The organism is Streptomyces antarcticus, from assembly GCF_026627255.1.
GTDB lineage: Bacteria > Actinomycetota > Actinomycetes > Streptomycetales > Streptomycetaceae > Streptomyces > Streptomyces antarcticus.
Genome location: NZ_JAPNLM010000004.1, coordinates 364972 through 416747, shown reverse-complemented (window position 1 = coordinate 416747; position 51776 = coordinate 364972). Strand labels below are relative to the sequence as shown.

54 protein-coding genes, 1 tRNA gene and 5 pseudogenes (1 of these 60 running past the window's edge) are annotated in these 51776 nt (G+C 73.3%); 37 read left to right on the top strand and 23 right to left on the bottom strand.

The features are described from left to right. Together OTB16_RS09945 and OTB16_RS39220 are read left to right on the top strand one after the other, a co-directional pair. Positions 1-306, top strand: a 306-nt coding sequence (locus tag OTB16_RS09945; RefSeq protein WP_267719616.1) for an AfsA-related hotdog domain-containing protein, incomplete at its 5' end; no start/stop codon positions are given. Positions 307-518: 212 nt separating this feature from the next. Next, positions 519-995 (top strand): winged helix-turn-helix domain-containing protein, encoded by a 477-nt coding sequence (locus tag OTB16_RS39220; protein WP_324290789.1) that lies wholly within the window; start codon positions 519-521, stop codon positions 993-995. 330 nt (positions 996-1325) lie between these two features. Here OTB16_RS39220 and OTB16_RS09935 read toward each other — a convergent pair whose 3' ends face one another. Then, the gene (locus OTB16_RS09935; RefSeq protein ID WP_267719614.1) at positions 1326-1508 is read right to left on the bottom strand and encodes a hypothetical protein; all 183 of its coding nucleotides are present in this window, start codon (positions 1506-1508) and stop codon (positions 1326-1328) included. Positions 1509-1812: 304 nt separating this feature from the next. Between OTB16_RS09935 and OTB16_RS09930 the strand changes: the two genes are divergently transcribed. After that, the gene (locus tag OTB16_RS09930; RefSeq protein ID WP_267719613.1) at positions 1813-2316 is read left to right on the top strand and encodes a GNAT family N-acetyltransferase; all 504 of its coding nucleotides are present in this window, start codon (positions 1813-1815) and stop codon (positions 2314-2316) included. Positions 2317-2680: 364 nt separating this feature from the next. Then, positions 2681-3223, top strand: a pseudogene (locus OTB16_RS09925) (transposase); the annotation flags it as partial. A 103-nt stretch (positions 3224-3326) separates the two neighbouring features. On the opposite strand, the gene OTB16_RS09920 reads toward OTB16_RS09925, so the two are convergent. From OTB16_RS09920 to OTB16_RS09885, 8 genes are all read right to left on the bottom strand, one after another. Then, a complete protein-coding gene (locus OTB16_RS09920) occupies positions 3327-3605 on the bottom strand; it encodes a hypothetical protein (RefSeq protein WP_267719611.1) in 279 nt (92 codons plus the stop codon). Positions 3606-3670: 65 nt separating this feature from the next. Then, entirely contained in the window at positions 3671-3883 is a 213-nt protein-coding gene (locus tag OTB16_RS09915) for a hypothetical protein (RefSeq protein ID WP_267719610.1), read from the bottom strand. Between the two features lie 27 nt (positions 3884-3910). Beyond that, a complete protein-coding gene (locus OTB16_RS09910) occupies positions 3911-4468 on the bottom strand; it encodes an NHL repeat-containing protein (RefSeq protein ID WP_267719609.1) in 558 nt (185 codons plus the stop codon). Between the two features lie 1571 nt (positions 4469-6039). Next, complete coding sequence (locus tag OTB16_RS09905; RefSeq protein WP_267719608.1) at positions 6040-6201, bottom strand: carbohydrate-binding protein; 162 nt, start codon at positions 6199-6201, stop codon at positions 6040-6042. 131 nt (positions 6202-6332) lie between these two features. Further along, positions 6333-7262 carry a DMT family transporter gene (locus OTB16_RS09900; RefSeq protein WP_267719607.1) on the bottom strand — a complete coding sequence of 310 codons (930 nt, stop codon included), beginning with the start codon at positions 7260-7262 and terminating at the stop codon, positions 6333-6335. Between the two features lie 393 nt (positions 7263-7655). After that, on the bottom strand, positions 7656-8513 hold the full coding sequence (locus tag OTB16_RS09895; RefSeq protein WP_267719606.1) for a thioesterase II family protein: 858 nt from the start codon (positions 8511-8513) through the stop codon (positions 7656-7658). Then, on the bottom strand, positions 8510-9868 hold the full coding sequence (locus OTB16_RS09890) for an AMP-binding protein (RefSeq protein ID WP_267719605.1): 1359 nt from the start codon (positions 9866-9868) through the stop codon (positions 8510-8512). The genes OTB16_RS09895 and OTB16_RS09890 overlap by 4 nt, the downstream gene beginning before the upstream one ends. A 213-nt stretch (positions 9869-10081) precedes the next feature. Further along, on the bottom strand, positions 10082-10363 hold the full coding sequence (locus tag OTB16_RS09885) for a hypothetical protein (protein ID WP_267719603.1): 282 nt from the start codon (positions 10361-10363) through the stop codon (positions 10082-10084). Between the two features lie 422 nt (positions 10364-10785). Here OTB16_RS09885 and OTB16_RS09880 point away from each other — a divergent pair, with 422 nt between their 5' ends. The 15 genes and pseudogenes from OTB16_RS09880 to OTB16_RS09810 all read left to right on the top strand — a co-directional run bounded on the left by OTB16_RS09880 (position 10786) and on the right by OTB16_RS09810 (position 23696). Next, positions 10786-11286, top strand: coding sequence for a GNAT family N-acetyltransferase (locus OTB16_RS09880; protein ID WP_267719602.1), 501 nt, complete (start codon positions 10786-10788; stop codon positions 11284-11286). Positions 11287-11595: 309 nt separating this feature from the next. After that, positions 11596-12258: pseudogene (locus OTB16_RS09875) on the top strand (glycoside hydrolase family 26 protein); the annotation flags it as partial. Next, positions 12249-12620 carry an ATP-binding protein gene (locus OTB16_RS09870; protein ID WP_324290788.1) on the top strand — a complete coding sequence of 124 codons (372 nt, stop codon included), beginning with the start codon at positions 12249-12251 and terminating at the stop codon, positions 12618-12620. The pseudogene OTB16_RS09875 and the gene OTB16_RS09870, both read left to right, overlap by 10 nt. Before the next feature lie 143 nt (positions 12621-12763). Further along, positions 12764-13663 (top strand): NAD-dependent protein deacetylase, encoded by a 900-nt coding sequence (locus OTB16_RS09865; RefSeq protein ID WP_267719601.1) that lies wholly within the window; start codon positions 12764-12766, stop codon positions 13661-13663. Beyond that, complete coding sequence (locus OTB16_RS09860) at positions 13660-14208, top strand: DUF4232 domain-containing protein (RefSeq protein ID WP_420717663.1); 549 nt, start codon at positions 13660-13662, stop codon at positions 14206-14208. The genes OTB16_RS09865 and OTB16_RS09860 overlap by 4 nt, the downstream gene beginning before the upstream one ends. Positions 14209-14346: 138 nt before the next feature. Next, on the top strand, positions 14347-14748 hold the full coding sequence (locus OTB16_RS09855; protein WP_267719599.1) for a hypothetical protein: 402 nt from the start codon (positions 14347-14349) through the stop codon (positions 14746-14748). A gap of 67 nt (positions 14749-14815) precedes the next feature. Continuing rightward, positions 14816-16070, top strand: a pseudogene (locus tag OTB16_RS09850) (YhgE/Pip domain-containing protein). 225 nt (positions 16071-16295) lie between these two features. Next, positions 16296-16982 carry a ScbR family autoregulator-binding transcription factor gene (locus OTB16_RS09845; RefSeq protein WP_267719598.1) on the top strand — a complete coding sequence of 229 codons (687 nt, stop codon included), beginning with the start codon at positions 16296-16298 and terminating at the stop codon, positions 16980-16982. A gap of 220 nt (positions 16983-17202) precedes the next feature. After that, a complete protein-coding gene (locus tag OTB16_RS09840) occupies positions 17203-17484 on the top strand; it encodes a DUF6400 family protein (protein ID WP_267719597.1) in 282 nt (93 codons plus the stop codon). Next, complete coding sequence (locus OTB16_RS09835; protein ID WP_267719596.1) at positions 17471-17728, top strand: hypothetical protein; 258 nt, start codon at positions 17471-17473, stop codon at positions 17726-17728. The genes OTB16_RS09840 and OTB16_RS09835 overlap by 14 nt, the downstream gene beginning before the upstream one ends. 198 nt (positions 17729-17926) lie before the next feature. Further along, positions 17927-19120 (top strand): serine hydrolase domain-containing protein, encoded by a 1194-nt coding sequence (locus OTB16_RS09830; protein WP_267719595.1) that lies wholly within the window; start codon positions 17927-17929, stop codon positions 19118-19120. A gap of 328 nt (positions 19121-19448) precedes the next feature. Beyond that, positions 19449-20642 (top strand): serine hydrolase domain-containing protein, encoded by a 1194-nt coding sequence (locus OTB16_RS09825; protein ID WP_267719594.1) that lies wholly within the window; start codon positions 19449-19451, stop codon positions 20640-20642. 213 nt (positions 20643-20855) lie between these two features. Further along, a complete protein-coding gene (locus OTB16_RS09820; RefSeq protein ID WP_267719593.1) occupies positions 20856-21452 on the top strand; it encodes a hypothetical protein in 597 nt (198 codons plus the stop codon). A gap of 270 nt (positions 21453-21722) precedes the next feature. Then, positions 21723-23231 carry a glutamate synthase subunit beta gene (locus tag OTB16_RS09815; protein ID WP_267719592.1) on the top strand — a complete coding sequence of 503 codons (1509 nt, stop codon included), beginning with the start codon at positions 21723-21725 and terminating at the stop codon, positions 23229-23231. Positions 23232-23462: 231 nt separating this feature from the next. Further along, positions 23463-23696: a DUF6479 family protein gene (locus OTB16_RS09810; RefSeq protein WP_267719591.1), complete on the top strand. Its 234-nt coding sequence runs from the start codon at positions 23463-23465 to the stop codon at positions 23694-23696. Between the two features lie 285 nt (positions 23697-23981). Here the strand turns inward: OTB16_RS09810 and gdhA are convergent, their stop codons facing one another. The 3 genes from gdhA to OTB16_RS09795 all read right to left on the bottom strand — a co-directional run bounded on the left by gdhA (position 23982) and on the right by OTB16_RS09795 (position 27554). Continuing rightward, the gene (gdhA, locus tag OTB16_RS09805) at positions 23982-25331 is read right to left on the bottom strand and encodes an NADP-specific glutamate dehydrogenase (protein ID WP_267719590.1); all 1350 of its coding nucleotides are present in this window, start codon (positions 25329-25331) and stop codon (positions 23982-23984) included. Between the two features lie 238 nt (positions 25332-25569). After that, entirely contained in the window at positions 25570-26022 is a 453-nt protein-coding gene (locus OTB16_RS09800) for a hypothetical protein (protein WP_267719589.1), read from the bottom strand. A 308-nt stretch (positions 26023-26330) separates the two neighbouring features. Further along, positions 26331-27554, bottom strand: a complete 1224-nt coding sequence (locus tag OTB16_RS09795) for a saccharopine dehydrogenase family protein (RefSeq protein WP_267719588.1) — start codon at positions 27552-27554, stop codon at positions 26331-26333. Positions 27555-27695: 141 nt separating this feature from the next. Between OTB16_RS09795 and OTB16_RS09790 the strand changes: the two genes are divergently transcribed. Then, complete coding sequence (locus OTB16_RS09790) at positions 27696-28484, top strand: TetR/AcrR family transcriptional regulator (RefSeq protein ID WP_267719587.1); 789 nt, start codon at positions 27696-27698, stop codon at positions 28482-28484. 107 nt (positions 28485-28591) lie between these two features. Here OTB16_RS09790 and OTB16_RS09785 read toward each other — a convergent pair whose 3' ends face one another. Beyond that, positions 28592-29260 (bottom strand): hypothetical protein, encoded by a 669-nt coding sequence (locus OTB16_RS09785; protein ID WP_267719586.1) that lies wholly within the window; start codon positions 29258-29260, stop codon positions 28592-28594. Between the two features lie 240 nt (positions 29261-29500). Between OTB16_RS09785 and OTB16_RS09780 the strand changes: the two genes are divergently transcribed. The 9 genes from OTB16_RS09780 to OTB16_RS09740 all read left to right on the top strand — a co-directional run bounded on the left by OTB16_RS09780 (position 29501) and on the right by OTB16_RS09740 (position 38707). Next, entirely contained in the window at positions 29501-30106 is a 606-nt protein-coding gene (locus OTB16_RS09780) for a helix-turn-helix domain-containing protein (protein WP_267719585.1), read from the top strand. Positions 30107-30440: 334 nt separating this feature from the next. After that, entirely contained in the window at positions 30441-31598 is a 1158-nt protein-coding gene (locus OTB16_RS09775) for a hypothetical protein (protein ID WP_267719584.1), read from the top strand. Positions 31599-31845: 247 nt separating this feature from the next. Continuing rightward, entirely contained in the window at positions 31846-32532 is a 687-nt protein-coding gene (locus OTB16_RS09770) for a HemK2/MTQ2 family protein methyltransferase (RefSeq protein ID WP_267719583.1), read from the top strand. Then, positions 32516-32875 (top strand): CDGSH iron-sulfur domain-containing protein, encoded by a 360-nt coding sequence (locus tag OTB16_RS09765; RefSeq protein ID WP_267719582.1) that lies wholly within the window; start codon positions 32516-32518, stop codon positions 32873-32875. Before OTB16_RS09770 ends, OTB16_RS09765 begins: the two co-directional genes overlap by 17 nt. Continuing rightward, the gene (locus OTB16_RS09760) at positions 32872-33909 is read left to right on the top strand and encodes an iron-containing redox enzyme family protein (protein ID WP_267719581.1); all 1038 of its coding nucleotides are present in this window, start codon (positions 32872-32874) and stop codon (positions 33907-33909) included. Before OTB16_RS09765 ends, OTB16_RS09760 begins: the two co-directional genes overlap by 4 nt. Positions 33910-34104: 195 nt before the next feature. Continuing rightward, positions 34105-34605 carry a 2Fe-2S iron-sulfur cluster-binding protein gene (locus tag OTB16_RS09755; protein WP_267719647.1) on the top strand — a complete coding sequence of 167 codons (501 nt, stop codon included), beginning with the start codon at positions 34105-34107 and terminating at the stop codon, positions 34603-34605. Beyond that, positions 34602-35609, top strand: a complete 1008-nt coding sequence (locus OTB16_RS09750; RefSeq protein WP_267719580.1) for an FAD binding domain-containing protein — start codon at positions 34602-34604, stop codon at positions 35607-35609. The genes OTB16_RS09755 and OTB16_RS09750 overlap by 4 nt, the downstream gene beginning before the upstream one ends. 67 nt (positions 35610-35676) lie before the next feature. Continuing rightward, the gene (locus OTB16_RS09745) at positions 35677-37764 is read left to right on the top strand and encodes a xanthine dehydrogenase family protein molybdopterin-binding subunit (RefSeq protein WP_267719579.1); all 2088 of its coding nucleotides are present in this window, start codon (positions 35677-35679) and stop codon (positions 37762-37764) included. Between the two features lie 91 nt (positions 37765-37855). Beyond that, complete coding sequence (locus OTB16_RS09740) at positions 37856-38707, top strand: hypothetical protein (protein WP_267719578.1); 852 nt, start codon at positions 37856-37858, stop codon at positions 38705-38707. 114 nt (positions 38708-38821) lie between these two features. On the opposite strand, the gene OTB16_RS09735 is transcribed toward OTB16_RS09740, so the two are convergent. Together OTB16_RS09735 and OTB16_RS09730 are read right to left on the bottom strand one after the other, a co-directional pair. Further along, complete coding sequence (locus OTB16_RS09735; protein ID WP_267719577.1) at positions 38822-39253, bottom strand: VOC family protein; 432 nt, start codon at positions 39251-39253, stop codon at positions 38822-38824. A 124-nt stretch (positions 39254-39377) separates the two neighbouring features. Then, entirely contained in the window at positions 39378-39674 is a 297-nt protein-coding gene (locus tag OTB16_RS09730) for a hypothetical protein (protein ID WP_267719576.1), read from the bottom strand. Positions 39675-39929: 255 nt separating this feature from the next. Here OTB16_RS09730 and OTB16_RS09725 point away from each other — a divergent pair, with 255 nt between their 5' ends. Further along, complete coding sequence (locus OTB16_RS09725; RefSeq protein WP_267719575.1) at positions 39930-40769, top strand: class II glutamine amidotransferase; 840 nt, start codon at positions 39930-39932, stop codon at positions 40767-40769. Here OTB16_RS09725 and OTB16_RS09720 read toward each other — a convergent pair. Together OTB16_RS09720 and OTB16_RS09715 are read right to left on the bottom strand one after the other, a co-directional pair. Continuing rightward, the gene (locus OTB16_RS09720; protein WP_267719574.1) at positions 40739-41656 is read right to left on the bottom strand and encodes an oxygenase MpaB family protein; all 918 of its coding nucleotides are present in this window, start codon (positions 41654-41656) and stop codon (positions 40739-40741) included. The genes OTB16_RS09725 and OTB16_RS09720 overlap by 31 nt on opposite strands. A gap of 64 nt (positions 41657-41720) precedes the next feature. After that, positions 41721-42224, bottom strand: coding sequence for a hemerythrin domain-containing protein (locus OTB16_RS09715; RefSeq protein ID WP_267719573.1), 504 nt, complete (start codon positions 42222-42224; stop codon positions 41721-41723). A gap of 247 nt (positions 42225-42471) precedes the next feature. Between OTB16_RS09715 and OTB16_RS09710 the strand changes: the two genes are divergently transcribed. Both OTB16_RS09710 and OTB16_RS09705 read left to right on the top strand, forming a co-directional pair. Beyond that, positions 42472-43017, top strand: coding sequence for a hypothetical protein (locus OTB16_RS09710; RefSeq protein WP_267719572.1), 546 nt, complete (start codon positions 42472-42474; stop codon positions 43015-43017). Position 43018: 1 nt separating this feature from the next. Further along, positions 43019-43693: a hypothetical protein gene (locus OTB16_RS09705; RefSeq protein ID WP_267719571.1), complete on the top strand. Its 675-nt coding sequence runs from the start codon at positions 43019-43021 to the stop codon at positions 43691-43693. On the opposite strand, the gene OTB16_RS09700 is transcribed toward OTB16_RS09705, so the two are convergent. Next, positions 43671-45419 carry a PP2C family protein-serine/threonine phosphatase gene (locus OTB16_RS09700; protein WP_267719570.1) on the bottom strand — a complete coding sequence of 583 codons (1749 nt, stop codon included), beginning with the start codon at positions 45417-45419 and terminating at the stop codon, positions 43671-43673. The genes OTB16_RS09705 and OTB16_RS09700 overlap by 23 nt on opposite strands. A 126-nt stretch (positions 45420-45545) precedes the next feature. Here OTB16_RS09700 and OTB16_RS09695 point away from each other — a divergent pair. Both OTB16_RS09695 and OTB16_RS09690 read left to right on the top strand, forming a co-directional pair. Beyond that, positions 45546-46236, top strand: a pseudogene (locus OTB16_RS09695) (MFS transporter). Positions 46237-46328: 92 nt separating this feature from the next. Further along, a complete protein-coding gene (locus OTB16_RS09690; RefSeq protein WP_267719646.1) occupies positions 46329-46871 on the top strand; it encodes a heme-binding beta-barrel domain-containing protein in 543 nt (180 codons plus the stop codon). Positions 46872-46928: 57 nt separating this feature from the next. Here OTB16_RS09690 and OTB16_RS09685 read toward each other — a convergent pair whose 3' ends face one another. Continuing rightward, entirely contained in the window at positions 46929-47915 is a 987-nt protein-coding gene (locus tag OTB16_RS09685; RefSeq protein ID WP_267719569.1) for a Rossmann-fold NAD(P)-binding domain-containing protein, read from the bottom strand. 148 nt (positions 47916-48063) lie between these two features. On the opposite strand from OTB16_RS09685, the gene OTB16_RS09680 reads away from it, so the two are divergent. Then, positions 48064-48137, top strand: a tRNA-Met gene (locus OTB16_RS09680). 375 nt (positions 48138-48512) lie between these two features. Continuing rightward, positions 48513-48689, top strand: a complete 177-nt coding sequence (locus tag OTB16_RS09675; protein WP_267719568.1) for a hypothetical protein — start codon at positions 48513-48515, stop codon at positions 48687-48689. Positions 48690-48757: 68 nt separating this feature from the next. Here the strand turns inward: OTB16_RS09675 and OTB16_RS09670 are convergent, their stop codons facing one another. Then, entirely contained in the window at positions 48758-50110 is a 1353-nt protein-coding gene (locus tag OTB16_RS09670) for a hypothetical protein (protein ID WP_267719567.1), read from the bottom strand. A 264-nt stretch (positions 50111-50374) separates the two neighbouring features. On the opposite strand from OTB16_RS09670, the gene OTB16_RS09665 reads away from it, so the two are divergent. After that, positions 50375-50617: a hypothetical protein gene (locus OTB16_RS09665; RefSeq protein ID WP_267719566.1), complete on the top strand. Its 243-nt coding sequence runs from the start codon at positions 50375-50377 to the stop codon at positions 50615-50617. 133 nt (positions 50618-50750) lie between these two features. Here the strand turns inward: OTB16_RS09665 and OTB16_RS39490 are convergent. From OTB16_RS39490 to OTB16_RS09655, 3 genes and pseudogenes are all read right to left on the bottom strand, one after another. After that, positions 50751-51056: pseudogene (locus OTB16_RS39490) on the bottom strand (hypothetical protein); the annotation flags it as partial. Positions 51057-51158: 102 nt separating this feature from the next. After that, on the bottom strand, positions 51159-51371 hold the full coding sequence (locus OTB16_RS09660) for a DUF4287 domain-containing protein (RefSeq protein WP_267719565.1): 213 nt from the start codon (positions 51369-51371) through the stop codon (positions 51159-51161). 191 nt (positions 51372-51562) lie between these two features. After that, positions 51563-51776: the 3' portion of a type III secretion system chaperone family protein gene (locus OTB16_RS09655; RefSeq protein ID WP_267719564.1), read on the bottom strand. Its footprint extends 212 nt past the window's final position; only the last 214 of its 426 coding nucleotides appear in the window; its start codon lies off the right edge, out of view; its stop codon occupies positions 51563-51565.

Here is a 51776-nt window from a genome sequence, read left to right as displayed (position 1 = left end):
GCCCCCACCCCCCACCCCCACCGCTGGCAACTCAGCCCCGACCTCAACCACCCCATCCTCTTCGAACACACCAACGACCACCACCCCGGCATGGTCCTCATCGAAGCCGCCCGCCAAGCCGCCACCGCCCTCCACCCACCCGGCACCTACACCCCCACCACCATCACCACCCAATTCCACCACTACGCCGAACTCGACACCCCCTGCTGGATCGACGCCACCCCCACCACCCCCCACCACACCACCATCACCGGCCACCAACAAAACCGCACCATCTTCCACTCCACCATCACCAACCACCCCTAACCCCCACCCCACCCACACCCACACCCACACCCACACCGCACCGCACCGCACACCCACACCGGCACCGGCACCGGCACCGGCACACGCACACGCACAACACAGCACGGCACGGCACGGCACGGCTCCACACCCGCACCGCACCCGCACCGCACCCGCACCGCACCACACCCACACCGGCCTTGAAGTCGTCTTGTCGCAGGGGTCGATGGCTGATGATCGTCGCGGCATGCCGGAGGTATGAGGTATCCGCAGGGTGCGGGTCTGACCGCGAGAGGCACACATTCCGTGAACGGGTCCGGATGGGAGCGGCCAGGAAGCTCGTCGATGGGCGGGACGGCCCCGATCGCCAGAGAGCTACGGATCAGCATCCGGCCGGTTCAGCGGTGACGGCAGGCCTGAAGGGAAATCGGCCAGGACGGAGTCCGTCCCCGTGGTCCGGCGTCCCGGCCGAGGCCGGGCAGGTTGCTGTTCGCCGTGCTCAAGGAGAAGCTGGCCAAGGCCCGGTCGCTCACGTCTGGCCTGATCAACGATGCACGCTCACCCGGATCAAGACCCTGACCGGGCGGCGGTCCCACAAGTCCATGACTGTCGGGACCTCGCAGACGCTGCGGAGACACAGCTGGAGCCATCAGATTCCGGCCCACCGTGCCGTCAAGCGGGACGACGCAGCCGCGACCGGCCGGGGGTGAACGAGAAGTGACCGCACCTGGAAGCACCACGGCGGCGCCCGGCGCCCGGCTCGTCTTCGAAGACGAAGCCGGATCCTCGATGACGCCGCCGACCTCCCACGCATGGGGCCTCGGTCATCCGGGTAAGAGGCCGCCCCAGCGCCGCTCCTCCACAACGGCCCAGTGCTCCTACAGACCCGGCGAACGCCCCACCCGACCAACCGGCGCACACAGCACAACCACCATGAAAGCAGCGGCCGCAAAAGCTTCACCTGGACCGAGTATCACGACATCCTCATCGCAGGTCGGCATCCGCACACGGCGCACCAACACAAGGGGCGACAGAGGGCTTTACGCCACAGCCGGGGAGAGCTCCCCCTCCGGTACCACCACCAGGAACGCGTCCCGCTCCAGGTCCATCACCACACTCGCCACCACACCCTGCGCACGACGCTGAGCCGCGAACTCCTCCGCCGGCCAACTCCCTCGCGGCCCACCCGCCGGAAAGCACTCCAGTACCTTCACACCAGACATCTCAGCCACCTTCAACCTCCGTGCCGTCCGCCACGTTTCACGCCTATACCCCGCGGACAGCCTGGCATCCCTCCACCCCCCACACTCGCCTTCACCACACCCCACGGAAGCCTCAGCAGCACAGGACGGAGGGCGTGTCAGCGATCTTGTAAGAAGCCGTTGCCATACCGATCATGGAGTCTGTCGATCGAACTGGAGTCTCGATCGGGTGATCGCGGGCACTGCCCGGCATGAGAGCAGGGCCTGGCGGTATACGGGGAAAATCCAGGGAGCGGACGGCCGCGCGCTGCTACGGTCGGGCGCTATGAGCTGGCTCCCCGATAACTTCGTCCATCCCGTCCTGGTACCGCTGCCGGGCAGTGGTCATCACCTGCGGCCGATCCGGGAGACGGACACCCCGCTCGACTATCCGGCTGTGATGGGTTCGCGCGAGCGGCTGTGGACCATCTACGGCCTAGCCTGGGGCTGGCCCGCGGCCACCATGACCTACGAGGCCGACCAGGCCGACCTGTTGCGGCACGAGAAGGAGATCGCCGCACACCAGTCGTTCAACTACGCGCTGTTCGACGCGACGGAGACAGCTCTGCTCGGCTGCGTCTACATCGACCCACCGGAGAGGGCCGGCGCGGACGGCGAGATCTCCTGGTGGGTGGTGGACGAGCTGGTGGACAGCAAGGTCGAGCAGGCCCTCGACGAGCTGGTGCCGCAGTGGATCGCCGCCGACTGGCCGTTCGAGCAGCCGCGCTTCCTCGGCCGAGAGATCTCATGGTCGGACTGGCTCGCCCTGCCGGAGCACCCCGCGGCGTAAGAAGCCGGTGTCGTACCGATCATGGAACGTGCAGGTCGAACAAGGTTCCTGGTCGGGTGGTCTTGCGGTGGTGCGGACATGAAGGCGGGGCCTCTTGGTAGCTCGGGGTGCGAACCTCACCGAGCGGCCCAAGGAAACCCCGTTGTCCCATGTGTACGCTCTCGCGCCCGTGGACTTCAACTCGCCTGGCGTGTCGTGCGATTGCCTCGCACACGTGCACGGGAACCCGGCTGATCACCCGGACCGGGTGCGCCGGTATCCCTCGGAAATGACGGACACGGACTGGTCGGCGGTGCGGCCATTGTTGCCCACCCCGGCCTTGCTGGAGGGCCGCGGCGAGCAGCCCTAAGCGTATTGCCACCGGCAGATGCTGGATGCGATCCGCTACCTGGTCGCGGGCGGGATCTCCTGGCGGGCGATGCCCGTGGACTTCCCCGGCTGGGACCGCGTCTACGCCTTCTTCCGCCGCTGGCGGCAGCACGGACTGATCACCGAGTTCCACGACCGGCTGCGCGGGCGGGTCCGCGAGCGCGAGGGACACGAGGCGGAACCGACGGCCGGGATCATCGACGCGCAGTCGGTGAAGGCCGCCGCGACGGTGCCCGCCGACTCACGCGGCTACGACGGCGGCAAGCAGATCAGCGGCCGCAAGCGGCACATCATCACAGACTGCCTCGGCCTGCTCCTGGTCGTCGCGGCGACCGCCGCGAACGTGGGCGACCGCGCAGCAGCCGGGCCCCTGTTTCTGCGGCTGCGTCGGCTGCACCGGGACACCTGCCTGGTCTGTGCCGACGGCGGCTACACCGGCGGACTCGTCGACTGGTGCCGTCAGAAACTCGCCTTCGCTCTCGAAGTCGTCAAGCGCACCGACGACATGGAGGGGTTCGTGGTGCTGCCGAGACGCTAGGTGGTCGAGCGAACCCTGAACTGGCTGATGTATTCGCGCCGTTTGTGCCGGGACTACGAAACGCTGACCGTGACCAGTGAGGCGATGATCCTGTTCTCGATGATCACGCGGATGAGCCGCCGGCTGGCCCGGCCACGAGCCGACGGCCGGCACTGAACGCCCCCGAGGCCTCCTGGAGCAACCACCCGCGCTCGGCCAGGCGCTTGGCTTTCGACCGCACACCTTCGACCTTCGCCGCAAGCGCGTTGTCGATGCCCAGTGCCGTCGCGATGTCCTTGGCCCGCACCGGCTCGTGGACCGGCCGGTCCTGAAGCACGTCCAAAATCCGCTGGTTGGCCAGCGAAAGCACCGACACCGACACCCCTTCCCGCCAGGGCGGCACGACCGCTCCTGGTACCGACGCGGACACCGACACAGGAGCAGGCGCTTGTTAGCCTTCGGCCTCCGTCACGACGTGGTCTCTTCAGCAGATGCGGCCAGGGCGTCGACGAGCTCTTCGCGCGCGATCACTCGCTGGTCCAGCTCGATCTCGGCTGCCTCCAACGCCGCGGTCATACGGGACGCCTCCTCCCGCAGGTCCTCCACCCGCTCGCGGGCAGCCGTTTCCCGCGCCTCCAGCAACCCCAGCATCGACGCCACCGCACACCCCTCGACGATCAAGCGGAAACAGAACGTCGAGAGCCTCCCTCACCCGACCGAAACCATGCTGAACAGCAGAAACTCAACGATCACATCAGGTAAGACAACGGCTTTTAAGTCGCATGGTGTCATTGAATGCTGAGCCGGTCCTCGAAGGAGTGGGTGGGCGGAGGCCGCGCGCCTCAGCCGCCGGGGCGGGTCTGACGTCGTCGGCAGCGCCACCCCGGCGGCCGGTGTCCTACGTGAGGGGCGGCGCGGCGGGCCGATGAGCGGGGTGCGGACGGGGGGTGGTGAGCCCGATGAACACCACCATCTCGTGGCGCCCATGATGGTCTGTTGTGCTGTGGTCTCGCAGTTGTTGGTCAGCCAGACGTTGCCCGAGGGGTCGACCTGGACTCCCGTGTAGCGCTCCAGACTGTCGCTGGTGTAGCCGGTTTCCGCCGGTGAAATGGGGTCTCCGGTCCGCAGGCCGGGCGGGCAGGCGGAGAGCCGGGCGCCACAGAGGTGGCTCAGGCGCTGGCCTCCGAAGTTCGCCACCCAGATCGTGTCGCTGCCGTCCACCGCGATGCCCCACGGCAGGACGAGTCCGCCGTTGACGAACGGCATGACGAGGGGTGGTGCCGTCGGAGCGGATCATCGTGACCGAGGCGTCGATGTACTGGGTGACGGCCTGCACCACCGTCTCGGCGAGCATCGCGGAGGTGGTCCCCCGCACGCGGCCACCACCGCGCCGCCGTTGGACATCCATACGTTGCCCAGGCTGTCGGAGGCGATGCCCATCGGGCGCCTGGTGCCGCCAGCCGTGACCGTGCGCAGGGGTTGGCCCTGCGGAGGCATCTGCACCACATTGTCGCTGCCGTTCCCGGTGACCCGGGCCTGGCCCGGGGTGTCGATGGCGATGTCGAACGGCTTGACCAGCCAGTCTCCTGCGGGCGCGATGTTCCTGGCCTGCTCGGGGCGCCCGTGCGGGATGCGCGTCACTCTGCGGCCGCCGCAGTTGGCCACCCAGATGGTGCCTTCGCGGTCCCGTACGACTCCCTGGGGTCCAGCCCGCACCCCCTGCCCTTGAAGCCGAAGTTGGCGACCCGGATGCTCCCGCCGGGATCCTGTGCGACGCCCCGAAGCCGCTCCCTATAGCCCTTCGCCCGGTAGGGCGCCCCGGGGGCGCTCTGGCCGGTGGGGGTCATTTGAGAGAGGAGGCTCGATCCGCAGGCGGGCCGGGCTCCGCCGGACCGGGGTTGTAGACGTGATTGTTCGGGATCCAGGCGTTGCCCGCCGCGTCGAACGCGATGCTGCCCGGGCCGTCCAGCATCGTGGCCGTTGCCGATGTGGCGCAGTGCGATGGTCCATGCGTCGGGCGCCGCGGCGAGCGCGGGCGATAGTGCGGTGCGGTGCGGTGCGGCGGAGGCCAGCGCGAACAGTGCCCGGACGTCGCGGCCCGGGGCGCGGGCGATGTCCGCGGCGGCCTGGAAGGTGTTCCGCGGCGCACGGGTTGTCCGGGGCGTCGCGCCAGCCGGAACAGTTCGTCGCACGTCCGGCCCGCGGTGCAGCCCGCCAGGGTGTCGGACAGGCTGTTGCAGGTGCGCAGGGCGAAGTCTGGTTGTCGTTCGGCGCGGCGGCGAGAACCTTGGCGATCTTGCCGGTGCCGATGTCGGTGTCCTGTCGATGTCGGCCACGTTGTGGGCGGCCGTGGCCGCATTCTGCAGCCCCGAGTGGGGACCGGACACCTGCGCGCGGTGAACTGTGCCGGCGCGAACCCGGCCGCCACGGTGGTGCGCTCGCGAAACCACTCCGTTCTCGAACGGGAACGGCTCGCCTTGCCCGCCGTGACGGTACCCGATCCCGAAGGGGCCGCCCAGGTTCCCGGCCGCTCCACCGGTTCGGCCCCGAGGAACGCGACGCGGCGCCGTACGTGCGCCCACCGGACGACGCGAACACGGCGCCCGGCGTACGTTCGCAGCCCGTCCGGCCGAGCCGTGCACCTGGACCCCGGCGACACCGCGCCGTTGTCTCCCGGCGGCGCGCACAGCCGGAAGGGAGCGGGAGACAGGGTGGGCAGACGAACGTACGTTGCCGGGGGCGCGCCCGGCGGGTACCGGATCCGGGACGGCGGAACGCGGACTGCGGCGCGCAGCGTGCGGAACACGGTGTGCGGAACACGGTGTGCGGCGGCTGTCTCAGCCCGTGTACTTGCGCCACAGTTTGACGGTCGTCTTCGGGTTGCTCGCGGAGTTGGACTTGTGTGTCGCCAGACAGCGGTACTGCTGGCCGAGGTGGACGACGCGGTCGTTCTCCTCGTACTGCCGATTGACTTTCCATTCCGAGAATCCTGCGGCCATGTGGAGACACCTTTCGCCGGGCCGGCTCGCTGCCGTCCCCCTCGAATCTTCGCATCATCCGAGCGGGTCCCCGTCCAGGGCCTGTCCGTACCGGTCCGGTGCCTCCCCCGTCTACGTGTGTGCGGCGGGTGTCAGGTCGCGGTGGGGGCCTTCCCCGCTCCGGCCGGGGTGGGACGGACGGGGCGGCGGCGGGAGACCGCGACTCCTGCCAGGCAGATCGCTCCGCCGAGCAGGGTCAGCCAGCCGGGGATCTCGTCCAGGGCGATCCAGGCGATGAGGACGACGACGGCGGGGACGGCGTAGGTGGTAGCGCCCATCTTCCCGGCGGTGGTCCGGGAGAGGGCATAGGTCCAGGTGGTGAAGGCCAGGGCGGTGGGGAAGAGGCCCAGATAGATCATGTTGAGGGTGGCCGTCAGCGGGGCCTGGGGCACCTGGGCGAGGAGCTGACCGGCGAAGGGGAGGGTGACCACGGTGCCGACGAAGCATCCGTAGGTGGTCACCTGGAGCGGGCTCGCGTACCTCAGTGCCGGCTTCTGGGAGACGACGCCTGCGCCGTAGGTGAGGGCCGCGACCAGACAGAGCAGAACGCCGAGCAGGGACGAAGCGCCGCCCCGGGAGGTCGACAGACCCACTACCAGCGCACCAGCGAAGGAGACCGTCATGCCCAGCAGCAGCATGCGCGGGAAGCCCTCCTTCAGGAGCCAGCCGCCGAGCAGGGCGATCACGATCGGGCCGATGTTCACGATCATGGCGGCGGTTCCCGCGTCGACCTCCTGCTCGCCCCAGTTGAGGGCCACCATGTAGAGCCCGAACCAGAGGACGCCGGAGGTGAGGATTCCGGGCCACGCCTGCCGGGGCGGAAAGGGAACCCGCTTGACGGCGAGGACGAGCGCGAGGGCGAGCGAGGCCGTCAGCAGACGTCCCAGGGCGAGGGCTCCCGGGTCGTAGTGGGCCGCGGCGGCACGGATGGAGACGAACGCGGAAGCCCACAGCACGACGGTGAGGCCGGCTGCCAGCAGGGCGCGGTGATCGGTTCTGGGGTCGCCAACCGTTTGATCCATGCGGGTCAACGTACCCACACCACCGACTGGTTGCCCACACGGTTTCTGCGGCGTGGAACGTCTCGCGGACGGCGGCCGCGCAGGCCCCGGGGTACGTGGCGGCCTGCGGCCGAGCGGGGCGGCCGGGGCCCGTCGCCCGGCTGCGGGAGACGGGCCCCGGCCAGGGCACGCCCGGCCCCGTCGGCCTCCGAGCGTGGCGGCGCGGCCATACGCTCGGGACCTCCGGGCGACGGCGCCACCACCGCGCCGAGCCGTCCGGCCACCCGCGCCCCACCCTCCGGTCCGAGCGGAGTCGGCGGCCCCGGCGGACGGAGCCGAGGAAACCACGGAAGCCACGGAAGCCACGGAAGCCACGACAGCCAAGGAAGAAGCCGCGGAAGCGGGGACAGGACCCTAAGCAGCGGCCCCGAACGAGGCCAGGTCCTCGCGCACGGCCCGGACCACCGCGTCCTGGCGCTCGGCCAGGTAAAAGTGCCCGCCCGGGAATCCGCGGAACGTGAACGCCCCCGCCGCCAGCTCCCGCCAGGCCATCGCCTCGGGCACGCTCACCCGCGGGTCCTGCTCGCCGCACAGCACGCTCACCGGAACGCGCAGGGCCGGCCCCGGTGCGCAGCGGTACTCGTCGACTGCCCGGTAGTCCCCGCGCAGGGCCGGCAGGATCAGCTCCTTGAACCCGTCGTCCGCCAGGAGCCGGGGGTCGGTGCCCGCCAGCGAGCCGAGTTGCGCGAGGAGGGCGTCGTCATCCGGTGGACAGGCGTCCTCGGCCCGCCGCAGCAGCGGGGAGCGCCGCCCGGAGACGATCAGCCCGCGCAGGGATCCGGCCCCGGTCCGGGATCCGGACCCGGCCTGGGATCCGGACCCGGCCCGGGATCCGGCCCCCGCCTCCGCCTCCAGCCGGCGGGCCAGCTCGAACGCCACCAGCGCGCCCATGCTGTGCCCGAAGAGCACCAGCGGGCCGTCCAGCCACGGCCGGAGCGCCTGGTGCACCCCGTCCACCATGGCCCCGATGCTCCCCGGGGCCGGTTCGGCGAGCCGGTCCTGGCGGCCCGGGTACTGGACCGTCAGCACCTCGGCGTACGCGGACAGCGCCTGCGAGAAGGGGAAGTAGTACGAGGCGTTGCCCCCCGCGTGCGGCAAGAGCACCAGCCGGGGCGCGGGCCCCGGCGGTGCGGGGTGGAACCGGCGGAGCCACGGGTCGGGCCCCGGCCCCGGGCGGCCGGCGCCCTCGGCGGTGGTGTGCGCGGTGGTCATGTCCGCTCCTCGAACTCGTCCGTCAGCAGCCGCTTCTTCTGCGGCTTGCCCATGGCGTTGCGCGGCACGGCGGTGATGAACCGGACCTCGCGCGGCCGTTTGTGTACCGACAGGTGCGCCGCGACGAAGTCGGTGAGCTCGGCGCCCGTGACCCCTTCGGCGACGACGAAGGCCACGATCCGCTGGCCCAGGTCGGGGTCCGGGGCGCCGACCACGGCGGCCTCGCTCACCCGGGGGTGGTCCAGCAGCGCGTTCTCCACCTCTCCCGCGCCGATCCGGTACCCACCCGACTTGATCATGTCGACGGAGGCCCGGCCCACGATCCGGTGGACGCCGTCCGCCTCGTCGACGGCCGCGATGTCACCCGTGCGGAACCAGCCGTCCTCGGTGTAGGCGGCGGCCGTCGCGTCGGGGCGGCCCAGGTAGCCCGAGAACAGGGTGGGGCCGGTCAGCTGGAGTTCCCCGATCTCCGCTCCCGCCTCGGCCGCGATGCGGGTACGGATCCCCGGGAGCGGGGTGCCGACCGTGCCGGGCCGTACCTCGCCGCCCGCGCGGCCGCTGACGGTGATCAGCGTCTCGGTCATCCCGTACCGCTCCACCGGCCGGTGCCCGGTGAGGGCCTCCAGGCCGCGGAACACGGGGGCGGGGAGGGCGGCGCTGCCCGAGACCAGCAGCCGCGCTCCGGTCAGTGCGGCAGCCGCGTCCGGCTCGGCGGCGATGCGCGACCAGACGGTGGGCACGCCGAAGTACAGGCTGCCGCCCGCACGCGCGTACGCCTCAGGGGTGGGACGGCCCGTGTGCACCAGGCGGCTGCCCGTGCGCAGGGCACCGAGCACCCCCAGGACCAGCCCGTGTACGTGGAAGAGCGGCAGACCGTGCACCAAGGTGTCCTCGGCGCTCCACTGCCAGGCGTCGGCCAGCGCGTCCAGGTCCGCGGCGATCGCCGCGCCGCTCAGCACGACGCCCTTGGGCGGGCCGGTCGTCCCCGAGGTGTACAGGATCAGTGCCGGCTCCCCGGACACGGGTACGGAGGTCTTCTGTGGCCCCTCGGTGCCGCGCCGGGCGAAGTCCGCCCCGACCATCACCGCACCGGAGTCCCGCAGGATGTGCTCGCGCTCGGCCGGTCCGGCGTCGGGCGCGAGCGGTACGACGGGCACCCCCGCCAGCAGTGCGCCCACGACGGCGGCGACCGTCTCCAGCGACGGTGTCGCGCTCACCGCCACGGCCCGGGCCCCTGCCACGTCGGCGGCCACCCCTTGGGCCGCGCCCAGCAGTTGCTCGTACGAGGCCGAACGGCCGGCCACGGTGACGGCGTCCGCGCGATCCCCGTAGACACCGGTGAGGGCGGTCAGCATGGCGGCAACTCCCCTGACGAGACAGCGAAAAGTCTGCGGCCACAGCCTACGGGGACGATGCGGCCGCCCCGCACACGCACAGCTCACCGCGGATCAGCGGATCAGCGGATCAGCGGACGGCGCGGGACCGCGTACGCGCGGGACCACGCCGGAAGCGGGGCCGCGCCGGGCCCACGCCGTTCCGCCGGGACGGGCCCCGGCCGGGGCGGCGGATCAGGGGCTGATGCACCAGCCCGGGCGAGTACCGGCGGTCCAGGAGGTGGCCGCCTTGCGGCGGGCCGTCGCAGGCGCCCAGCGGGCGGCTTCACGCTCCGTTGCCACGTCCTCCCGTGCCTCGTCCAGCGCCTCGGCGATCCGCGCGGCCAGGGCCGCCGACAGGGCCACCGCGACCGCGGCCACTTCCTCGGGTTCGGGCGAGCCACTGGTGATGCGCCACGAGGGCGCGGCCGGGGCAGCCTGGGTGCGGCCCGTGTCCTGTTCGGCAGGCGGCGTCATCGGCTCCTCCGTCTCCCGGGGCCGTCCATGCTCCGGCGGGTACCGCCGAAGCGCACCGGCGCGCACCGTTCGTGGCCGGGCCCGTACGGATCATGGGCACCGCTGCGCCCGTACGGCGGCCCGGTCGCCGTTCCCCCATTGTGCGCCCGTTCCCCGCCGGGGGCCTCGCGGGACGGCGTACCCGTGAGGGCCGCACCACCCAGCCGGAACCGGGCCAACCGGGCGGGGCCCGGCGGCACCGTGCCGCGCCGCGCCACACCGGGCAGGGCCACACCGGGCAGGGCCGCGCCGCACCGGGCGGGGCGACCGCCGACCGCCTTCGGCTCGACCGCCGACCGGCTTCGGCTCGGGCCGCCGCTGCCCCGACATCGGCGGTGCGGCCCCTCAGCGTCGCTCCAGCGGGACGTAGTTACCCTGTGATCATGTCTGAAGCCCTGTCCCTGGCGGCACTTCGCCTGGCACCCGTCACCTCGCAGAACATCGATGCCGTGTGCGCGGTACAAGTACGCCCTGATCAGAGTCACTTGGTGTCCCCCGTCATGAAGTCCCTGGCGGAGGCCTACGCCCACGGCGAGGTTGCCTGGCCACGGGCCGTCGTCGACGGCGGTGAGGTGGTCGGCTTCGTCATGGCTTTCCTCGACATTCCCTGGAACCCGGCCGAGAACCCCGCCGACGTGCGATCGGGGATCTGGCGGCTCAACATCGACGCCGCCCACCAGGGCAAGGGGTACGGCCGCTTCGCGGTCGGCGCCGTCCTAGAGGAGATCCGCAGCCGGGGCACGGACCGGGCGTACGTCTGCTGGGACACCGGCGAGCACACCCCCGAACCGTTCTACCTGGGGTTCGGCTTCACCCCCACCGGCGAACTCAGCGGCGGGCAACGGGTGGGCGTCCTCGCCCTGGCCCCGTCGCCCGGCAGCTGAGGCCCGCCCCGTCACGGCCCGCGCCGTCACGGCCCGCCCGTACGGCGGCCCGGTCCGGGCGCCCGCGGTGACGACCGCGCCGTCGTCACCGACGGGCAAGCGGGCTCGTTCGCCTTCATCGGTGGCCGGGAGGCCGGAGGATCACGGCCTTCGCCCAGTCGGGTCGGTTCGATTCGCCCGGTCGGATCAAGCGGAAGCGGCCGACCGCCGCGAATGGCCCTCCACGGGGTCACCGGACAGGCCGTGGGACTGAGGAGGTGCCTACCGTCGCTGCCTGAGACATCGGCTCGCGAAGCGTGTGGAGGCATCATGTCCCATCGGGGCCGCTGGCTGGCGGGCACCTTCACGAGTACGGTCGCGGTCGGCCTGCTCGTCACCGGCGGCGCCCTCGCCCCGCTGCCGCGCGTGGGTTCCGGCCGCGACGCCGGGACCGAGGTCGCGGTCGGCGCCTACCTCCACTACGGCTCGCCCGGCGTCGAGAGGATGGAGGAGTTCTCGCGCTGGCTCGGGGGGACAGAGCTGCGTGCCGGGCACACCTACCTCCCCGGCGACACCTGGTCGAACATCGAGGGGGCACCCGATTCCCTGCGCAGCTGGGCGCGTTGGTGCAACGCGCGGGCGGATCGGCTGTTCGTCCTGAACGTGCCCATGCTGGAGCACAACGAAGCCGGTGTCCCCGACGCCCGGGTCGCCGAACTGATCCGCTCCGGCGCGCGGGGTGAGTACGACCACCACTTCCGGCGGCTGGCCACGCGTCTGGTCGACCTCGGGGTACCGGACACGGTGATCGTCCTCGGCTGGGAGATGAACGGCTTCGACTACACCCACCGGTGCCGGCCCGACCCCGAGAGCTGGAAGGGCTACTGGCGTCGCATCGTGGCTGCCATGCGCGCGGTGGAGGGACAGCGGTTCCGCTTCGACTTCGCCCCCAACCGCGGCGGCGACGCGATCGCCTGGACCTCGTGCTACCCGACCTGAGCGCGTACGTGAGCGACCGCGATCTCGCCGATGAGGGTTCGCTGCTGCTCTCCGAGGCCGTGGCCAACGCGGTGGAGCATACGGAGAGTGACCGTCTGCGTCTGGTCATCCGGCACGACGCGGAGACCGGCGCGCTCATGTGCGCCGTACGGGACGCGTGCGCGGAGGTGGCGCGCCCCGCGGGGGAGGCGGGCGCGCGCGAAGGAGGCACGGTCATGGACAGCGCCGTGTGCGAGTCCGGCCGGGGCCTGGGGATCATCGACGCGCTCAGCGCGGCCTGGGGCATCAGTACGGACGGCTTCGGCAAGTGGCTGTGGTTCTGTCTCGACGGCACGGGGGGTACTGACCGCAGCTGACCGGAGCCGGCCTCCTGGCGGCGCGGCGCCCCGCGCGGGCCCGGGTTGTCTTCGCGTGCCGGTACGAGGCGTCGTCCGCCGGTGCCGGGGCGTCCGGCGGCGGCCGTCAGGCCTCCGCCCGGCGGGTTCCGTACCCTGGCGGCATGCGCATGCGCCCCACGTTGAGCTGGACGCCCACCGAGGACCTCCTGCCCGGCACCACGGATCCGGAGCCGGTCGCCGACGCGCTGAGGACCGGCGGTGTGCTGGTGCTCAGCGGGGCAGGGATCTCCACGGAGTCGGGCATCCCCGACTACCGCGGCGAGGGCGGCAGCCTGAAGCGGCACACCCCGATGACCTACCAGGAGTTCACCGCGAGTGCTCAGGCCCGGCGCCGGTACTGGGCGCGCGGCCACCTCGGCTGGCGTACGTTCGGCCGGGCCCGGCCGAACGCCGGGCACCGGGCCGTGGCGGCGTTCGGGCGGCACGGTCTCCTCTCGGGTGTGATCACCCAGAACGTGGACGGCCTGCACCAGGCCGCCGGCAGCGAGGGCGTGGTGGAACTCCACGGGAGCCTGGACCGGGTCGTCTGCCTTTCCTGCGGCGCCTTCAGCGCACGCCGTGAACTCGCCCTGCGGCTGGAGGAGGCCAATGCGGGCTTCGCGCCCGTGGCAGCCGGACTGAACCCCGACGGGGACGCCGACCTCACCGACGAACAGGTCGGGGACTTCTCCCTGGTGTCCTGCTCGAGGTGCGGCGGGATCCTCAAACCGGACGTGGTGTTCTTCGGCGAAGCCGTGCCGCCGGAGCGGGTCGGGCACTGCCGCGAACTGCTCGGCGCGGCGACCTCACTGCTGGTCCTGGGCTCGTCGCTGACGGTGATGTCCGGGCTCCGGTTCGTCCGCGAGGCGGCCCGGGCCGGGAAGCCCGTACTGATCGTCAACCGGGACCCGACCCGGGGCGACCGGCACGCCGCCACCCGGGTCGCGCTCCCCCTGGGCACGACGCTCACCGCCCTGTCCGGCCGGCTGGGCATCCCCGTCGACGGCCGGCCGGCGACCTGAACCAGGGCCCGGGGCGCAGGCTGACGCCGGCCCCCCGTTCCGGCGGCCGGGGGCGGGAGACCGGCCGTCCGGGCGAGGCGGAGGGCGACCCCACGGGCATCGACGGCAATTGCACCGACGAGTACACCGACGTCAAGGTCGAGTGGGCCGTACCGCCCGTGAAGGACGACTCGAGGCTCCTGCTGGTCGTCACCAACACCGGCACCGAGCCGTGCACGCTGCGGACCCATCCGGTCCTCCGGCCGAAGGACGGCCACGGCCGGCTCGTGGAGGTCTTCATGAACTCCAGGCCGCAGGCGGAGGTGACCCTCGCCCCCGGCAAGGAGGCGTACGCGGGACTGCTCCTGCGCCAGAGCTCCAAGGACGTCAGCACCCTCGTGAAGGACATGGCGCTCGCGCCGCACGGCCAGAGCCCCGACAGCCCCACGGGTGAGGGGGTGCTCCTGGAGATGCCGAAGGGCGGCGTGTACGTGGACGACGCGGACCGCGTGACGTACTGGAACAGCAGCTCGGAGGCCGCCGTAACGCCGCTGTTCACCCGCTGACAGGGTGGCCGGCGGGCTCCGGCCACGGAGCGCGGATGCGGGTGCGGGGAGGTGCGGGGCCGGCGGCGGATTTCTTACGGGTGACCTCAGGGGCATGCCTGCCCCGCCGCGTGCGGTGGGGGTGCTTGGCTGCGGTGTATGGCCCCCTTCCGTACGTCCCTCAGCCCGGGCGGGCGCGCCGGCTGCTTGTCCCTGTTCGTCGTACCGCTCCTGTTCACCGCGGTGAGCACGGCGCGGGCGGACCCGCAGCCGCCCGCACCCCCGTCCGCTGACACCATCGCCGCGAGCCCTTGCGACCTCGTGAGGCCGGCCGCGGGCTTCGTCTGCGTACCGGCGCCCAAGCAGTGCTTCACCGCTCCCTGTCCCCAGTACGACATCGTGCCCGCCGTCCCCGGCCCGGTCACCGAGCCGGAGGCCACGGCGCCTGGGGCCACCGTGCCTGTGGCCACGGTGCCTGTGGCCACGGTGCCTGTGGCCACCGAGCCTGCGCGTGCCGAGCCGGTGGCCACGGCACCCGCGGGCGCCGCGCCCGCACGGTAGGCGCGGCGGCCCGGCCGCACCCTGCCACCGCTCGCACCCCCGCGCCGCCGGGAACCCACGGAGAATCATGTCCACGTCAGCCACCCCCGAAGCCCGTGCCACGACGCTGCTGCGCCGCCCCCGACTGTGGCCTCACCGGACTGCTGGCCCTGCTCCTGTCCCTGCTCTACATGGGCGGCGTCGTCAACCCCAACGCGGACCTCCGCGATCTGCCCATCGCCCTCGTCAACGACGACCTCGGCAAGCCGCCGCCCGGGCAGCGGGAGAACCTCGGTACACAGATCGCGGCCGCCATCGCCTCGGACGACGCGGGCGGCAAAGCCGGTTGGCGCCGGCTGACCCGCGCCCAGGCCCAGACCCAGCTCGACTCGGGCAAGATCTACGGCGCGTTGGTCATCCCGGCCGGCTTCACCGACTCCGTCACCGCTCTGACCACCCCCGGGGCCACCCGACAGCCGATGATCACCGTGCTCACCAACCCCGGGAAGGGGAGCCTGGGCTCCTCCCTCGCGAGCCAGATCACCACCCAGGCCGCCCACCGCGCCTCGCGGTCCGTCGGCCGGCAGCTCACGGCGTCCGCCGGCGCCCGGGCGGACACCACCACGAAGCTGCTGCTCGCCGATCCGGTGGACGTGGTCACCCAGATCGGTCACCCGATCGGCGCCCACAGCGGACTCGGCCTCACCGCCTTCTACTACACGCTGCTGCTCGTCCTGGCCGGTTTCATGGGCGGCAACGTCATCAGCAGCTCGGTCGACACCGCCCTGGGCTACGCCGACAACGAGATCGGCCCCTGGCACACCCGCCGCCCGACCGTGCCGATCAGCCGTACGCAGACGCTGCTGCTGAAGATGCTGATGACCGCGGGCATCACGTTCGTCAGCACCGCCCTGGTACTCCTGGCCTGCGTCACCGTCCTGGGAATGGACGCCTCCCACCTGCCCCTGCTGTGGATCTACTCCTACTGCGCGGCCCTGGCCGTCGGCCTGGGAGTCCAGGCCATCAACGCCGCGTTCGGCGGGCTCGGCCAGCTGGTTTCCATGTTCGTGTTCATCGTGCTGGGCCTGCCGTCGTCGGGTACCACCATCCCGCTCCAGGCCGTGCCCGGCTTCTACCGCTTCCTGTCCCACTTCGAGCCCATGCGCCAACTCGGTTACGGGGTACGCGCGATCCTCTACTTCGATGCCCGCGCCGATGCCGGACTCGCCCGCGCCTGGGTCATGATCGCGATCGGCACCGTCCTCGCCCTGGCGTTCGGCTTCGCCATGACCGCGTACTACGACCGCAAGGGTCACAAGCGCTTCACCCCGCAACCCGCCTGACCACGACTCGTCGAAGCACCCGGCCGAGCCGGGGCCGGCCCGAGGCGAAGGCGCGGACCCGCCCGTCACCGCGCCCGGCTCCACCAAGAAGTATTGCCGCGAACAACACCAATTCCCCATAAAACGAAGTCACTTCGACGCAAGAACAAACTGGTTGACTGGTTTACTTCGCCTCTGTTCCACTACATTGGCCCTACAGAAGCAGCCGTCGACGGGGAGAAGCACGTGGCCAGGGTCAGGCAGGAACGAGCCGAGATCACCCGGCAGGCCATCCTCGACGGCGCGGCCGTCGCCTTCGACCACTCCGGATTCGACGGCACGAGCCTCAGCGACGTCGTCCGGCACGCCGGGGTCACCAAGGGCGCCCTCTACTTCCACTTCCAGTCCAAGGACGCCCTCGCCCGTGCCCTGATGGACGAGCAGTTCCAGGTCGCCGAAGGCGTCGCCACCATCGAGAACCCGGGCTTGCAGACCGTCATCGACCTCACCCACCAGATGGCGCACGCGCTGCGCACCAACGCCCGCGTCCGCGCCGGGATCCGCCTGCTCATCGAGTTCGGCTCGTTCACCAACCCCGACCCCTCCCCGTACAACTCCTGGATCGACACCTGCCACCGGTGCCTGATGCCGGCTCAGGAACGGGGCGACGTCCACGCCGCGCTCGACGCCTACGCCCTCTCCACGTTCCTGGTCGGCTCGTTCACCGGCATCCAGGTCACCTCACACGTGCGGACCGCCCGCGGCGACCTCCACACGCGCGTCCTGGACATGTGGAACTACCTCCTCCCCGGCATCACGCCCGCCGACCGCCTCCCGCTTTTCGACCCGGCGGGCTCACCCGGCTGCCGGGCCCGGCTCGGACTCGCCGACGCCGCCCCCACCGCAGCCACAGTCACGGCCACGGCCGGCTGACCCCCAGAACCAGGGCGGCCTCACCCACGCCGTGGCGAACCACGGGGGTGCTCACCACGGCGTGACAGAGGCCGCCCTGCTCCTCCCCCGAAACCGGCACATGCGGGAGCGCGGCGCGTGCCGGAAGCAAGGAGCAAGGGAGCAAGCGGGGCTCCGACCTGCTGTGACTCCGCACACCCTCCCTTGACCAGGCAAGGAAGGGTTACCTAAGTTCGACGGCATGACCCCGCCTCTCACCACACCTCCCACCGGCCCGTCCGAGCCCGCCGCCTCCGGGCTGGTCGACTTCACGGTCGACCTCACCTCCCAGGAGGTCCTGCGCCGGGCCCAGGTCATGGCCGCACTCGGGCCCGACTGGGACCCGATCGAGGTGCTGCGCGGCGAGGACGCGGCGTACGACCTGCTGTACTCGGGGCTCGACGCGCGGCAGCAGCGGCTGTACGACGACCTGGTCACGGCCGGCGTTCTCCCGGGACGCGGAGGCGGCCGTGCTGCCTCTTGACCCGCAGGCCGACATCGGGCGCCGCGCCTGGGTCGCCTGCCCGAACTGCCGCGACACCCACGGGTGCGCGCCGTGCGAGGAGCGGCGGGCGTGCTCCACGCACTGGCGCTACCTGCTCACCAACACCGGCAGCCTGCTGCACCTGCAGTGCCCCGGCTGCACCCACGTATGGGTGCACGAGAGCGGCTTCGGTGCCACGCGCTCCGTGTGGAGCCGCATCACGAGCGGCCTACCGCGGCTCTGACCCCGGCCTGCCCGGCCCGCCTGAGCCGCCCCGGCCCGCCTGACCTCCTCGCGCCCTCACCCGGATCGCCCCTCTCCCCCACCGCGCTCGTGGCATCGCGCCTCCGGCCGGGCCGCAGACGTATGGTCGCGTGACGAATGCGGCATATCGGTCACGAGAGGCGGCGCGGTGAAGCGGATGGGACGGCCGGGATTCAGGGTGGGCACCGTCGCGGTGGTGGCACTGGCGGGGCTGGCATGCCTCACGGCGGGCTGTACGCCGAACAGCGCGCCGAAGGCCCTGGGGCCGTCCGCGAGCACCGGCAGCGCCGCCGCCACCGGCACGGGTGAGCCCACCGGCACGGCGGTGGCCCGGAAACCGCTGCCCGCCGATGTCGAGCGGAAGCTGCGGAACGCGGTCGACAACGCCTGGCGGACGAACAAGGTGCCCGGCGTGCGCGTGGACGTCAACGTGCCCGGGAAGGGCGAGTGGGGCTACTCCGTCGGGGCGGCCGACCTCCGCACGAAGGAACCGATCGCCCGGGACGACAAGGTCCGCATCGCCAGCATCACCAAGACCTTCACCGGCACGGCCGTGCTCCAGCTCGTGCGCGCCGGAAAGCTCCGGCTCGACGACTCCCTGGACACCTACGTCAGCTGGCCCGGCGGCGGCGACATCACCATTCGCCAGCTGCTGAACATGACCTCGGGGATCTACAGCTACACCGACGATCCGGCCTGGCTGAAGCAGTACACCGCGCACCCCGACGCCCCGTTCCGCACGCAGGACGCCCTCGACATCGCGCGCCGCCACGCGCCGTACTTCGCGCCGGGCAAGGGCATCAAGTACTCGGACACCAATTACGTGCTGCTCGGCGACATCGTGGAGAAGGTCGGCGGGAAGCCCCTGGCGGAGTGGATGCGGGCCGACATCGCGCGGCCGCTGAAGCTCACCGCCACGAGCTATCCGACGGACTCCGACATCCAGGAGCCGTTCGCGTCGGGGTACACGGCCGGGCCGGACGGCACGATGGCCGACACCACGCGCTCCAACCCGTCCTATGCGGCGGGCGCGGGCGCGATGCTCTCGAACCTCGTGGACCTTCGGGTCTGGGCCCGCGAAGTCGCGACGGGCGAGAAACTGCTCACCCCCGAACTCCAGCGGCAGCGGCTCCGGTTCGTCCCGATCGCCACCGAGCCGGTGCGGGTGGCGTACGGGCTGGGCATCGCGTCGTTCGACGGGTGGCTCGGGCACAACGGGACGATCCTCGGCTACAACACGGCGATGTTCCAGGACCCGAAGGGCGGCGCCACCGTGATCGTGGAGATGAACCGGTCGTTCGCGACGCTCGACGAGGACCACGCCACCGAGCTCTTCCTGGAGATCGCGAAGATCATCACGCCGGAGACGTAGGCCGGAAGCCGCCCATGTGCCGCTGGTGCCGCCGCGCGGCACGGAAGGCGCCCGGTGCGCGGCGCCCGGATCCCGGATCCCGGATCCCGGATCCCGGATCCCGGGCCCGTCAGCGTCGGAGCACCTTGCGGGACACCACGTTCCCGAGCAGCCGGGCCGCGCTGTACGAAGTGTGCTGCGGGGGGGAGGGGGGAAGTGACGCGCGGCCGGGCCACGGCAGGGCCGGATGGGCCACCGCATGCCGGAGGGCGGCCGCGTCGCCACCGCCGCCGCTCCGGCCACTGTCATCGTGGGCCACCGCGTTCCGTCTCCCCCTGGAGGTACCTCCGTGTCCCCACGCCCGTACGGCCTCGAGCGTCGGATCCGCCCGTCACTGCGCCTGGTCGCGGCGACCGCCGTGTGCGGCGCCGTACTCGGCGGTCTGACCCAGCCGGCGCGGGCCGGGGAGGACCGCGATCCGCCTGCCGGAGCCGCCCTCCAGCAGGAGCTGCGGGACCTGGTGGCCACCCCCGGCGGTCCCCCCGGCGTCATCGCCGTACTCCAGGACGGCGACCGTACGGAGGTCTACCGGGCGGGCGTGGCCGACGTGGAGAGCGGCCGGCCGCCGAAGGCGAGCGACCACATGCGGATCGCCAGCGTCGCCAAGGCCTTCAGCGGGGCGGTGGCGCTCCGGCTCGTCGACCGCGGCCGGCTGCACCTGGACTCCACCATCGGAGAGGTGCTGCCGGGCCAGCCTGCCGCCTGGCACCGGGTGACGCTGCGGCAACTCCTCAACCACACCAGCGGATTGCCCGACTACTCGGGTTCCCAGGACTTCATCGACGTCATCTCGGCGGACCCCCGCCACCGCTTCGACTCACGGCGGCTGCTGGAGTTCGTCGCCGACGAGGACCTCGCGTTCCGCCCGGGAAGCCGGTACCAGTACTCCAACTCCGACAACATCGCCGTCGCCCTCATGGCCGAAGCGGTCACCGGACACCGGTACGAGCGACTGCTCCGCGAGCTCGTGTACGAGCCGCTGGGCCTGGAACGGACGAACCTGCCCCAGGGATACCGGCTGCCCGATCCCTTCCTCCACGGCTACCAGGTGGCCCCGCCCGCCGAGCCCGTCGACGTCAGCGAGGCCGTGAGCGCGTCGGGAGCCTGGGCCGCCGGCGGCATCGTCTCGACGCCGAAGGACCTGACCAAGTTCATCCGGGGCTACGCGGGCGGCAAGCTCGTCTCGAACCGGACCCGCGAGCAGCAGTTCACGTTCATCCCCGGCGCGCTCTCGCAGCCCCCCGGCCCCGGCCGCAACGAAGCGGGACTGGCCATCTACCGCTACACGACGCGCTGCGGGGTGGTGTACGGCCACACGGGCAACACCGCCGGTTACACGCAGCTGGTGGCGGCCACGGCTGACGGCAGCCGTTCCCTCACCTTCTCGATCACCGCGCAGACCTCGCTCACCATCGCCCCCGACCTGCTCGCGCAAGTCCGCTCGGTCCAGGAGGACTTCGTGTGCGCCCTGCTGCGCGAGTGACCCCCGCCCTCGCACGCGGGTTCACCCGATGGAGTGAACGCCCGGGCTCCGCGACAGGGTGACCCGTCGGGCTGCGGCCGGGGCATCCGCCGTGCGGGCGGGGTGAGTTGAGGCGATGCGGGGTATGCCGGAGTCAGCTGCCCCGCCCGCCGCCGACTGCCATGATGGTCGGGCGGACAGGACCGCCCGTCGGCGGCAGCGAGGGAGGGCAGGGTGTCGGAACCCGAGAACGCGAAGGGCCCCAAGGTCCCGCCGAACTACCCCCCGAAGACCCCGCCGCCGCCCAAGAGGCCGGTCGAGGCCCCGCGACCGAGCGGGGAGGCGGAGGCGGACACGTCGGCGCTCGCCCGCCCGGACGACCACCGGACGGCGACCCGGGACCGCGTAAGGATGACCGTACGCAACCGGCGCGCGGCCAGCTGGACCCTCCCCGCGGACCGCTGGGCGGCCGGCAAGGCCGCCTCCCGGATCGTCGGGGCGGTGCGCGGCTGGGGCTACGAGCACCCGGGCGACGAGTCGGTCCGCCGGTCCGCGGAGCTCCTGGTCGGCGCCGCGGTCGCGGACGGCGGCAAGCGGATCAGCGTGCACGCGGCCGACCAGGACGAGATGATCCTCATCGTCGTCCTCAGCCACCGCTCCGGGCCGGCCCCGGACGACGACGCGTTCCTGACCCGTGTCGCCGCCGTCAGCGGAACGGCGAGCTGCGGCAGCGACGCCGCCGAGGACGGCCGCCGGGTGTGGAGCCTGCTGGACACCCGCCCGCGGCGGGCCTTCGGGGGCGCGTACGCCGGGCGGCCCGGACAGGACTGAGGAGCCGGTCGGCGGCGAAGCCCCCGTATCGTCGGCTCTCACCCGCGGGCAGCCCGCGGCGCGTCGGGGCTCCCTCTCACCCCCTTCCGCGACGTCACGCACCGCGACGCCGGAGCTACCGGACACGACCCTCGGCCGGGGCCGCCGCCTCACCTGGGAGTCGGCGCCGAAGGCGGCGTAATCTGGTCAAACCGCCACAGGCAGCACGCGGAACGCGCCGTACGCGCCGGTACCGCGCCCACACCGCGAACGATCCAGGGAGGCGGGCGTGTGACCGATCCCTTCGGCTTCCTCAGGATCCCCCGCAAGCCGGTTCCCGCCCGTGCCGTCGGGGAGCGGGTGGGCGACTGGCACGAGGTGTACGCGGGCCAGGCGCTGCTCCCGCTCGTCTCCCAGCAGGCCGACCGCTGCATGGACTGCGGCATCCCGTTCTGCCACACCGGCTGCCCGCTGGGAAACCTCATACCGGAGTGGAACGCGTACGCGGCCAGGGGCGACTGGCGCGCCGCGTACGAGCGGCTGCACGCGACGAACAACTTCCCCGAGTTCACCGGCCGGCTCTGCCCGGCGCCCTGCGAGGACGCCTGCGTGCTGGCGATCAACGCGGATCCGGTGACGATCAAGAACGTCGAGCAGGTGATCGCGGACGAGGGGAGGCGCCGCGGATACGCCGCGCCGAGGCCGCCCGAACGGCACAGCGGGAAGACCGTCGCCATCATCGGCTCCGGACCGGCCGGGCTGGCAGCGGCGCAGCAGCTGACGCGGGCCGGGCACGCCGTGGTCGTGCACGAACGGGCCGACCGGGTCGGCGGGCTGCTGCGCTACGGCATCCCCGAGTTCAAAATGGAGAAGTCGCACCTGGACCGTCGGATCGAGCAGATGCGAGCCGAGGGCACCGCGTTCGTGACGGATGCGGACGTCGGCGGCTCGACGGGCGCGGCCGAGCTGCGGAGCCGGTGTGACGCCCTCATCGTCGCGGTCGGGGCCGGTGAGCGGCGGGAGCTGCCGGTTCCCGGCCGTGCGCTGCGCGGCATCCACCAGGCGATGGACTACCTCACTCTCGCCAACCGGGTGCGGGAGGGCGACCACGCCCGGTCGCCGGTCACCGCCGAGGGCCGGCACGTGGTGATCGTCGGCGGAGGCGACACCGGCTCCGACTGCCTGGGCACGGCCCTGCGGCAGGGTGCGCTCTCCGTGGTCCAGCTCGACATCAACCCGGAGCCCGGGCCGGACCGGTCCGACGGGGAGCCCTGGCCGGTGTACCCGAAGGTGTACCGCGTGTCCCATGCCCACGAGGAGGCCCGCGGCCGCGAGGGCCGCGATCCCCGCTCCTTCTCCTGCGCCATCCTGCACTTCGAGGGGGACGCCTCGGGCCGGGTACGGGCGATGCACCTGACCGCCGTCGAGCCGGAGGCCCGCAGGCCCCTGGCGGGTACCGACCGAGTGATCCCGGCCGGGCTGGTGCTGCTGGCCCTGGGGTTCTCCGGGCCCGAGCGGGCCGGCGGCCTGTGCGAGCAGCTGGGCCTCGAGCGCGACGACCGCGGGACCTTCGTACGCGACGCGTCCTTCGCGGCCGGCGGCGGGCGGGCGCCCGGCGTGTTCGTCGCGGGCGACGCCGGGCGCGGCCAGTCCCTGGTGGTGTGGGCCATCGCCGAGGGGCGGGCGGCGGCCGCCGCGGTGGACCGCTACCTGACCGGCTCGACCTGCCTCCCGGCCCCCGTCGCCGCCCACGACCGGCCCATGACGGCGCTGGGCCGCATGCGCTACGGCGACTTCTAGTGCTGTGGCCGCAACGGTTTGCCGGGCCGTGGTGTCCGGTGCGGTGCGTCGCAAGGCGCAGGGCCGCGCCTCGTACTGGACGTACCGGTGTGGACCGACAGCGCGGCGGGGTACCGGGCGCCGCGACCCGGTGAACCCTTGCGGCCACGGCACCAGGTGTCCGGCGGCCCCGCGGTGAAGGCGCGGGACGCCGGGGCGTGCAGAACGCGCGGGACGGGGTAGACGCAGTCCATGATCACCTCCATGACTCTCGCGGCCGACGGTTCGACGTCCCTCTTCCTCATCGTTGCCGGTGTGGTGGTGGCCGCGCTCCTGATCGGGGCGTTCTGGTACGGCAGCCGGCGCGCCGCAAAGCTCAAGGACCCCGGGGCACGGCCGGCGGATCAGAGCCCGCAGGCTCAGGCCCGTCAGGACTCCTGGCAGACGCCCGACGAGGACCCCGACTCGACCCGCCCGCGGCCCTGACCCGGCCGATGGCCGGCGGGACCCCGCGCGGGTCCGGGGCGTGCCGCTCCGACGTCGCCCAGCAGCCCTCTTCAATTGGGCTGCTGGGCGACGTCTGGGGTCCGGCTGGTGCTGCGGCCACGAGAGGCTTGCCGGGCGTGGTGTCCAGTGCGGGTCGTGGTGTCCGGTGCGGTGCGCCGCAAGGCGGAGGTCCGCGCCTCGTACTGGACGTACGGGTGTGGTCCGACAACGCGGCCAGGTACCGTGCCGCGCGCCGCGGCACGGTGAACCCTTCCGCTCACAGCACTAGATGATGCCCTGGGCCAGCATCGCGTCGGCGACCCGTTCGAACCCGGCGATGTTGGCGCCGGCCACGTAATCGCCGGGGGTCCCGTAACGCTCGGCCGTCTCGTGGGCCACCGCGTGGATCGACCGCATGATGCCCGCGAGTTCCTCCTCGACACGGTCGCGGCCCCACGCGACCCGGCCCGCGTTCTGGGCCATCTCCAGTGCGCTGACCGCGACACCGCCGGCGTTGGCGGCCTTGCCGGGGCCGAAGGCGACACCGGCCGCCTGGAAGAGGTGGACGGCCTCGGGGGTGGTGGGCATGTTCGCGCCCTCGGAAACCGCCTTGACGCCGTTCTCGATGAGCGTGCGGGCGTCGTCGGCGCCGAGTTCGTTCTGGGTCGCCGACGGGAAGGCCACGTCCGCCGGGACCTCCCAGACCCGGCCCCCGGGTACGAAGCGGGCGGAGGAACCGCGCCGCACCGCGTACTCGCTGACGCGCCCGCGCTCGACCTCCTTGATCTGCCGCAGCAGGGCCAGGTCGATGCCCTTGTCGTCGACCACGTAGCCCTTGGAGTCCGAGCAGGTCAGCGGGTTGGCGCCGAGCTGCTGGAGCTTCTCGATCGTGTAGAGGGCGACGTTTCCGGAGCCGGAGACGACGGCGGTGAGGCCGTCCAGCGACTCGCCTCTGACGTTCAGCATCTCGGCGGCGAACAGCACGCTGCCGTAGCCGGTGGCCTCGGGGCGGATCGACGAGCCTCCCCAGCCGATGCCCTTGCCGGTCAGGACGCCGGCCTCCCAGCGGTTGGTGATCCGCCGGTACTGGCCGAACAGGTAGCCGATCTCGCGGCCGCCGACGCCGATGTCACCGGCCGGTACGTCCGTGTGCTCGCCGATGTGCCGGTACAGCTCGGTCATGAAGGACTGACAGAAACGCATGACCTCGGCGTCGGACTTGCCGTGCGGGTCGAAGTCGCTGCCGCCCTTGCCGCCGCCGATGCCCAGCCCGGTCAGCGCGTTCTTGAAGATCTGCTCGAAGCCGAGGAACTTCACCACGCCGATGTCGACGGACGGGTGGAAGCGCAGGCCGCCCTTGTACGGGCCGAGGGCGCTGTTGAACTCCACCCGATAGCCGCGGTTGACGTGGACCCGGCCCCGGTCGTCCGTCCACGGGACGCGGAAGATGATCTGGCGCTCGGGCTCCAGGAGCCGCTCCAGGAGTCCGGACTCCGCGTATTCGGGGCGCGCGGCGAACACCGGGGCGAGGGTGTCGAGCACCTCCCGCACGGCTTGGTGGAACTCGGGCTGAGCCGGATTGCGGCGCTCGATTTCGGCCCGGAGTGCGTCCAGCCTGTCCTTGGCGACGGTCACGTGTGTTCCTCTCCCATGCAGCCGGCCGGGCGTGCGGGCCCGGGCGGGGAGCGTACCGTGCGTGCCGGTGGCCCCGGAGGGCGGCTCCAGCCCCGCTCCAGCAGGCGCCTCCCGGCCCCCGGTCTTTCGCCGGCCGGGTCCCCCGCCCCGGGGGGCGCGGGACCCAGGTTCACGAGGGGAGGGGACCCAGGTTCACGAGGGGAGGGGACCCAGGTTCACGAGGGGAGGGGACCCAGGTTCACGAGGGGAGGGAGAGCGACCACCCCGCGACGTCCGCGAGGCGGCCGCGCCACAGGGCGTAGCGCATGGTCTGGTTCGCCGCGCCCGTGAGGAACGTGGCGTCGCGCAGGTGCACCCACCGGGGCAGCAGGGCCGGTGTGCGGGAACCGAGTTCCTCGCGGACGGCCTCCCGGACCAGCCGGGGAACCCGGGCGAGTGATTCCGAGCCCGACCCGGACGCGTCGCGCAGGCTGTTCTCCCACTCCTCCTCGTACGCCTTGCGACTGATCGCCTGGCCGTAGAGGACGCCGCCGGGGATGTTCAGCGAGACACCGAAGTGGGACTGCCCGGTCTCGTCACCGTCCAGCATGCTGATCAGCATCTGCAGGTCGAGGTCCAGGAACGGCTCGACCACGTTCGGATGCGCGGTGTCGTCCCGCTGGTCCGGTCCTGCGGCTTCGGATTCGTACATCGAGGCTTCCCTCCCGCCGGCCGCGCCGACCGGGAACCTGGTGGCACCGTCGACAGCGCGAACCGCCCCCACCGTACCGGGGGCGCCGACCGCTCGGACCGGCGGTCGGCGCGGTGGGAGCGCGGCCGCCCCGGCGTTGACGGGCCGGCACCCCGCGACGTCCGCCGCGGCCGGATCCCGGTCGTGGACCAGTACCGGGGCTCCCGCCGCGGCCAGTTCAGCCGCGAGGACCGCACCGACCGCGCCGGCCCCGTGGACCAGCGCCCGCGGCGTGGGGCGTCTGGCGTCCTGCGGCCGTGTGGCGCCCGTCAGCTCTGGTCGCGTACGGCCCACGGGGAGCCGTAGGCGGTCAGCAGGTCGAGGAAGGGCCGGGGCGGCAGGGCCTCGGGGCCGAGAACGCCCGGCTCCGACCAGACCCCGGTGGCCATCAGCTCCAGCGCCACCACCGGATTGACCGCGGTCTGCCAGACCACGGCCTGGGAACCGTACTCCCGCATGGACCACTCGTTGTCGACGACGTGGTAGAGGTACACCTCGCGCGGCAGGCCGTCCTTGACGCCCTTGACCCAGGTCCCGGCGCAGGTCTTGCCCGTCATCCGGTCCCCCAGGGTGGCCGGGTCCGGCAGGCAGGCGGCGACCACGTCTCGGGGCGAGACCCGGACGGGTCCAGCGTCGCTGTGCACCGTCACCGGGGTGGTCGCGTCCAGGCCCAGGGCGTGCAGGGTCTTGAGCTTGCCGATGAAGTCGTCGCCGAGGCCGTACTTGAAGGTGACCCGGCGGGCGTCGACCCAGCGGGGGATCAGCAGCACCTCCTCGTGCTCGACGTTCACGCACTCGACCGGGCCGATGCCCTCCGGGAAGTCGAAGACCTCCGGCTCGCTGAAGGGTTCCGTCGTGAACCAGCCGCGGTCCGCCTCGTAGACCACCGGCGGGTTGAGGCACTCCTCGATGGTGGTCCAGATGCTGAAGGACGGGGCGAAGTCGTAGCCCTCCACCATCAGATTCGCGCCGTCGCGCACGCCGATCTCCTCGATCTCGTCGAAGAGCTCGTCGGCGGCGTAGCGGGCGAACACGTCCGACAGTCCGGGCTCCACACCCATGCCGACGAGCGCGAGCCGGCCGGACTTCTCCCACTCCCGGGCCCGCTCGAACTGCTCGTCGCCGAGCTTGACCCCGCATTCGTCGTACGGCCGGCCGGGGTGCGGGCGGGACAAGGACATCGCCATGTCCAGGTAGTGCGTGCCGGCGGCGAGGGCCGCCCGGAACAGCGGCATGACGAACCGCGGGTCCGTGGCGTTCACGAGGACGTCGCACCGCCGCTCGGTGAGCAGTGCGGTGACGGCCGCCTCGTCCGAGGCGTCGACGCGGCAGGCGCTGAACCGGACGCCCTGGTCGTCCAGCGCGGCGACGGCGGCCTCGGCGCGGGACAGGTCGTAGTCGGCGACCACGAGGTGGTCGAAGAAGTCGCGGCGGGCCGCGATCCGGGTGATGGCCGTCCCGACGCCTCCGGCGCCGACGAGCAGTACACGCATGACAGGAGCCTTTCGTCAATGGAGAGGTTCGCTCCTCCCGGGAGGGATGAAACCCGGGCGGTGAGATTAAGGTCAATGGTGTTGGCGTAAGGCCGACGGGTGTGCGGCGTGCGAATGACCCGGGAAGGAGGCGGTGCGGTCGTGGCGAAGAAGGTGGTCCCCGAGGAGGCGCGGAGGCGGCGCCGCCCCACCCTGCGGGGGACGGTCCTGTCGGAGCGGCTGATCGTGGAGACGGCGCTGCGGATGCTGCGCGAGCACGGGGGCGCCGGGTTGTCCGCGCGGCGGCTCGGTGCGGCTCTGGGCGCGGATCCGAGCACCCTGTACCGGTACTTCTCGGGGATGGACGATCTCACGCTCGCGATCGGCGAGGAGCTGATCGGCCGGGCCCTGGCGGGCTGGTCCCCCACCGGCGCGTGGCGCGGCGACCTGCGGGAACTCGGCCTGCGCATCCACGGCGCGTATCTCGCCCACCCGCAGGCCGCGGTGCTCACCGCCAGCCGTGTGACGGGGCGGCCCCGGGAGATCGCGGCGGACGAGGCGATCCTGGGGATCCTGCGCACGGCCGGGTTCCCGGACCCGGACGCGGTACGGATCTACCACGCCTTCATCGACCAGAGCCTCGCCTTCGCGGCGCTGGACGCCGGCGCCTTGGCGCTGGCCGACGCCTCGAGGGAGGCCGACGAGGGCCGGTGGGAGTCCACGTACGCCCGGCTGCCGGAGGGCCCCTACCCGCACATCGCGGCGACGGCCGGGCTGCTGGCCGCGCGCATGACGGCCAGCGCCTACCCGACGGCGCTGGACATGCTGCTCGCGAGCGCGGCGGCGGAGCTCGCGGGCGCGGGACCCACCGCGTGTCCCGCCACGGGCCCTGCCGCGCGCCCTGTCGTCGCCGTGCCTGCCGCCGTGCCTGTCGCGGACTGCGGAACCTGACGGCCGGAAAGGGCCCGGCGCCGGGGCGGTCGGCCGGGGCCGCGCCTACGGCGAAGGCCGCGTCCGCGGCGATGCGGGACGCGGCCTTCGCCGGAGGTGTACGGGGTTCAGAAGTTCGGGCGCCGGAAGTAGTCGCCGGCCTTGGCGAGGCCCACGATCACCCAGACGCCGAGGCCGAGGAAGATCAGCCCGATCAGCAGGGAGAGGATGCTGGCGCCGACCGGGGTGTGCCCGTTGGAGCCGAGCGCGGCCAGGTTGGCGAGCAGGCCGAGCCCGGCGAAGAAGGCCTGGAGCGAGCCGTAAACGATGCCGGAGACGCGAACTCCCGTGCGGCCCTTGCTCATCTTGAGGGCCGTCAGGAAGGGCCACAGCGCCAGGGCGACGCAGAGGATGCCCACGATGATGACCATGCCTCCGGCGAGGGCGCCCACTTCGCTCGCGGACGTGCTGGACGAGCCAGAGAGCGCGGAGGCGAAGAGCGCGCCGCCGAGGATGGCGAACAGGCCGCCCAGCGCCTGCAGGCTGCCCAGGACGAAGAGGATGACGCGGGCGCCCTTCGCGCCGCCGGGCATCTCCATGTGCGCCCCCGGGTATCCGGCCGGTCCGCCGGGGTATCCCTGCTGGGGCGGGTAGGCGTATCCGCCCGGCGGGCCCTGGGGCGCGTAGCCGTAACCGGGCTGGCCCTGCGGGGCCTGGGGCGGGTAGCCGTAGCCGGGCTGGCCCTGTGGGGGCTGGGGCTGCTGGCCGTAGGGGTTGTTCGGGTTGCCGTAGCTCATCTCGGGGTGTCCCTCCGTGGAAGTGCGGGGACGCACGGCACGCACGCGGAGGAGAGAGGTGTGTCTTGCGGTCCGCCCCCCGGCACTGCCCGCGGCACTCATCAGGGTGCATCGTCGTCTGAGCGGTGAGGACTTGTCCAGTTCGCCGCCGGGCGGCCGCAGGGCGGTGCACCCCGGGCGATCCCCTGGACGCCTGCTCCGGCACGGCAAGACCCGTTGCCGATATGGCAATCTGCTCGTATGGACGACGACATCGACCACGCGCTCGACGCGGTCGGACCCCGGCTGCGCGGCCTGCGCAGACAGCGCGAGACGACGCTGGCCGAACTGTCGGTGACGACGGGCATCTCGGTGAGCACCCTGTCCCGGCTGGAGTCCGGTACCCGCAGGCCCAATCTCGAACTGCTGCTCCCCTTGGCCCGGGCCTACGGCGTCACCCTCGACGAACTCGTGGGCGCGCCGCCCACCGGTGATCCGCGCGTCCACCTGCGTCCGGTCAGCCGCCACGGCATGACGATGGTGCCCCTGACCCGCCGGGCCGGCGGCATCCAGGCGTACAAGCTGGTGATCCCGGCCGGCAGCCGCCGTCGGGTGCCGGACGCGAAGACCCACGAGGGCTACGAGTGGCTGTACGTACTCAACGGGCGACTGCGGCTCGTGCTCGGGGACAAGGACCTCGTGCTCGCACCCGGTGAGGCGGCCGAGTTCGACACCCGGGTGCCGCACTGGTTCGGCGCCTGCGACGCCGAACCGGTCGAGTTCCTCAGCCTGTTCGGCACGCAGGGCGAGCGGGCCCACCTCCGCGCCCGCCCCCGCCCGGAGCCGAACCCCGGCGGAGCTGCCTGACGGCCGGCGCGGAGGGCCGCCGACGCTTCCTGACGGGCGATCCGCCGGCGTCGACGTGCCAGGTCGCCGTCGCCCGGTCGCGCGCGGGGTCACCCGGGTGCCCGGCAGCGGATGCCGGGGGGGCCGCCCGGCCTGCTCCCATGGTCGTGGCGGACCGTGGACGCGCCACGGGACCGGAGGCCGGCGGGGGCGTAAAAGCGCCCTGTCGCATCGGCTGTCAGCGGGCCGTGAGACGCTCCCGAGCGCGTGGCCTGCGGATACGGCCGCGCGGTACAGACCGGGTGGGGAGCATGGGACAGAACGACGACCGCGGACCGGACGTCTCCGACGAGGAGTGGGCACGGTTCAGCGCACAGGCCGGGCAGGGCGGCGGGGACGCCCCCAGGGAACCATCGGCGCGGGCGCGGATGGTGACGGAGCGTCTGCGGCGCGAGGAGGCGGAGCGGGCGCGGGCCGGCCGGGGCTCTTCCGGCGCACGCCGAGGCAGGGCGCGGGCGACCCGCCCGGATGGCGGACCGGGCCCGCGTGGCAGGAGAGGGAAGGCCGGGGCACGGGCAAGCGGAGGCTGAAGGCCACCCTGGCCGTCGTCTGCATCGCCGCGCTGGCGGTGGTCGCACTGTGCCCGGAGCTGGTGATCGACCGGATCACCGGGAAGGCCGAGGACCGGCGCGAGGCCGGCCCCGCCGCCCCCGGCGCCCCGCTGGCCGGGGAATCCGCCCGGCCCTCCGAGGCTCCGGCGGAGCTCTACCCGGACCCGGACCGGCCCACGCTGACGCAGCCCTTCAGGGGCTCGCCGGCGCTCCAGTGGGCCGACGGCGCGGCCGGAATCGAGGTGCCGGAGGCGGCGGCGACCGGTGGGATGACCAAGGACCAGGTGGCGGACGCCCTGGCCAAGGCCAAGCCGTTCCTGGTCGCCGCCAATCTCGATCCCGCCACCCTGCGCGGGGAGCAGCACGCCACGGCGCTGTCACTGCTCGATCCGAAGGACAAGCGGACGAAGGACCAGCTGGCGGCGGCCTTCGCACGGCCGAGCCTCGAGCAGAACCCGCTGGACCTGTTCAGCTGGTACGACCCGGCCGAGCTGCGGCTCGTGGGCGAGGTCGTCAAGGTCCGCGGCCGCATGTGGGTGGAGCCCGGCGAGGGGCCGGGGCAGGCCCACGTCGTGGTCGACTACTCGTTCGTCTACCCGTTCGCGAAGGCCAGGGGCGGTGCGGACCAGGTCGAGAGGACGATCGTGCGCCGCGAGGCGACGTTCTCGATAGCCGACCCGCGCAAGTGGACGGCGACTCCGGGCAGGCTCTGGATCGTCGCCTACCAGCGGGACATCGCCAACAGCTCCTGCGACAAGTACGACGGCTACCTGCACCCGACCTTCGTCGAGGACCCCGCGACCGGCCCCACGCCCTCCGGGACGCCGATGGACCCCTACGACCGCAGCAAGACCATCGAGGAGTCCTCCCAGGAGGGCTGCACGGCCGTGTCGCGGTCGTGAGGCAATGCCGGACGGGCCCCCGCCGCACGGGCGGGGCCCTGAGGCAACGCCGGACGACCGGCCCCGTGCGCCTCACCGCCACCCTCCGTCACCCCCGCCCCCGACGGCGGGCACGCCGTGAGAGGTCGGTGGGCGGCCGCTGACAGATCACCTCCGGGCGAGTGGACGACCCGCGTGCGGGTAGCCGCCCTGTGCCGAGCCCGCGGGAAGACGTGCTGCGGGAGGCGTTCGATTCCGGAGGTGACCGATGTCCAGTACGGCCCTGAACAGGGGAATGACCCCACAGTCGATCATCTCGCTGCCAGGCGTGTACCGCCCTCAGGCGGATACCAGGCTCCTCGCGTACGCACTCGCTCAGGAAGAGCTGAGCCCTTCGACGGAACTGCTGGAGATCGGTACCGGAACCGGAGCCCTCGCCCTGAGCGCGGCCGCCCGGGGCGCACGGGTCACGGCCGTCGACGTGTCCTGGCGGGCGGTGGCGACCGCCCGTCTGAACGCGCTCCACCGGCGGCTGCCCCTGCGCGTCCTGCACGGGGACTTCGCGACCCGCACCCGGGGCCGGCGCTTCGACATGCTCCTGACGAACCCGCCGTACGTCCCCTCCCCCGAGCCCGGGCTGCCGTCGCGCGGCCCGCAGCGGGCCTGGGACGCCGGCACCGACGGGCGCCGCGTCATCGACCGGATCTGCGCCGACGCGCCCGCCCTGCTCCGCCCCGGAGGGATCCTGCTCATGGTGCACTCCGGGCTGTGCGGGGCCCAGGAGACCGTCGGCCGGCTGGAGCGGGAGGGTCTGACCGCCCAGGTGACCGCCCGGGCCTCCGTGCCCTGGGGGCCGGTGCTGCGCTCGCGCCGGGCCTGGCTGCAGGGCCGCGGTCTGGCGGAAGAGGGCGCCGAACTGGAGGAACTGGTGATCATCCGTGCCCAGCACCTCTGACCGCGCCGCGGACGCCTCCGCGCCCGCCGCCACTCCCACCGCCTCCACTCCCACCGGTTCCACTCCCCCCGCCTCCGCTCCCGGCGGGCGCCGCCCGGCCCGCCGTGTCAGCGTGGACCGGAGCGGTCCGGTCCTGGTGGAGGGACCCGTCGAGATCCTCCTGGAGGACGGGACCCTCGCCCGCTCGGACCGGTTCGCCGTCGCCGTGTGCACCTGCCGGCGCAGCCGCATCTACCCCTGGTGCGACACCAGCCACCGCCCCCGGGAACGCACCGCACCGCCGCCCGGCGGCAGCGACGCCGACACCGGCACCGACACCGACACCGACGGGAGCCCGCGATGACCGGGGCCGCACCGACGACCGCCTTCGCCACCACCACCAGTACCGGCCCTGTCCTGGTTGCCGGTCGCGGCGGGCTTTCCGGCGCCGTGGTGGAGGCGCTGCGTCACGGTGGCCCGCCGGACTACGCCCCGGGAGCGGTATTGAAGGCCGACCCGTGGGGGGAGGACCTCCAGCTGGCCCTCTACCTGCTCTACGAACTGCACTACCGGGGCTTCGCGGGCGTGGACGACGAACGGGAATGGGACCCGGACCTGCTCCGGCTGCGCCAGGCCCTGGAAGCCCGCTTCCTGCACGCCCTGCGCACCGATCTGTCCGCGGCGCCCGCATCGGTGGACGAGGCCTTCGCCCCGCTGCTCGTGGAACCCGCCGACCCCGCCGGCAGCCTCAGCCACCGGCTCGCGACCCGGGGCGAGCTGTGGCAGCTCCGCGAATACGCCGCCCTGCGCTCCCTCTACCACCTCAAGGAAGCCGACCCGCACCTGTGGGTGATCCCCCGGCTGACCGGCCGCGCCAAGGCCGCCATGGCCGCCATCGAGTACGACGAGTTCGGCGCGGGACACCCCGACCGGATCCACGCCCGGCTCTTCGCCGGCCTCATGAACGACCTCGGCCTGGACCCCGCCTACGGCCGCTACCTCGACCAGGCCCCCGCACCCCTCCTCGCCACCGTCAACCTCATGTCCCTCTTCGGCCTGCACCGCGCCCTGCGCGGCGCACTCGTCGGCCACTTCGCCTGCCTCGAGGTCACCTCCCCACCCGGCTCCCGCCGCCTGGCCAAGGCCATGCACCGCTGCCAAGCCGGCCCCGCCGCCGAACACTTCTACACCGAACACGTCGAAGCCGACGCCGTCCACGAACACGTCGTACGCCACGACGTCATCGGCGGCCTCCTCACCGACGAACCCCACCTCGAACCCGACATCGCCTTCGGCTGCGCCGCGACCCTCCACCTCGAAGACCGCCTCACCCACCACATCCACACCGCCTGGGAACAAGGACACTCCTCACTCCGCACCCCGCTGCCCGAGCGCTGACGGCTCCGCGCCCGGGGTGCCGGTTCGTACGGAATGCGCCAGTCTGGGCACGGACAGCAGGCGTACCGGTCCTGCGCACGCAGTACGGAGGAGGCCGCGGTGGCGGACGGCAGCGATCCACGGCCCGACCCCGGAGCCGGTGCGGTTCCCCCCGGGCCGGGCGGCGCGGCCGCTCCCCCGGCGTCCCGCGTCACCCTGAAGGTCAACGGCACGGAGCACGACCTGCGGCTGGACCACCGCGTCACCCTGCTGGACGCCCTGCGCGGGCACCTGCTCCTGACCGGAGCGAAGAAGGGCTGCGACCACGGCCAGTGCGGCGCCTGCACCGTGCTGGCCGACGGCAGGCGGGTCAACAGCTGCCTCCTGCTGGCAGTAACGCAGGACGGAGCCGACATCACCACCGTCGAGGGGCTCGGGAGCACGGCCGGCGACCTGCACCCCCTGCAGCGGGCCTTCCTGGAGCGGGACGCCTTCCAGTGCGGCTTCTGTACGCCCGGACAACTCTGCTCGGCCGTCGGAGCCATCGCGGAAGCCGCCGCCGGGCACCCCTCGCACGCCACCGGCGCGGACGCCCTGACCGACCCCGGCCCCGTCACCCTGACGGCGGAGGAGGTCAGGGAGCGGATGAGCGGCAACCTGTGCCGCTGCGGTGCCTACCCGCGCATCGTCGACGCCGTGAGGGACGTGACCGCGTGAAGCCGTTCGCCTACGTCCGCGCCGCCGGCCTCGACGAGGCCGTCGCGGCCCACGCCCGGCACCCCGGAGCCCGCTACCTCGGTGGCGGCACCAACCTCGTCGACCTGATGAAGCTGGGGGTGGAGAGCCCGACGGCCCTCGTCGACATCTCCCGGCTCCCGCTCGACGGCGTGGAGGAGCTGCCCTCGGGAGGGCTCCGGATCGGCGCCATGACCCGCAACAGCGACGTCGCCGCCCACCCCGCCGTCAGGGCCCGCCACCCCGTCCTGTCCCAGGCCCTGCTGGCCGGCGCCTCCGGGCAGCTGCGCAACATGGCCACCACCGGCGGGAACCTGCTCCAGCGCACCCGGTGCTCCTACTTCCAGGACGTGTCCAAGCCCTGCAACAAGCGCGAGCCGGGCACCGGCTGCGGCGCCCGCGACGGGCTGCACCGCGATCACGCCGTCCTCGGGCAGTCCGAGCGGTGCATCGCGACGCACCCCTCCGACATGGCGGTGGCACTCGCGGCGCTCGACGCCGACATCGAGCTGTACGGCGGGGACGGCGCCCGCACCGTGCCCGCGGCGGAGTTCCACCGGCTGCCCGGGGACCGTCCCGAGCAGGACACCGTGCTGCGCGCGGGGGAAATCGTCACCGCGATCGTGCTGCCCGCCCCGGGGCGCGGGGCCGTCTCGCTGTACCGCAAGGCGCGCGACCGGGCCTCGTACGCCTTCGCCCTGGCCTCCGTCGCCGCCGTCCTGGAGCTCGACGCGGGCCGCGTACGACGGGTGACGCTCGCCTTCGGGGGGCTGGCACACCGTCCCTGGCGGGCCACCGCGGCCGAGACCCTGCTGGTCGGCGCCGAGCCGACGCCCGACGCGCTGCGCCGGGCGGTGGAGGCAGAGCTGGCCCCGGCCCGGCCCCTGCGCGACAACGGCTACAAGGTGGCTCTGGCCGCCAACCTCGCCGTCGACGTGCTGGGGGCGCTGGCCGCCCGCGCGGACGGCCGTCCCCGCATCCCGTAGCCCGCGCCCCGTAGCCCCGCGCGCACCCGCAGTCCCGCGTACGCCGGGACCGTCCAGAGGAGCTCCCATGCGGCACGTCGTACTCGGTACCGCGGTCGGCCGGGCCGAGGGCCCGGAGAAGGTCACGGGCGCCGCCCGGTACGCCGGCGACCACGCCCCGGCCGGCTGCGCCCACGCCTGGCCGGTGGCCGCGACGGTCCCCCGGGGCCGCGTCACCGCCGTGGACGCGGCCGCCGCGCTGGCCCTCCCCGGCGTGCTCGCCGTGCTCACGCCGCACAACGCCCCGCGGCTGGGCCCGTCCGACGACCCCACCCTCCAGGTGCTCCAGGACGCCGGGGTCCCGCACCGGGGCTGGTACGTGGCGCTGGCCGTCGCGGAGACCCCGGAGGCGGCCCGGGCGGCCGCCTCAGCCGTCGTCGTCACGTATGAGGCAGCCGGGCACGACGTCGGGTTCCGCGCCGACCACCCCGGGGCCTACACGCCCGAGGAGGCCAACGGCGGGCATCCCGCGCACCGCGAGCACGGCGACCCGGACGCGGCCCTGGCCGCCGCGGCCGTACGGGTGGACTGCTCCTACGCGGTGGCGCCGCTGCACAACCACCCGATGGAGCCGCACGCGGCCACCGCCCTCTGGGACGAGGCGGGCGGCCACCTCACCGTCTACGACTCGAGCCAGGGCTCGGGGCCGGTCCGAGCGGCCCTCGCGTCCCTTTTCGGCCTGCCCGAGGACCGTGTCACGGTCGTCTCCGAACACGTCGGCGGTGGATTCGGCTGCAAGGGCACCCCCCGCCCCCATGTGGTCCTGGCGGTCATGGCCGCCCGCCACACCGGCCGCCCCGTCACCCTCGCCCTGCCCCGGCGCCACCTGCCCGCCGTGGTCGGGCACCGGGCTCCGACGCTGCACCGGGTGCGGCTCGGTGCCCGCTCGGACGGCACGCTCACCGCGCTCACCCACGAGGTCACCACCCACACCTCCCGCGTCCGGGAGTTCGTCGAGCAGGCGGCCGTCCCGGGCCGTGTCATGTACGCCGTGCCCGACAGCCGAACCACCCACCGGGTCGTCGCCCTGGACGTGCCCACACCGTCCTGGATGCGCGCCCCCGGGGAGGCCCCGGGCATGTACGCGCTCGAATCGGCCATGGACGAACTCGCCGACGCCCTCGGCATCGACCCCGTGGAGCTGCGCGTCCGCAACGAACCGGCGACCGAGCCCGACAGCGGCCGCCCCTTCAGCAGCCGGCACCTCGTGGAGTGCCTCCGGGAGGGTGCCGACCGCTTCGGCTGGGCCTCACTTCGCACGCCGCGCCGGGAGGGGACGGTCCTGTGCGGCACCGGGGTCGCCGCCGCGACGTACCCCGTGCTGATCTCGCCCTCCACGGCGCGGGCGCACGCCCTCGCGGACGGAAGGTTCCACGTCGAGGTCAACGCCACCGACATCGGGACCGGAGCGCGCACCGTCCTGGCACAGGTGGCCGCCGACGCCCTGGGCGTCCCGCTCGACGCCGTGACGGTGGCCGTCGGGCACACCGGTCTGCCGTCGGCCTCCCTCGCGGGCGGCTCCAGCGGCACCGGCTCCTGGGGATGGGCGGTGCACGACGCGTGCGCCGCGCTGACCGCCCGCATGGCGGGCCGTCACGGGCCCCTCCCCGGCGGGGGGCTGTCCGCGTCGGCCGACACCGCCGGGTCGGCGGGGCAGAAGTCGCCGTACTCGCGCCACGCGTTCGGCGCGCACTTCGCGGACGTACGGGTGGACACGGTCACCGGCGAGGTGCGCGTCGCCCGCCTGCTGGGGGTCTTCGCCGCCGGGCGGATCCTCAACCCCGTCACGGCGCGGTCCCAGTTCGTCGGCGCGATGGTGATGGGCGTGGGCATGGCGCTGACGGAGCACAGCAGCGTCGACCCCGTCCACGGGGACTTCGCCGAGAGCGACCTGGCGTCCTACCACGTCCCGGTCCACGCCGACGTGCCGGACATCGAGGCGCACTGGATCGACGAGCACGACAAGCACCTCAACCCGATGGGCAGCAAGGGGATCGGTGAGATCGGCATCGTCGGGACGGCGGCCGCGATCGGAAACGCCTTCCGGCACGCCACGGGACGGCGCCTGCGCAGCCTGCCGCTCACTCCCGACCGCGTACTGGACGTGCTCGCCTGAGGGCGGCGGGGCGCCGGTCCGGCCGCCCCGGGGATCCGGCGGCGACGGGGCCGTGCACTGCGGGGGCCGGCCCTGAAGTAGCGTTCCGGTCATGAGCATGCCGCCGCCCCAGTCCCCCGGCCCCTACGGGCCCGCGCAGCCCCCGACCCCGTACGGCGGCCCGCACCACCCCGCGCACCCCGCGCCGCCCGCACAGGCCCCGTACCCGCCGCAGGGCTACCCGCAGCAGCCCTACGCCCAGCCGTTCCCCGCGCAAGGGGGCTGGGGGCAGCCGCCGATGGGGCCGCCGCCGCGCCGGAAGCGGACCGGTCTGGTGGTGGGGATCGTCGCGGCCTCGCTCGTCGGCCTCGGAGTCATCGGCTTCGCGGTGAAGCTCCTGGGCGACGCGGGACAGGTGGCGAGCGGCGCCGGATTCCCCGATGCCCAGTACCGGCTCACGGTTCCGCCGACCGTGCTGAACGGCACGTACACCCTGGCCCAGGACCTGTCGGAGACCGAGGGCAAGAAGGCCCTCGCCGGGGCCTACGACCCGAAGATCCGCGACCCGAAGCCGGCCGTCGGCCAGTACACGTCCGGTCCCGCCACGGGGATGAGCGCCCTGGTCTTCTCGGGGATGTACGGCCAGTTCAAGGACCCCGCGGCTGCCCGCCGGAAGATGATGGGGGGCGCGGCGGACGCCCAGGGAGCGACCGTCGCGGTGCCCGCCAGGGACATCACGCCGCCCGGCTCCGGCATCACGGTGACCTGCCAGGTCCTCACCTCGACGCAGGGCGGTGCGACGAGCACCCTGCCGATGTGCGCGTGGGCGGACGAGAACACGGGGGCGTCGGTTGCCGTCGTGACCCCCGAGACCGTGCGGCGGAGCCCCGGGTCGGTCGACCTCCAGAAGGTGGCCGCCACGACGCTCGAGGTGCGCGAGGAGACCCGCAAGCCGATCGGCTGACCCCGACCGTCCGGCCGGTCCGGTCCGGCGCCCGGTCCCGCACCCCGGGTCCGGGCGGTGGGCGGCGGCATCGGGCGCCGGACCGCACCGTCACCTGGTGCGGCCCGGCGGGCCTCAGCGCTCCGACAGCTCCGACGGGGCCTCCTGGACCACCCAGCCGTTGCCGTCCGGGTCCTCGAAGGTCATGAACGAGTTCCAGGTGTCGCCCTTGCCGTCCTCCCAGCCCGTCGCGCCGACGTGCCGCACCGGGGAGACGTCCACGCCCCGGGCCACGAGCTCCTCGCGGGCCGCGTCGATGTCCGTGACGCAGATCTGGAGGCCCTGCAGCGTGCCCGGCGCCATCGCCTTCGTCCCGGGCGCCGCGGGCATCCCGTGGAGCATCGCGATGGAACAGCGCGAACCGGGCGGGGTCAGCTGGATGATCCGCATCCCGGGGGCGACCTCGTCGTCGAGGTCGACCTTGAAACCGACCTTGTCGGCGTAGAACTCCTTGGCCCGGTCCATGTCGGCGACGGGGACGGGGAGGACTTCGAGCGTCCAGTTCACGGAGAACCTCCTCAGAAACGCCGGCGAGCCCCGGCAGGTCCACCGTCTCCCACGACCCCGCCGGCGCGCACGCCGAAACGCCAATCCGGTCCGCTCCCGTCCGGGTTCGCCCCGCCGGCCGGCGTCAGGAGACGAAGACGCTCCTGTTGCCGTTCGGCCGGTAGGTCTCGCCCGGGTCGACGAAGTGCTCGACCCGCCCCGAGCAGTCGGGGCCGGACCACACCGCGACGGCCGACGCCGTGTAGTTGGACACCACCGGCGGGACGAAGTCGCCGAGCGGGAAGCAGCCGACGGGCTCGCGGTGGGACACACCGTCGACGATCAGGATCCCGTGGGCCGCGTACGCGGTGCCGGGGGCCGAGAGCGCGAGCGCGGCGGCCGCCGCCGCCGTCCCGGCCAGCGTCGCCATACATCGGTTCATGCGCCTACCTCTTTCAGGAGCCGGCCCGGTTCGGGCGGTGCGGTCTCCGCCGGTCTACCGCGCGCCCCGCGGTCCGGACAGGCCGCGGGGGCCGCCGTCACCCGGCCGGGTGCACCGGTTCACCGGCGGAGTGACCGCGGCGGGATCCCGGTTGACCCGGGGGTCCTTCCGGGCGTGGCCGGTCCGGCCCGTCGGGGGGAGCCGCGTCCACGGCCGGGTTAGGCTCGGGACCAGGCTCTGAAGGGGATGGTCCGCATGTGTCGCTGGCTTGCCTATCTGGGTTCGCCGATCCTGCTCGACGCCCTGCTCTACCGGCCGGATCACTCGCTGATCAACCAGAGCCTGCACGCCCGCATGGGCGTCGAGTCGACCAACGGAGACGGCTTCGGCATCGGCTGGTACGGCGCCGACGGCGACGGCACACCGGCGGTCTTCCGCGACATCGGGCCCGCCTGGAACAACCGGAACCTGCGGGAGCTCTCCGCACACGTCCGCTCGTCCCTGTTCTTCGCGCACGTCCGCGCCTCGACGGGCTCCGCGATCCAACAGACGAACTGCCACCCCTTCCGGCACGGCCGCTGGATGTGGATGCACAACGGGGCCATCGCGGACTTCCACCGGCTCCAGCGCGACCTGTGCATGGCGGTCGATCCGGCACTGTTCCCCTCCATCGAGGGGTCGACGGACTCCGAGGTGATGTTCTACCTCGCCGTCACCTTCGGCCTCGACCAGGACGTTCCCGGCGCGGTGGCCCGGATGGCGGGGCTGGTGGAGCGCCTCGGCAAGGAGCACGGCGTTCCGGAGCCGCTGCAGATGACCGTGGCGGTGAGCGACGGCGAGCGGGTGTGGGCCTTCCGGTACTCCAGCCAGGGCAAGTCCCGGTCGCTGTTCTACAGCAGCCGGGCCGAGACCGTACGGCACCTGTACCCGGAGCTGGACTACCTCAGCGAGGTCTCCGACGAGACCCGGATCGTGGTTTCCGAGCCCCTGGGGGACCTGCCCGGCGTGTGGAACGAACTTCCCGAGGCGAGCTACACGGTGCTCCCCTCCCACCCGGAGACGGACTACCTCCCGTTCATCCCCGACGCCGGCTGAGGCGGGCGCGGGGGCTGAGGCGGGCGCGGGGGCGTCATCGCCCAGCGGATCGTCCGCGTGACGGCGTGGCCGGTCAGGCGTACGCAGGTCTCCCCCGGGCCGGTGGCGGTGCGCAGCGCGAGCGCGGTGCGGGCCCACGGCGGGAGCAGTGCGACCGCGTTCGAGGCCAGCAGGGCGTACGGCGGCCGGGCGGCCAGGGGCAGGGGCGGGTGGCGCAGGATGAAGCGGGCCGCGTCGAGGGCTTCGGGGGTGGCGCGCAGCTCGGGCCGGTACTCCGCCAGCCGGGCGGTCAGCCCGGCGCGGTCGCGGGGCGGGTCGGCGATCCCGAGGGCGGACGCCACCCGGGCGGTGTCGGCGAGGTACGCGTCGCATCCGGCGGCGTCCAGGGGGTGTGCGCCGAAGCGCTGGTGGGCCCGTAGGAAGCTGTCGACCTCGGCCGCGTGCACCCAGCCCAGCAGGTGCGGATCGGCCGCGTGGTACGGCTCTCCGCGGGCGGTGGTTCCCCGTACCCGCTCGTGGACCGCGCGGACCCGGTCCACGGCGAGCTGGGCGTCCGCCGCGGTGCCGTAGGTCGTGACGGCGAGGAAGGTGCTGGTGCGCTGGAGGCGGCCCCAGGGGTCGCCGCGGAAGCCGGAGTGCGCGGCAACGGCTGCCATGGCCAGCGGGTGCAGTGACTGGAGCAGGAGGGCACTGAGGCCCCCGATGAACATGGACGCGTCGCCGTGGACCGTGCGGATGGGCCGCTCGGGGCCGAACCAGCGGGGTCCGGGGGCGCCGTGGATGCGGGCCCGGTTGGCCGGGCCGCCCGGGCCGGCGACCCGGGTGAACAGCGTCGTTCCGAGTCGCTCCCGCAGGTTCCGGCCGCCACGGGCGGCGGGCTCGTCCATACTCCTGTTCTGCCCCGCCGCCTCACGGTTCACCCGCTCCGTTGGGGACGTGGAGCCGACGCCGTCACCCGCGGACGAGGCTCCGGACGTTCTCGACGCTGCCGCAGTCGGCCGACAGGTGCCTCTCCCGCTCCTTGAGGAACGCCGCGCCCAGCTCGGCCCTGCGCTCGTCGGGGACGTTCTCCCGGGCGCCGTTGAGGATCGTCCGCTCCTCCTCGTCGAGGTGGTGGGAGACCGCCTTGACCAGGTCCTCCAGCCGCGAGTCCCACGCGTCGGAGCCCACCTCGGAGACTTCGAGGAGTGCCAGCAGCGCCTCGTTCCCCTCGGCGTGCTCCTCGGCACCGTGCTCCACTTCCTCATTGTCGACGTCCTTGAACCGCTTCAGCGCGCCGTACACCTCGCTCTCCTCGGCCTCGCCGTGCGCGATGAGCAGCGCGGAGAACTCCGCGAGGGCGGCCGCCCGGTCCGACTCCACGCTCCGCATCCGGCGGAACAGGTCCTCCATGGTGCGGTGGTCCTTCAGGATCATCGCGACGACGTCCTGGTCCTGCTGGTTCTGGGCGGTCATGCCGCAGCCTCCTCGTGGGTGTTCCGTCGGGTGCCGCGTGCTCGGTGACGGCCGGTTCAAACCCCGGGCGGCGGGCGCGGGCCCGCCCCGCGCCGTCGATCCGGGGGTCCGGTGGTCCGGGGATCTGGTGTTCCGGTGGTCCGGTGGCCCTTCGGCCCGTGTGGTGGTAGCGGAATTCGGGTTTGTCCGGGGGTGGTGGGGGCAGCCGCGTCAACGAATACGAACAGCCCCCGAATGGAGGCGCGAGATGTCATCGAACACGCTGATAGCCGTCATCGTCGTGGCGGTGGTCGTGGTGATCGCGCTCACGGCACTGCTGTGGGCGCTGGCGCGACGACGCCACCTGCGTGAGCGGTTCGGACCGGAGTACGAGCGCACGGTCGAGGAACAGGGCGGCCGCAGGGCCGCCGAGCGCGATCTGCGCGCCCGGGAGGAACGGCACGACGGCCTCGACATCAAGGAGCTGCCGGCCGAGCGCCGGGACCAGTACGCGCAGGAGTGGAGCGGTGTCCAGCAGCAGTTCGTGGACCACCCGCAGGGTGCGGTGGCCGAGGCCGACGAGCTGGTGACACGGCTGATGGGCGAGCGCGGCTACCCCACCGACGAGGGGTACAGCGGACAGGTCCGGGACCTGTCGGTGGAGCACGGGCGCACGCTGGAGGAGTACCGGGCCGCCCACGCGGTCAAGGTGCGCAGCGGGGCGGGAGAGGCGACGACAGAGGAGCTCCGAGGGGCGATGGTGCACTACCGCGCCCTCTTCGAGGAGCTGCTCTCCGACCAGAGGAGCCGTTGACATGCAGCACCGCGACGAGAACACGCAGGGGCCCACCGAGCCCGCCCTGACCACGGAGGACCTCGCCCACCCGGCTCAGGCCCCGGTCCCGGGCCACGAAACGGAGCGCGAGACAGGCCGCGAAGCGGGCCGGGACACCGACCCTGACACGGGCATCGACACGGGCCGCGACACCGCCGTGTACCCGGGCGACGCCACCGGCGACCCCTACCGCCCCGACACCTTCGGCGACGGCGTGCGGGGCGACGACATACGGAGCGCTGAGGCCGACGCCCACCGTGCCGACGAGGCCCGGGCCGACGAGGCCGACGCCCACCGGCCCGAGGAGATCCGGACCGGTGACACCGCGGAGGGCGAAGCGCCCCGCGCCTCCGAACCTCCGGGCGACACCGCGGGGGACGGCGAGGCCGAGCCGCTCCTCGGTACCGCGGAAGCCGAGGGCTACCGCACCACCTGGACCGAGATCCAGGGACGTTTCGTGGACGACCCGCGGGAGGCCGTCAGGTCGGCGGACACCCTCGTGGCCGAGGTCATGCAGGCCTTCGCGGGCACCCTGGCCGATCACCGGGGCCGGCTGGAGAAGCAGTGGGACAGCGGTGAGCAGGTGGCCACGGAGGACCTCCGGCAGGCTCTGCGGGCCTACCGCTCGCTGATCAACCGGCTGCTCGACACCTGAGGGTCGGGGAGCCGTCCGGGACGTGTATGTCCAGGACGCAGATGTCGTCCCGGTGACCGGGACGAAGGGCGGCCAGGGTGCGGGCGAGCGTCTCGCCCCGGCCGTCCCTCAGCAGCTGCCGGGCGAGGACGGCCAGGCGGGCGAGGCCCGCTTCGATGTCCTCGCCCGGCTCCTCCACGAGGCCGTCCGTGTAGAGCAGCAGGTGGTCGCCGGGCAGCAGGTCGATCATGGCCTGGCCGTACGCGGAGTCGGGGGTGGCGCCCAGGAGGCTGCCCTGTGGCTGCGGCAGGAAGCTCGCCTCCTCCCCCCGGACGAGCAGGGGCGGCAGGTGTCCGGCCCGTACCCAGTTCAGGCGTCGGTCCCATGGCTGGTAGCGGGCCATGACCATGGTGGCGGTGGCGCCGACGGGGTCCGAAACAGTGTGCAGCAGGAGGGTGTTGAGCCTGCTCAGGACGTCGGGCAACGCCGATCCGGTGACGGTCATCCCCTTCGTGGTGAACCGCAGTTGGGCCATCGTGCCGACGGCCGCCAGGCCGTGGCCGGCGACGTCCCCGACGACGAAGAGGGCGCTCTCGTCGGGGAGTTCGATGGCGCTGTACCAGTCGCCTCCGACGTTCACCCCGCTGTCGGAGGGTACGTAGGCGACGTCGACGCACAGTCCCGCGAGTTCCAGTGACTGTTCCGGGATCGGCAGCAGGGTGTCCTGGAGCCGGGCGGCGAGGGCGTGTTCGGCCCGGAGCATGCCCCGCTGGACGAGGACGGAGCGCTCGCTCTCCAGCAGTGCCAGCTCCGTGCCGCGCTGCGCGGTCAGGTCCTGGAAGAAACCGTGGACCTCGACGGGGGTGCCGTCGGCGTCCTTCTGCGCCTCGGCGACGAGCCGCAGGTGGCGTACGCCGTCCGAGACGGTGATGCGGAACGGCTGGTCGACGGCCTTCCCCTGCTCCAGCAGCCGTCTGACGGCCGTGCTCATCCTCGGCACGTCCTCGGGCACCAGGTGCGGGGGGAGGTCCTGGAGCCGGAGGGGACCCAGCGCCGGATCGCGGTCGAAGACGGCGTAGACCTGCTCGGACCAGCCGGCGGTATCGGTCGGCAGGCTCCAGGCCGCCCACCCGAGGTTGCCGAGCCGCTGCATGTCGGCGAGCCGGCGGGCCTCGCGCTCGCCGGCGTCGTGGCGGATCCAGGACACGACGAGCCCGTCCCCGAGCTTCGCGGCCCGGACCGAGAAGACGGACCGTTTCGGCAGTCCGGCGGCCACCTCCTCGTACGTGAAGGGCTCGCCCTCGTACGCCGTCCCCGTGGCCAGTGTGTCCAGGTACCCCTTCCACAGCGGGGTGCCCACCACCGTCGGGTAGGTCTCCAGGACGCGGCGGCCGACCAGGTCCCCGCCCCGGCGCCCGGCGATGTCGACCGAGTCCGGTGCGGCGGCGGCGATGAGGAAGTCGTCCACCTCCCCCGACGGCGCGCGCAGGGGCGTGAGCAGGATCGCGGTGCCGGACAGCACGTCGAGGATCCGCTGGACGGCTTCCGCGCCCTCACGGCCGGCGGGATCGGCCCCCGCGCCGGCCGATCTGGCCCCGGCCCGGCGCGGCCCGGCGGCGGGGGCCCGGCCGCCGCGGCCCTTCAGACCGGCGATCTCCGCCCGCAGCCCGGCCACGACCCTCGCCAGCGCGAGCACCTCGGGCGCGGGGCCGTCCCCGGGGAGCGGGAGCGGGGCATCGCTCTTCACTCTCTGAGCATCCCACGCGCCGCGGCGAGCGGCTGTTCGCCGTACGGGGCGCCGGGCACACGGTGGTGCGCGTCCGAACCGACGGAGTCGAAGGCGGATACGGTCACCACGAAGGTACCGGCGCGGCTGGACCGACGGCCCTGGTCCCGGTGGCACTGGATGACCGTGCTCGGGCTCGGCACCGTATGGGTGCCGGACGGCCTCGAGGTCACCATCGTCGGGAACATCTCCGGCCGGCTCTCCGAGGACGGCAGCGGTCTCTGCGTCACCGACGCGCAGGTCACCGGCGTCGCGGCCGCCCCTACTTCGCCGTCATCGCCTTCGGCAACTTCCTCGGGCCGCCGCTCCTGGGCCGCATGTTCGACACCGTCGGCCGACGTCCGGCGATCTCGGCACGTACATCCTGTCCGGTCTGCTGCTCTTCGGGACCGCCTGGCTCCTCGGCGCCGGGCACCTCACGGCTCTGACCATGACCGCCTGCTGGTGCGTGGTGCTCTTCTTCGCCTCCGCCGGGGCCGGTTCGGCCTGCCTGACGGTCAGCGAGCTCTTCCCGATGGAGACCCGCGCGATGGCCGTCGCCGTCTTCTACGCGATCGGCACGGCCGCGGGCGGCATTTCCGGCCCGCTGATCTTCGCCGGGCTCACCTCCGGCGGGGTGTTGTCCGACGCGGCGCTCGGCTTCTGCGTCGGAGCCGCGCTGATGGTGGCGGCCGGGGTGGTGGCCGTGTTCTGCGCGGTCGCCGCCGAGGGACGTTCCCTGGAGCGGATCGCCACCCCGCTCTCGGCCCGCCCGGCCGACGCGCCCTCGTCCTCCTGAGGGGGGCGCGGGAATGCCGCGCGGGCGGTCGCGCCGGGTCATACTTGGTCACGGCGCGGCACGGCGGCTTCCCACAGACAAGCAGGGTGAACATGTTCGAACCGGTGCGGGAGAATCCCTACCCCGACAGTCACGTCCTCGGCGAGGGCCCCGAGCCGCATCCGCTGCTGGGGCCGGTGCTGCCACTGCTCGGACGGTGGCACGGCCGGGGCCGGGGCCAGTACCCGACCCTGCCGCAGGACTTCACGTACGAGCAGGAGATCACCTTCAGCCACGACGGCCGCCCCTTCCTGCGCTACGAGGCACGCGCGTGGCTGATCGACGGGGCCGGGCAGGCCGTGCGCCCCGCGGGGCGCGAGTCCGGGTGGTGGCGGGTGACGCCGGACGCGTCGCTGGAGGTCGTACTCGCCCACCCGACGGGCATCGTGGAGACGTACGTCGGGCGGGTGTCCGGCACCGGTTTCGAGATCGAGACCGGGAGCGTGGGGCTGACCCCGCTCGCCAAGGAGGTCACCGGAACCCGGCGCCGCTACACCGTGGACGCCGGGGAGATGACGGTGGTCCATGACATGGCGGCGGTGGGACAGCCCCTGACGCACCACCTCACGACGCACCTGCGCAAGCGCGCCTCCTGACGACGCGCGCGCGGACGCGGACGTCCCGGTCCGTGGGCCTCGGCCGAGGGCGGCGCCTCAGCCGAGGGCCGCGAGCAACTCGCGCTCGCGGCCGGCGCTGAGGCCCGCGCGCCGCGGCCGGTCCAGGCCCCGCTCCCGTTCCCAGAGCAGGGTGTCGGCCAGCAGTTCGGCGCGCGGGCGGTGACGCAGGCCGGCCGCGCGGGCGGCGGCGCCGGTGCGGGCGGACCAGCCTTCCCAGCCCGCTTCGTCCAGCCACAACGGCATCGACTCGGGACCCATGAACCCGGCCACGCCGTGCGCGAGCAGCCACTCCGGGGCGGCGGCGACCACCGGCCCCGCGTGCCCGCCGATGGAGCGGGAGAGCGCGATCCATTCCCCGAACGGCACCACCGGCCCCACCGCGTCGTACGTCCCGGTGATCCCCGCCTCCGCGGCGTCGAGCAGCCAGGACGCGAGGTCCCGCACGTCGACCACCTGGGTCGGCGCGGCAGGTGCGTCCGGCACCAGCATCCGGCCCCGAGGTTCGCGGGCGGACCGCGCCACCCAGTAGCCGGACCTGTCGCTGTGGTCGCCGGGACCGCCGATGAGGCCGGCCCGCGCGATGACGAGCCGGTCGCCGAGGGCCCGCGCGGACGCCTCCTCACAGGCCGCCTTGGCCTCGCCGTACTCCGCCCGGCCGGCCTCGCCGCGGCCGGTCGGGGGCAGCAGCGGCGTGGACTCGTCCGCGCCCCGTACGGCGTGGGAGGCGTAGACGCTGACGGAGGAGACGTACGTCCAGTGCTTCGCCCTGCCGGCCAGCGCGGCGAGCGCCGCACGCACGAATCCGGGCTGCCACGACACCTCCAGGACCGCGTCCCAGGTCCGGTCGAGCAGCGGATCGTACGCCGAGGACTCTCGCCGGTCGGCCGTCACCAGCACCGCCCCGTCCGCCACTCCCCCGCTCTCGCCGCGGGCGAGGCACGTCACCCGGTGCCCGCGCCCGACCCCCTGCCGCGCCAGCTCGCGGCCCACCCATGCCGTCCCGCCCAGTACGAGGATCTCCATTCCGGTACTCAAGCACCGCCGGGGCCACGGGGCCGCGGAGTTCACCGAGGGCGGAGTTCACCGAGGGCGGAGTTCGCCGAGGGCGGAGGCGGCCGCGACGGCCGTGGTCAGCGGCCCGCGCCACGTGGCGTAGGGTGAGGTCTACCGACGCGGGGTGGAGCAGCTCGGTAGCTCGCTGGGCTCATAACCCAGAGGTCGCAGGTTCAAATCCTGTCCCCGCTACTGCACGGTGTGGCCCGAGTCCTACGACTCGGGCCACACCTGTTTCCGGGGCGCCGGCCGGTTGCCCCGTCCGGGTGGACGTCTTCCGCCGGTCGGACCCTCGTCGGGGATCGCGTCTGGTCAGATGGGGTGAAACGGCGGATCCGGTCGTTTCCTGACCCCCACCGGGAACCGTTGACCGGAATGTGAGCACTTCGAGCACCGCCCCGATCCTGTCCGGAGTCCCCTCGTCAGCGGCTCGTCCGCCCCCCCGGGAACCGGCCCCGGACACCGCGCCCGGCGGCATAGTCGCCCGATCGGCGGTTGCCGGACCGGCCGTTCCCTGGACGCCCGTTCCCCGATCGGCCGGGTGTCGGCGTGGTCGGTGGTGACGTCATGACGTTCATGCTGCTGACCTGTGCGCCGATGCTCGCGGCCGTCCTCCTGCTCAACTGGAAGCCCCGCGAGCCACGGCACCGCCGCCACCCCGTCCGCGCACCTCGGCCGCCCGCGCGGCGCCGGACCCTGATCCGCTGCCACCTGTCGCCGCCGCTGCTGAGCGCCATGACCTAGACCGTCCAGACCGTCCAGACCGGACCGAGGGGTGGGGCCCGCCGGGTCCCACCCCTCGGCCGTGGGCTTCAGCGCCGGCTCGGCGCGTGGTGCAGGAACTCCAGCCGCTGCCGGGCCAGCCGCAGGTGCCGGGGGTCGAGGGAGGGCAGGCGGTCGAGCAGCAGGATCAGTTCGGTGCCTGCGTCCAGCGCCGCGGCGGGGTCCTTGAGCTGGGTCCAGCAGTAAAGGGCCCCCGCCGCCGCGGCCTTGACTTCGGGGGCGTCCGCGTCCTGGCGGGACAGACGGGCCCGGCCTGCGCTCGTCCACAGGTGTGTCGCCAGCCCGAAGTCGCCCGCCATCCGGGCGAGGTCGGCCCGGATCTCCTCCCACTCGGTCGCCTCCTGTGAGGCGTACCCGAAGGTCGTCAGGACGTACTGCTCCCAGGCCTGGGCGAGCGTGGCCGCCTCGAGGTGCCGGCCGGCCGTCGCGAGGGAGTGGATGTGGGGCCGCGGGTCACGGCCGGGCGGGGAGTCCGGCACCCGGACCGCGACGGCCGTGACCGGGTGGGGGTCGCGGGCCCGTTCCTTCCGCCGGACCGGCAGCGTCCGGGTGCTGAGGTCCTCATCCGAGGCGCTGGACGGCACGGCGGACCACGGCGGCCCCGGCAGCCCCGGCGGTCGGAACCCGGCTTCCGCGGTCGGCCGGGAAGCGTCCTGCGGCAGCGCGGACGCCGGGCCCGGCGCCGGCGTCCGCGCTGCCGTGGCCGCGAGTTCCCTGGCGGTGGGCAGGACGAGCGCGCCCGGAGGCAGCGCCGCCGATCCCACGGTGAGGGCGTGCAGGTGCAGGTTCGCCGGGCGCCGGGTGCTGCGGCGCAGCTGCTCGATCCAGTGCCGGGTGTAGCCGCTCACGCTGTTGCCGCCGCCGCTGAACCCCGGCGGCGAGACCACCCCGTACACCTCGGCGGACGGCGAGGCGGGCAGGCTGCCGTACTCGCGCAGCAGCGGCCACGCGGCCTTGTCCGCCGCGAGGTCGAGCAGCACGGTGGTCAACCCGGCTGGTCGGCCGCGCAGTTCCAGTCCGAGCCACTCCCAGGGCAGGCCCGTGTAGCGGACGGTGCCGGCCGTGGTTCCCGGCAGGGCGAGGTGCAGCCGGTTGCCCCGGCGGTCCACCGTGAGCCGTCCCGACAGGTACACGAACAGCGGGCCGGGCGTGGCCGCCGCCGTGCGCAGCCGCATGAGCACGGTGTTCGGGTCCCGCGCGCCGTCGAGGTACGTGGTGTCGCTGGGGGTGTCGCTGTTCAGCAGCATCGAGGCGGGTACCACCCCGAGCGCGGCCAGGTTCGCGCTGGGCGCGATCTGCACGGTGCGGCGACGGACGGCGGCGTCCCCCGCTATGAGGAGCACGTGCCCCCGCTGTTGCTGCTCCGGACCTCTGTTGTGCATGAGCAGACCGTACCCACTCCGCGTACCCGCCGACTGCCCCGGTGGACGCGGGAGTTCCGCCGTGGCGGGCCCGACGGGGGCGCTCCCCCCGCCCGGATCGCACCCTCGGCCTGCGGAAACGATTGCTCCGGGTTCTTGATGGCCTACCGTTTCTACCTGAGGACCGCTCGACCGGGCGTGCGGCGCCGCCCGGCGGGAGAGCCGCGCGGGGCCTGACGGCCGCCCTGGACGTGCGGGACGAGAAGACCACCGGACCCCGTGGGGATGACCGTGCGCCACAAGACAGCATTGCTCGCCGTGTCCGCGCTCGTCCTGGCGGCCGCGGCCGTCGGCTTCCGCTCCCAGGCCGGCGTCGCACCCGGCGGCGGCGACGGGGCGGCGCGCTCCGGGCCGGCCCCCGGGAACCAACAGCCTTACGGGTCCGAGGACTCGGGACCGGACCCGCACCCGTACCCGTACCGGGGGGAACGGTGGACGCGGGCGGTCGCCGACCTGCTCGGCCCCTGACGAACGCACGGGCGCCCCGCGGGTTGGCGCCGCCGAAGACGTACACGCAGCTGCCGCGCAGGCCGGTGCCCTCGGTGCAGGGGGACGTGGCGGCCGCCGCGCCGGTGCGTGCCGTCTGGACGGAGGGCAGGCTGATCCAGGCGTTGGTCTCGACGCTGTACGCCTCGACCACCGCGCTGACCGCGGGTCCGGCGACGGTGCCGCCGACGGCGTACACGCACTCGCCCCGGTGTCCGGGCGGGCACGGGGCCGTCGTCACGGCGGAGCCGGTGCGGGGCGTCTTGACCGCCGGCAGCGTGGCCCAGGTGTTGACGGCCGGGCTGTACGCCGCGAGGTCCGCCGGAGTCCCGGTGCCGGGAACGGCGTACACGCACTTGCCCTGGAGGCCCTCGGGGCAGTTCGCGGTCGCGCCGCCGAGCGCGGACCGCGCGACCGGCATCGACGGAACCGTGATCCACACACCCTGCCCTGCCCCGTCACCCTCCCCCGCGGCCCGCACGGCGCGCGCGCCGCCGCCCACACGACCGGGCACCGCGGCCGGTCACCTGCCGGCGTCCTCCGCGAGGGTGTGCGCGACGAGGGCGTTGGCGTGGCCGTGGCCGAGCCCGTGCTCGGTCTTCAGCCAGGAGACGATCTCCATGTGCCCGGTCAGTGGCGAGGAGCGGATGAGGTCCTTCCACTCCGCGACCGGGCGCCCGTACTTCTTCTCGATGGAGGGGAAGTAGCTGGCAGGGCCTTTCACCGGCTCGCTCATGTCGTGGTGTCCCGTCTGCTGGTAACGCGTCCTGCGCCCACTGCGAAGGACGTGTCGCTTCTGTAGACGTCGACGGCCGGGCGGAATCATCGGTCCGGCGCGACCCTTGTCCGCCGGGACGCCGTGCGCGACCGTTACCGGCCCCGCATCCGCCTCCGCACCTGGGCCGCAGCCGCACTCGCGGCTCGCGGTCACGGGTTCCGGCCGGCGCCCCGGGCGGTGGCGGTGTTCACGTAGTCCAGCAGGTTGATGAGGAATCCGAGGGCCTCGGCCACGTCCTGCGGCGAGCCGACGGCCTGCGGGTCCAGGTGGCCGCCGAGGCGGAAGGGCCGGCCCGCCGTCTCCAGGACGACGGAGCCGGCGGCGAAGGCGGGGGGCGGGGTGGTGTTCGCGACGAGCTCCAGC

What these genes read in the sequence shown, in the direction of transcription:
- OTB16_RS09780 (WP_267719585.1), top strand. Translation starts at nt 29,501, where the DNA reads ATGGACGACGACATCGACCACGCGCTCGACGCGGTCGGACCCCGGCTG.
- OTB16_RS09855 (WP_267719599.1), top strand. Translation starts at nt 14,347, where the DNA reads ATGGCCCCCTTCCGTACGTCCCTCAGCCCGGGCGGGCGCGCCGGCTGC.
- OTB16_RS09800 (WP_267719589.1), bottom strand. Translation starts at nt 26,022, where the DNA reads ATGTACGAATCCGAAGCCGCAGGACCGGACCAGCGGGACGACACCGCG.
- OTB16_RS09740 (WP_267719578.1), top strand. Translation starts at nt 37,856, where the DNA reads ATGAGCATGCCGCCGCCCCAGTCCCCCGGCCCCTACGGGCCCGCGCAG.
- OTB16_RS09795 (WP_267719588.1), bottom strand. Translation starts at nt 27,554, where the DNA reads ATGCGTGTACTGCTCGTCGGCGCCGGAGGCGTCGGGACGGCCATCACC.
- OTB16_RS09745 (WP_267719579.1), top strand. Translation starts at nt 35,677, where the DNA reads ATGCGGCACGTCGTACTCGGTACCGCGGTCGGCCGGGCCGAGGGCCCG.
- OTB16_RS09770 (WP_267719583.1), top strand. Translation starts at nt 31,846, where the DNA reads ATGTCCAGTACGGCCCTGAACAGGGGAATGACCCCACAGTCGATCATC.
- OTB16_RS09720 (WP_267719574.1), bottom strand. Translation starts at nt 41,656, where the DNA reads ATGGACGAGCCCGCCGCCCGTGGCGGCCGGAACCTGCGGGAGCGACTC.
- OTB16_RS09705 (WP_267719571.1), top strand. Translation starts at nt 43,019, where the DNA reads ATGCAGCACCGCGACGAGAACACGCAGGGGCCCACCGAGCCCGCCCTG.
- OTB16_RS09660 (WP_267719565.1), bottom strand. Translation starts at nt 51,371, where the DNA reads ATGAGCGAGCCGGTGAAAGGCCCTGCCAGCTACTTCCCCTCCATCGAG.
- OTB16_RS09715 (WP_267719573.1), bottom strand. Translation starts at nt 42,224, where the DNA reads ATGACCGCCCAGAACCAGCAGGACCAGGACGTCGTCGCGATGATCCTG.
- OTB16_RS09900 (WP_267719607.1), bottom strand. Translation starts at nt 7,262, where the DNA reads ATGGATCAAACGGTTGGCGACCCCAGAACCGATCACCGCGCCCTGCTG.
- OTB16_RS09930 (WP_267719613.1), top strand. Translation starts at nt 1,813, where the DNA reads ATGAGCTGGCTCCCCGATAACTTCGTCCATCCCGTCCTGGTACCGCTG.
- OTB16_RS09890 (WP_267719605.1), bottom strand. Translation starts at nt 9,868, where the DNA reads ATGCTGACCGCCCTCACCGGTGTCTACGGGGATCGCGCGGACGCCGTC.
- OTB16_RS09865 (WP_267719601.1), top strand. Translation starts at nt 12,764, where the DNA reads ATGCGCATGCGCCCCACGTTGAGCTGGACGCCCACCGAGGACCTCCTG.
- OTB16_RS09685 (WP_267719569.1), bottom strand. Translation starts at nt 47,915, where the DNA reads ATGGAGATCCTCGTACTGGGCGGGACGGCATGGGTGGGCCGCGAGCTG.
- OTB16_RS09840 (WP_267719597.1), top strand. Translation starts at nt 17,203, where the DNA reads ATGACCCCGCCTCTCACCACACCTCCCACCGGCCCGTCCGAGCCCGCC.
- OTB16_RS09675 (WP_267719568.1), top strand. Translation starts at nt 48,513, where the DNA reads ATGACGTTCATGCTGCTGACCTGTGCGCCGATGCTCGCGGCCGTCCTC.
- OTB16_RS09725 (WP_267719575.1), top strand. Translation starts at nt 39,930, where the DNA reads ATGTGTCGCTGGCTTGCCTATCTGGGTTCGCCGATCCTGCTCGACGCC.
- OTB16_RS09810 (WP_267719591.1), top strand. Translation starts at nt 23,463, where the DNA reads ATGATCACCTCCATGACTCTCGCGGCCGACGGTTCGACGTCCCTCTTC.
- OTB16_RS09895 (WP_267719606.1), bottom strand. Translation starts at nt 8,513, where the DNA reads ATGACCACCGCGCACACCACCGCCGAGGGCGCCGGCCGCCCGGGGCCG.
- OTB16_RS09690 (WP_267719646.1), top strand. Translation starts at nt 46,329, where the DNA reads ATGTTCGAACCGGTGCGGGAGAATCCCTACCCCGACAGTCACGTCCTC.
- OTB16_RS09935 (WP_267719614.1), bottom strand. Translation starts at nt 1,508, where the DNA reads ATGTCTGGTGTGAAGGTACTGGAGTGCTTTCCGGCGGGTGGGCCGCGA.
- OTB16_RS09880 (WP_267719602.1), top strand. Translation starts at nt 10,786, where the DNA reads ATGTCTGAAGCCCTGTCCCTGGCGGCACTTCGCCTGGCACCCGTCACC.
- OTB16_RS39220 (WP_324290789.1), top strand. Translation starts at nt 519, where the DNA reads ATGATCGTCGCGGCATGCCGGAGGTATGAGGTATCCGCAGGGTGCGGG.
- OTB16_RS09910 (WP_267719609.1), bottom strand. Translation starts at nt 4,468, where the DNA reads ATGCCGTTCGTCAACGGCGGACTCGTCCTGCCGTGGGGCATCGCGGTG.
- OTB16_RS09885 (WP_267719603.1), bottom strand. Translation starts at nt 10,363, where the DNA reads ATGACGCCGCCTGCCGAACAGGACACGGGCCGCACCCAGGCTGCCCCG.
- OTB16_RS09730 (WP_267719576.1), bottom strand. Translation starts at nt 39,674, where the DNA reads ATGAACCGATGTATGGCGACGCTGGCCGGGACGGCGGCGGCGGCCGCC.
- OTB16_RS09785 (WP_267719586.1), bottom strand. Translation starts at nt 29,260, where the DNA reads ATGAGCTACGGCAACCCGAACAACCCCTACGGCCAGCAGCCCCAGCCC.
- OTB16_RS09760 (WP_267719581.1), top strand. Translation starts at nt 32,872, where the DNA reads ATGACCGGGGCCGCACCGACGACCGCCTTCGCCACCACCACCAGTACC.
- OTB16_RS09670 (WP_267719567.1), bottom strand. Translation starts at nt 50,110, where the DNA reads ATGCACAACAGAGGTCCGGAGCAGCAACAGCGGGGGCACGTGCTCCTC.
- OTB16_RS09905 (WP_267719608.1), bottom strand. Translation starts at nt 6,201, where the DNA reads ATGGCCGCAGGATTCTCGGAATGGAAAGTCAATCGGCAGTACGAGGAG.
- OTB16_RS09665 (WP_267719566.1), top strand. Translation starts at nt 50,375, where the DNA reads ATGACCGTGCGCCACAAGACAGCATTGCTCGCCGTGTCCGCGCTCGTC.
- OTB16_RS09710 (WP_267719572.1), top strand. Translation starts at nt 42,472, where the DNA reads ATGTCATCGAACACGCTGATAGCCGTCATCGTCGTGGCGGTGGTCGTG.